Raw genomic sequence first — 57,671 nt, 5'->3', positions numbered from 1 at the left:
CAATCCGTGACGAAGACGGTCTAGCAATCGACTTCGAAATCGAAGGTGATTACCCTAAATTTGGTAACAACGACCCACGCGTTGATGATATCGCATGTGAACTTGTTTCTGTATTTATGGGCAAAATCCGTAAGCTTAAGACTTACCGTGATGCAATCCCTACTCAGTCAATTCTTACTATCACTTCAAACGTGGTTTACGGTAAGAAAACTGGTAACACACCTGACGGTCGTCGCGCTGGTGCTCCATTTGCTCCAGGTGCTAACCCAATGCACGGTCGCGATGAGAAAGGTGCCGTAGCATCACTAACTTCAGTTGCAAAACTGCCGTTTGCTGACGCACAAGATGGTATCTCTTACACATTCTCTATCGTACCTAATGCACTAGGTAAAGATGAAGGTTCACAACGCGCTAACCTTGCTGGTCTGATGGATGGTTACTTCCACCACGAAGCGGGTATCGAAGGTGGTCAACACCTAAACGTGAACGTTCTTAACCGCGAAACTCTAGAAGACGCTGTTAAGCACCCAGAGAAATACCCTCAGCTAACAATCCGTGTATCTGGTTACGCTGTTCGCTTTAACTCTCTAACTGCAGAGCAACAAGCTGACGTAATCGCACGTACATTCACAGAGTCTCTATAAGACTTTAGCGAAATAACGTTTTAGTGATACAACAAAGGCTGATGCTTAGAAGCATCAGCCTTTTTTTATTTCTTGAATGAAAGTTGTGATATTACGAAAGATTTTGCCCACATTCTTACGTATGATGCGAAAAAAGTTAGTAAATAAAGTATATGAAACTCAGTAAATTAATTGTTCTTACTCTTCTTTCTCCAGTTACGATGGCATCCACTAAGTCTACGGTCTCTTTTACACTCGACAATGATGGTATTTTCGGCGTCGACCAAGACTACACAAATGGTATTTTTCTTTCCTACGCAACAGGCCAACTGAAACAAGAAAGCCAATGGAAATGGCTGAGTCTGGCTGACTCAGAACACGCCAATATCGATAAAATAGAGTTGGTTCTTGGCCACAAAATGTGGACTCCGAGCGACATTGAAGCGGATTATCCACTGGTCAATGATCGCCCATATGCGGGTTATCTACATACTGAGATCAACTATCTTTCTTTGACTGATGATAAGGCCGTCCGCTACAACTTCACCATCGGTGCAACAGGTGAAAGTTCGCTTTCAGAAAAAGCGCAAGAAATCGTTCACGGCATAACAGGCTCGACTGACCCACAAGGTTGGGATTACCAGATCGACGATAAAGTGGCGTTTAGCCTTGGCTACCGCGTATTTAATAAATTGATGCGCAGCGAAGAACAAAAAACGCAATGGGAAATCACCAACATTAACGACATCAATGCGGGTAACTTCCGTAGTGATGTCTCTCAAGGCGTCATGTTTCGTTGGGGTACAAACCTAGCAAGCAGCATCGGAGCCGCCAATATTAGTGTTGAGAGCCCATTCTCAGCGAGTATGCTCGCACAGGATACTTCAAGCTGGTTCTTATTTACGGGGTTTGAAGGTCGTTACCGTTTCAATGACATGACCATCGAAGGCGATCGCCCTGGTATTCCTGAGCCATCAGCGCCATACGACGTCACACTGCAAAATTGGCAAGCAAGCGCCGTAGCAGGTGCAACTTGGTATAACCAAAATTACGGTGCAAGCCTAACCTTTACGATAAAAACGCCAGATTATGAAGAATCCCAAACTGATGTTTATGGGACAGGCTCCTTCTCTGTGTTCGCCTTTTTTTAAAAGCTGACTTATCCCTGTATCCACACCAATCTAAATACCAGGCAAGTTCTCTCGTTTGGTATTAACCAACCCTGTGATCAAGCATTTATTTAGATTGGTCTATCTATTTTCTTTCTTCACATAACCTTGCCTTTAGTACCGACAAAGCTGTTTTAACCCTGCTTTTTGTAATAAAATAACAGCTAGAATTTACTAGTAATGAGAGCAAAAGATGTCAACAACTGGTCGTATTCACTCATTTGAGTCATGTGGTACCGTAGACGGACCTGGTATTCGTTTTATCGTCTTCTTGCAAGGTTGTTTGATGCGCTGTAAGTATTGCCACAATCGCGATACATGGGATACGCATGATGGCAAAGAAGTTACGGTTGAAGAGATCATTTCCGAAGCGAAAAGTTACCGCCACTTCATGAATGCATCAGGTGGTGGCGTTACTTGTTCTGGCGGCGAAGCGATGCTTCAACCTGAATTTGTACGGGACTTTTTCCGCGCAGCTAAAGCAGAAGGTATTCATACGTGTCTAGATACGAACGGTTATGTTCGTAAACACACTGATGTTATTGATGAAGTACTGGATGCAACAGACTTAGTAATGCTTGATATCAAGCACATGAAAGATGAAGTGCACCAAGATCTCATCGGCGTATCGAACCGACGTACATTGGACTTTGCTCGTTACTTGCAAAAAATCGGAAAGAAAACTTGGATTCGCTATGTAGTCGTGCCTGGTTACACAGATGACCCTGAAGCAGCACACATGCTTGGTGAGTTTATTAAAGATATGGATAACATCGAAAAGGTCGAGTTACTTCCTTATCACAAATTGGGTGCCCATAAATGGGAAGCATTGGGCTTAGAATACCCACTCGAAGGGATAAACCCTCCACCGAAAGAAACTATGGACGAGATTCAATCCATTCTTGCGCAGTACAACAATAACGTAAAATACTAAGTGAACAGCAAGACTAACCTCTTTAAAATACCAGCATATTGCTGGTATTTTTTTAACTATACCTAAGTACCTTCAATGAATCTCTATGAGTTGATTTAGGTATAAAAAGAACAATAGAAATGATTGCGTCATGATCGCATAGGAAGGAAGTAACATGGATTGGTTTAACTTGGGCTCTCTGGTTGTCATACTTTGGATAGTGCTCGCCTACTGTCTACCAGATTGGAAAAAAGTAGTTTGGCCCAAGCTTGAAAAGGAAAAAGCATTTCAGCACCTCGTTTTTGCAACACTCTTTTTTTTCAGCATCCTATGGGCAACTCAAGCAGGCGTAAAAGAAGGACTACAGATTCATTTTCTCGCGCTAACAACGCTGACGATGATGTATGGTTGGCGTATGGCCTTTCTAATCAGTATCCCCGCAATGCTGGTCAACCACCTGCTACATGATGTGTCGTTGTTGCAGTTACCCACGTCTTTAGTATTGTCTGCCCTGCTTCCTATCTTCATTAGTTACCTCGTCTTTCTTTTGAGTTATCACTACTTGCCAAGAAACATTTTTGTGTTCATCTTCGTTGCAGGTTTTTTCAACGGCGCGATAACAGGAAGCCTGCATCTGCTGATTAACTCCTTTTACCATTTATCGGTTGGTCATTACGATTGGGAAACCATTCAACATAACTACTTTATTTTTGTACCGTTGCTTGCCTTCCCTGAGGGCCTATTAAATGGTATGTCACTGGCGGTTTTAACCGTATTCAAGCCAGAGTGGCTAAGAGTATTTTCAGACCGAGACTACATATACAATCATTACCATAAATAAGTGTTTTTAAACTGGTCAAAAGTGACAGTTCTTGCCATTTTTTAGTATTAAATATGTGTTGAGATCATGTTTCACTCATGTCTTAAGCGTTAACCTAAGCACATTAAAAATGTATTAGATATCTAGTGAGGTCATCATGGAAATGTCAAACGCTCAACGTTTGATTCTATCAAACCAATACAACCTTATGTCTCAACTTGATCCAAGTAATGCGGCCAAATACAAACGCTTACAAACGATCGTTGAACGTGGCTATGAGCTACAAATGCGTGAATTGAATAAAGATTTCGGCTGTCTCTCAGAAGCGGAGTGTCGTGAGATCATCGACGTTATGGAGATGTATCACGCGATGCAAGAATCTTACAACATGCTCGATACCGAAGATCGTAGCAAAGTGGATCAGCGCCGCTTGCAGTTTCTTGGGTTTGATATTGCTTCAGAGGCCCAACAAGTCCATTACGTACGCTTCCTTATTGATTCTGAAGGTCTGTACCCTCAATTTGATAAAGCAGACCATCACTTTAACAGCCAAATGCCAATGCTGGATAAATACCGTCGTATGCTACAAACTTGGCGCAACTGTCCTCGTCAGTACCATTTATGCGAAAACGAGCTTGCACAAATCTTCAGCGCATAAAATATTCGTCTACGAAAAGGAAAGCTCTCGCTTTCCTTTTTTATTTGCCCTGTCACAACCTTACCGCTGCTTTTCCGTCTTCTTACGCTTACCTTGTGCGATGTAGAGCAATGAATCACTGAGACCCTTCTGTCTTTGCCAAATATCTGATTTCTATTGCACCTATTCACGACATAAATTCATCTTCTGTGAAAGAGTGATTCAAATGTCACTTTTGCAATAAATTCATAATTGTTAAGCAAAATTGCAAATCCCCGACTAGGCTTAAGTAGAGAAAGGCTGTGATTGAAAGATTCATACCCACCGCTCACCGTTGTAATGAAAAAACTGTCCATAAAGCAAAGTCTTTGGTGTCGCCAATCTTACATTCTGTACGAACCAAATGTGATAACAGGACGTATATTCAAACAACAAGGAGCATAACAATAGGTGGGAAAGCCTGAATCAACGTTCGTCGGTAGACTGACTATTAAAGGGGAAAGCGACATGAGTATTTTCGACCACTATCAATCAAGATATGAAGCTGCAAAAGATGAAGAGATGTCGTTACAGGAGTTTCTAGCCCTGTGTAAGGATGACAAAAGCGCTTATGCTAATGCAGCAGAACGCCTACTGATGGCGATCGGTGAACCAGAGATAATCGATACGGCAAAAGACCCGAGATTGAGCCGCATCTTCTCGAATCGTGTTATCTCTCGTTATGAAACCTTTAAAGATTTTTATGGTATGGAAGATGCCATAGAGCAAATTGTGTCTTACCTAAAACACGCGGCGCAAGGTTTAGAGGAACGTAAGCAGATCCTTTACCTACTCGGCCCTGTCGGCGGTGGTAAGTCCTCACTTGCTGAAAAACTTAAGGCTCTGATGGAACAGATGCCTATCTATGTTCTTACTGCTAATGGCGAACGTAGCCCAGTGAATGACCATCCATTCTGTCTATTCAAAGCCACGGAAGACGGCGATATTTTGAAAAAAGAATATGGCATCGAGCAACGTTATCTTCGCTCGATTATGTCGCCATGGGCCGCTAAGCGCCTTCATGAATTTGGCGGCGATATCACTAAATTTAAGGTAGTGAAAGTTCGCCCTTCAATTCTCGATCAGATCGGTATTGCTAAAACAGAACCTGGGGATGAAAACAACCAAGATATTTCATCACTGGTTGGTAAAGTCGATATCCGCAAACTCGAACATTATTCGCAAGACGACCCAGATGCCTACAGCTACTCCGGTGCGCTGTGTAAAGCAAATCAAGGTTTAATGGAATTCGTTGAGATGTTCAAAGCGCCGATCAAAGTACTTCACCCACTTTTGACGGCAACGCAAGAAGGTAACTTCAACGGTACTGAAGGTCTATCTGCGATTCCATTCGACGGTATGATTCTGGCTCACTCGAACGAATCTGAGTGGCAGACTTTCCGTAACAACAAAAATAACGAAGCCTTCCTCGACCGTGTGTACATTGTAAAAGTACCTTACTGTCTCCGCGTATCCGAAGAAGTGAAAATCTACCAAAAACTGCTTGAAAACAGTGAGCTGTCTCAGGCCCCTTGCTCTCCAAGCACGCTCGAAACTCTAGCGCAATTCAGTATTCTTTCACGCCTGAAAGAACCTGAAAACTCATCCATTTTCTCAAAAATGCGCGTCTACGATGGTGAAACGCTAAAAGACACCGATCCAAAGGCAAAAAGCTATCAAGAGTATCGTGATTATGCGGGTGTCGATGAAGGCATGAATGGTCTCTCTACACGTTTCGCCTTTAAGATTTTGTCGCGCGTATTTAACTTCGACCAAACCGAGGTGGCAGCCAACCCTGTACACCTGTTCTATGTGATTGAACAACAGGTTGAACGTGAACAGTTCCCTGCTGAAACGGCAGAGAAATATCTCGAGTTCTTGAAAGGCTACCTAGTGCCTCGCTACGTTGAATTTATTGGTAAAGAGATTCAGACCGCTTATCTCGAGTCTTACTCTGAATACGGTCAGAACATCTTCGACCGCTATGTCACCTACGCAGACTTCTGGATTCAAGACCAAGAGTACCGAGATCCAGAAACTGGTCAGCTATTTGATCGATCTTCACTGAACGCTGAGCTAGAGAAGATCGAGAAAACTGCTGGTATTTCTAACCCGAAAGATTTCCGAAACGAAATCGTTAACTTTGTGCTTCGTGCGAAAGCGAATAACAATGGTCAAAACCCGGTTTGGACCAGCTACGAAAAACTGCGCACAGTAATCGAGAAGAAAATGTTCTCCAATACCGAAGAGCTACTTCCGGTTATCTCATTTAATGCGAAAACCTCTTCTGAAGATCAGAAGAAGCATGACGACTTTGTCGCTCGCATGATGGAAAAAGGCTATACCGAGAAACAGGTTCGCCTACTTTCTGAGTGGTACCTACGAGTACGTAAGTCATCCTAACCCAGTATTGAGTTAGGTCGCTTGTGAAACATGAAGAGGGCTATTTCATGGCGCAATTTATAGACCGAAGGCTCAATGGCAAGAACAAGAGCGCTGTTAATCGACAGCGCTTCTTGAAGCGCCACAAAGAGCAAATAAAAGAGTCGGTAGCAGACGCAGTGAATCGACGCTCGATTACGAATACGGAAACGGGCGAAGACGTCTCTATCCCTCACAAAGACATCAATGAGCCGATCTTTCATCAAGGCAAAGGTGGTGTTCGCGAACGAGTTCATCCCGGCAATGACCAGTTCATTACTGGTGATAAAATTGAGCGTCCTAAAGGTGGCGGTCAAGGTAGTGGCTCGGGAGAAGGCAATGCCAGTCCAGATGGAGAAGGCCAAGACGAATTTGTATTCCAAATATCAAAAGATGAGTACCTAGATATTTTGTTCGAAGATCTCGAGCTGCCTAATCTAGAAAAAAACCAAATTGCCAAAATTACTGAATGGAAAACGCACCGCGCAGGCTTTCAAACTGCTGGTATCCCTTCAAACATTGCGGTAGTACGTTCGCTACAACAATCTCTTGCACGACGTACGGCAATGACCGCAGGTAAGAAACGTCTTCTCAAAGAGCTAGAAGATGAACTTGCTCGTATCAAAAACATTGAACCCGCTCAGCAGTTTGAAGAGAACCGCTTGAAGGCTGAAATTGAAGAGCTGCGTAAGAAAATTGAGGGGGTTCCATTTATTGACACCTTCGACTTACGCTTTAAAAACTATGAAAAACGCCCTGTACCATCTAGTCAAGCTGTGATGTTTTGTTTGATGGACGTATCGGGCTCGATGGATCAAGCAACGAAAGACATCGCAAAACGTTTTTACGTTCTGTTATACCTGTTTTTAACTCGTACTTACGAGAATGTAGACGTCGTCTTTATTCGCCACCACACCCAAGCGAAAGAAGTGGACGAACACGAGTTCTTCTACTCGCAAGAGACCGGGGGCACTATTGTATCCAGCGCATTGAAACTGATGGACGAAATCGTAAAAGAGCGCTATCCAATTGGACAATGGAACATTTATGCTGCGCAAGCATCTGATGGCGATAACTGGGCAGATGACTCGCCAAGATGCCGCGATCTATTAGTGAACAAACTACTGCCAAACTGTCAGTACTACTCCTACATAGAAATTACGCGACGCTCGCACCAAACTCTATGGCATGAGTACGAAAAACTCACCGATGAATTTCCGAACTTCGCAATGAAAAACATTCGCTCTGTGGAGGATATTTTCCCAGTCTTCCGTGAACTATTCCAAAAAGAAACGGCGTAAGGAGGCTAGCGATGAGTACCGCAACGAAAAACCTCTCAGGAGAGGCGCCTAAGAAGCGTAATAGTAAAATGCTGCCAGATGGACCGGATTGGACATTTGAGCTGTTGGAACGCTACCACAAAGAGATTAAGCGTGTCGCACAACACTATCGCCTAGACACTTACCCTAACCAGATAGAAGTGATTACTTCCGAACAAATGATGGATGCCTACTCAAGTATTGGTATGCCCATCAATTACAACCACTGGTCGTTTGGTAAAAAGTTCATCCAAACGGAACAGAACTATAAGCATGGTCAAATGGGGTTAGCCTACGAGATTGTCATTAACTCCAATCCGTGTATCGCCTATTTGATGGAAGAAAACACCGTGACAATGCAAGCACTAGTGATTGCTCACGCTTGTTACGGGCACAACTCTTTCTTCAAAGGTAATTATCTGTTCCAAACCTGGACGGACGCTAGCTCCATCATCGATTATTTGCTGTTTGCCAAAAAGTATTTGGCTGAATGTGAGGAGCGATATGGAGTACAGGAAGTGGAAAAACTGCTCGACTCCTGCCACGCCTTAATGAACTTTGGTGTGGATCGTTACAAGCGACCAGAAAAAATCTCCATTACCGAAGAGAAAGCGCGACAAGAAGAACGCGAGGCATACTTACAGTCTCAAGTGAATGAATTGTGGCGCACAGTACCAAGAGCCAAAACCAAAGAGGAAGATCTTAAAGAACGGTTCCCAAGCGAGCCTCAGGAAAACTTGCTCTACTTTTTCGAAAAGCATGCCCCGCTACTAGAGCCGTGGCAACGTGAAGTCGTGCGGATTGTACGCAAAATCAGTCAGTATTTTTATCCGCAAAAACAAACGCAGGTCATGAACGAAGGCTGGGCAACATTCTGGCATTACACCATTCTCAACCATCTTTACGATGAGGGTTTGGTATCCGAAAAGTTCATTCTAGAGTTCTTACATAGCCATACCAGTGTAGTAGCTCAACCGCCTTATAACAGTCCTTACTTTAATGGTATTAATCCATACGCCTTGGGCTTTGCTATGTTCCGAGATATTAAACGTATCTGTGAAGAACCCACTGATGAGGACAAGGAGTGGTTTCCGGACTTGGCAGGAACCGATTGGTTAGATGCAGTACATTTCGCGATGCATAATTTCAAAGATGAAAGCTTCATTAGCCAATACCTTTCTCCGAAATTAATGCGTGATTTCAAGCTGTTTGCGATCAACGATGATGACCACAAAAACTTTATTGAAGTCGCCGCGATACACGATGAGATGGGTTATAAACGCATTAGAGAAACCTTAGCCGCTCAGTACAACTTATCTAATCTTGAGCCAAACATTCAGGTATTTAATGTCGATGTTCGTGGGGACCGCTCACTCACGTTGCAATACGTACCTCATAACCGAATCCCGCTTGATGACAGTTATGAAGAAGTTCTTAAACACGTATACCGATTGTGGGGATTTGATGTCATTCTGCAAGAAGTAAAAGACACAGGTCACCGAGAAGTCTTAGCGACCTGCCCTAAACGAAACCAATATGACACAAACATCTAACTAATACTTGGATATAAGCAACAAAAAGGCTCCTAATTCTGGAGCCTTTCTCGTTCTTAATTCAATGTGACCTTTAGTTATGCTTGCTTCGCCACAATAGCGCGCACCGCCTCTAGATCTTCTGGCGTATCAACGCCGGCTGCTGGCGCTTCTTTCGCTACCGCTACATGAATTTTTTCACCGTACCAAAGCACTCGTAGTTGCTCAAGGCACTCGATCTGCTCCAATGCGCTCGGAGCCCAATTTACATACGTATTAATGAAACCAGCTCGATAAGCATAAATACCAATATGACGCATTAATGGGTTGGCAATGATTTTGTCTTGTTTGGCAAAGTTATCGCGATCCCAAGGGATAGTTGCTCGGCTAAAGTACATCGCATAGTCTTGCTCATTAGCCACAACTTTAACTGCATTCGGATTAAACACTTCTTCTTCCGAGTCTATTTCTACGGCTAATGTCGCCATCGGAGCGTCACACCCCGATAAGTTATCAGCAACCTGACGAATGATAGACGGTGGAATCAAAGGCTCGTCCCCTTGCACATTAACAATAATGTGGTCTGCAGGAATAGCCATCTTTTCAACAACTTCAGCAAGGCGTTCAGTACCTGATTCGTGGTTAGGAGAGGTCATACAGACTTTACCACCAAACGACGAGACAGCATCAGCAACACGCTCGTCATCAGTTGCCACGATAACATCTTCCGCACCCGTTTGTAGCGCTTGCTCGTAAACCCACTGAACCATAGGCTTACCGCCAATATCCGCTAACGGTTTACCAGGCAAGCGGCTCGATGCGTAACGCGAAGGAATGACAACCGTAAAAGACATTAGCGTCCCTCATCCATACTCATAGTACGAGCCTCAGGCTCGAGCAGAACGGGAATACCCTCTTTGATTGGGTAAGCGAGGCGATCCAATTTGCAGATCAACTCTTGATTCTCTTTATCGTACGTCAGCTTACCTTTGCAAACAGGGCAAGCTACAATCTCAAGCAGACGGTGATCCATAAGCCGCTTTAACCTCTTTTATTCTCTTTAAAATTTGCTCTGCATCGTTTGGTTCAAACTGGGCAGATACAGGCAGATACCACCAATTATCTTGCGCATAATGGCTGCACTTGACGGCATCTTTCTCGGTCATAATCACATTGGCTCCTTGTTGAGCCAATGCTTCTAATTCTTGTTGGTTAAAGTCTTGATGGTCAGCAAAACCTTTTGTGACTTTAACATCTGCGTTCATCGAGTTTAGTGTATGAAAAAATCGTGGTGGATGCCCAATCCCTGCAAATGCCACTAGCTCTTTTAATTCAGAAACGTCCACAAGTTGCTTAGTCTTGAGGTTAATGGCTTTAGATGGCGCTAAAGTCATTGCGATTTCGCCCGTATGTGCTTGACCACCATTGGTGATGATAAAGTCGACTTCAGCAAGACGCTCGACCCCTTCACGCAGTGGGCCAAGCGGAATGAGGCTTTCATTCCCAAATCGGCGATTCCCATCCACAATCACTAACTCAATATCACGGCCTAACGCATAATGTTGTAACCCATCGTCCGTGATAATGATATCCACACCTGACTCTAGCAATGCTTTCACTGCATTTGAACGCACCGGGTCTACCGCAACTGGCGCTCCTGTGCGTCGATGAATCAACTTAGGTTCATCACCACAATGTTTCGCAGGCGTATCTTCTTTTAGCACTAACGGATAGGCAGGAGCTTTTGCTCCATAGCCACGAGAAACGACCCCTGGCTTAAGCCCAAGCTGTTGCAGTTGCTCAACAAGCCAAACCACAACTGGTGTTTTGCCATTACCACCAGCTGTGATATTGCCGACAACAATAACAGGGATAGGCGCGTTGTAGGCTTGCTTACGGCCTGTTTGATATTGCTTTCGCTTAGACTTACTTATTGCTCCAAATAATACACTCAGTGGCCACAAAAGCGGCCACAAGAGGTATTTTATTGGATGGTTTTCAAACCAGATTTTTTCAACCACCGCGTTTATTCACCAAACTGAATACGGTGCAATTGTGCATACGCACCATTTTTTGCAATAAGATCGGCGTGGTTGCCACGCTCAATGATGGCGCCATCATCAACCACAAGAATTTCATCGGCTTTCTCGATTGTGGATAAGCGGTGCGCAATCACGAGTACCGTTTTGTCTTTCTGCAGTTCATCTAATGCAGCTTGGATAGCGCGTTCGGATTCCGTATCCAAAGCAGAGGTCGCCTCATCAAGAATCAATACCGGTGCATCACGCAATAGAGCACGTGCAATAGCGACACGTTGACGTTGACCGCCAGATAGACTCGCGCCATTTTCACCAATCATGGTATCAAGTCCATCATCCATTTTGCTGATGAATTCCATTGCATGCGCGAGTTTTGCCGCTTTCTCGATATCACTGCGCTCGTATTTTCCATCCGTTGCGTAAGCAATATTGTTTGCAATCGTGTCATTAAATAAATGAACATTTTGTGATACTAGCGCAAACTGCTGACGCAAGTTCTTTAACTCGTATTCACGAATATCATGTCCGTCTAATGTGATGGAGCCACTATCAACATCATAGAAACGATTGAACAAGTTCGCGATGGTACTTTTACCGGAACCGGAACGACCAACCAGCGCAACGGTCTTCCCTCTTGGAATATCGAAGCTGACATTTTCCAATGCTGGCTTTTCTGCGCCAGTATAAGTAAAGCTTACGTTTTTAACTGAAACATCGCCATTTGCGCGTTCAACTGTCAACTTACCTTCGTTTTTCTCAGGCTCAAGGTCAATCAACGCAAAGAGCGTTTGGCTCGCGGCCATACCACGTTGGAACTGAGAGGTAACGTTAGTAAGCGCTTTAAGCGGACGCATCAAACCAAACATCGCAGAGAAGACAACGGTAAATGTACCTGGAGTCAGTTGCTCTTTAATCGAGTCAATACTTGCTAAGTAAAGAACGGCAACAATAGCAAGTGACGCAATCATTTGGATGATAGGGTTAGCCGCCGCTTGAGCCGTCACCAACTTCATGCTTTGTTGACGCATTTGGTTGCTGACCTTCTCAAATCGTTTACGTTCGATATCTTGGCCGCCGTAGCTCAACACGACTTTATGGCCTTTCAGCATCTGCTCTGCTGACGCAGTCACGTTGCCCATCATTGTCTGCATATTTTTGGATATTTTTCTAAAACGTTTAGAAACGACACCAATACCCCACGCGACAACGGGAGCAACAGCAAACAGCACTAACGACAACTGCCAGCTGTTGTAAAACATCAGGACTAACAGGCCAATGATACTTGCACCTTCGCGAACGATGCTCACTAACGCCTGGCTGGTTGCCGCAGATACTTGCTCTGAATCGTAGGTAATACGTGACAATAAATTGCCCGTTTTTTCCTTATCGAAGTAAGACACTGGCATATGCATAAAGTGATTGAATACCATGCGGCGGACTTGCATAACCACATTGCCGGATACCCAGCTCAAACAGTATGTGGAGACAAATCCACTTATGCCACGGACAAACATCATGGCAAAAATAATCAATGGAAGCGTGCGTAGAAAATCAGATTCAGCGTTCCCAAAACCTTCATCTAGTAATGGTTTTAATAGGGAAATCATATAGGTATCTGATATAGCATTAATAACTAATGCAATGACTGCAACGACAAGACCTGACTTGTAAAGGCGAATAAATTGCCATAGACGCTTAAACGTCTGCCAAGTCGTTTCATCAGTATTTATCGACATAGAAGTGCTTTATTTTCTTACATTAAGACTCTCATTCTACTCCCTTACGCAGCATCTGCCTATACCAAGGCTCAAATGTATCGCTACGTTTGGTTTCTGAGCGCCAATTATCACGGTGAATAGAGAAGCTTACCTGACCATATTCCCCAGTATCAAGCCAAGTAATGTCAAGCTTGCGATATGCTGCAACAACATGTTCTGCCGGCATTCCCCATTGATTATTTTTTGCCAAAGAAGCAACGGCCACACTCGGGTTTACCGCTTCAATAAAGCGAGGATTCGACGAACTTTTACTACCATGATGAGGGACCAACATCACATCACTTTTTAACTTTTCAGGCTCCCTGAGCAAGATCCACTCGCTAATGGTCTCAATATCACCAGTAAAAAGCATACTGAACGTAGAAATAGGGTCGGTAAGGCGTAGTACACAAGAGTGCGGATTATATGCACGTTGAACAAGAGCAGGAGGCCAAAGTACTTCTATATTTAACCCTTGCCATTTCCAATGATCGCCGCGAGTACAAGACTCATATCCGATAAAGTTTTGGCTACTGAGTTTGCGCTGTGGCGAAAAGGCATCTTCAATGAACAAGCGCCCTCCTGCATGGTCATTGTCGGAATGGCTGAGGATCATCGTATCGATGCTTTCATAACCTCGTTGATGCAAGACCGGAGTGACGACCTGCTCCGCAATACTGCCATTTTGCCATGCTTTACCTGTGTCATAGAGCAGCACTTTATCGTCTTTTTCTACAATCACCGCAAGGCCATGGCCCACATCTAGTACATCAATGCGCCAATGTTGCTGATCATATTCCGATGTGAGCTTAATACTAATTACAATGCCAAGTAACAAACACCACGCGTACTGAAACATGAATCGTTGAAACACCAAGCAAACAATTCCCGCCAGAATCAACCCTGTCATTTCTATACTAATGGGTTGCCAGGAGCCTATCGCGTACTGAATTGACGTGCTCAATGGCTGCAATGACCAGTCCACCAACTGCCACAGAGACTTTGCTATCATTTCAAGAAATAAAGATGAGAACAGGGCCAGAAACATCAAAGGCACAACGATAAATCCGAACCAAGGAATAAACGCCAAGTTGTATGCAATTGATGACAAACTGAAACCAGAAAAGTAATAGCCACTAATAGGCACGATTAACACACTCAACATCAATTGAGTAAGCAATAGCACTTTTAACTTCGCCTTCCAGCCCCCGTTTTGATGCCGAATCAAATTGATTGCGAACAACACTGCGCAAACTGACAAATACGATAACCAAAAACTCATGCTATACGATGCAAAAGGTTGAACAAGCAGTTGTAGCGCTACCGCGAGCAAAAGTACCCGCCAGGAAGCCCAGTGCACTAAGGTATATTTGAGAACGACGTAAATAACACATACCGACACCGCGCGGGTAGTAGGTAATGAGAAGTCCGCTAACCACGCATAGGCAACGGCAAACATCAGCCCACATAAGCTAGGCAATAGCTGGTATTGAGGTAACGCATAACGAATGGCACCGCCCACCACTAGCCCAAAAGTAAACGCCATACCAATATGTAAGCCCGAAATCGAGACCAAGTGCAGTAAACCACTGTCTCTGAGTGCTTGCCAATCCTCCTTAGATAACCAAGAGCGATCGGCAAAAACTAACGCATTTATTAACGAGAAATGATGAAGGGAGGACACATCCTCCGAAACATCAGCGATAATGGCTTGGCGCAAAGATGTGGTAGAGCGAATAATCCAGGTAACATCCTTGTTAACAACACCGCGTGCGATAATGCTTTTACCCATTGCGTGCTTTTCGGCGTCAAAACCAGCTTCGTTGCGTAGGCCTGTAATCGGCTTTAACGAGACGGATGTCGTAAACTCACTGTTAACATCGAGTGGAAAAGGCGTAATAAGACGGATTTTAGGTTTAAGAAAAGGTAACAGAGTTTGAGAATTTACCTTTTTTAGAGCCACAATGCCTTCATATCCGTGACTTATTTGCGTAAAAGGGCTGTCAACTTTACCAATTATGGTAATATTCTCCCCTGCTTGAAAAAGGGCTTGTCTCTGAGACTCCAATACATTGCCGTGGACGATGACAACCATAAAGCCCGCAATTGCGCCTATGCTAATTAAGCCACGACGTAATTTGATTATTGAGCCAGTGGTTATTATTCCCAGCAGCAGCCAACGCCAATCTGGTATTGTCGGCCACCAAGCTGACGAAATTACGCTCGCTACAAATAACGCCAAGGTCCAACTTTTTTCTGAGAGAGTCATGCTGTCCTATGCCTAGAAAGCTGATAAAACGCTTCATGCCAGATCATGAATTGATCAAACGCCAAAAAGCATTGAAGGTCTTCGGCAATGTGTTGTACAACCCGAACTTATGGTGTTTAAATCGTCGCTCGGCGTCTGGGGCTTTTGCTGTCGGGTTATTTATGGCATTTGTTCCGCTACCAAGCCAAATGATCATGGCTGCAGGTTTGGCAATCATGCTTGGCGTCAATTTACCTCTCTCCGTCGCTTTGGTATGGATAAGCAACCCTATCACCATGCCTGTGTTATTTTATTTTGCGTATAAGCTTGGCGCTTTAGTGATGCATGTTCCTCCGCAACCTTTCCACTTTGAACTTTCGTGGGAATTCATTATGCAACAGATGAGCACTATTGGCCCTCCATTCTTATTAGGCTGTGCTATCTGTGGTGTCGTATCCGCGATTATTGGCTACTTCGGCATTAGAGGACTTTGGCGCTACTCAGTGGTTCGGAGCTGGCAAAAACGCAAAATAAGATAAGACGTTACTGCATAAAAATCAGCATTTGCGCTATCAGTTGAGGGGCACCTAACAGTTAGAATGAAACACGATGTCGCTCAAGTTGGATAAATACAAAAAAGGACCGAATTCGGTCCTTTTTGCTTTTCTCGTATTGTAAAACGGTTGGTTATTTAGAACTCAGCACCGCTGCCGGATTTAACTTCGCGGCGCGAGAAGCGGGATACCACGTTGCAAGCAAACTCAAAACGATCGCCGTCACCGACACCAATGCTACGTCTGGCCAGTGTAACTGTGATGGTAAGAAGTCGACGAAGTAAATATCACCCGATAAAAACTGATGACCGATTAAGCTCTCTAACCCTTTAATTAACGGAGTCAGGTTTAACGCCACTAAGACACCAATAACACTGCCGACGAGACTGCCAAATACACCAGAGAACACGCCTTGCCAAACAAAGATACGTTTGATTAGGCTATCTTTTGCTCCCATTGTTCGCAAAATTGCAATTTCTGCGGCTCGATCTTTCACTGCCATCATCAGCGTAGACACAATATTAAAACATGCCACACCAATCACGAGTACCATCACCAAGTACATAATGGTGCGCACGAGTTGTATATCGCGATACAAAAAACCAAACTTTTGCTGCCAGCTTTTCAAATACACGTAAACATCCACCATACTACCTACCTCACGAACAATAGAAGGCGCATTGAGAACATCGTCAGTTTTTAGTGAAATGCCAGTAACCCCTTCCCCTAACCTTGCGTATTGCTGAGCATCCGCTAATGGCACTAACGCTAAAGAATGGTCTATTTGGCCATTCAACGTTAAGAACCCAGACACCTTCACGCGCACACGCTTAGGAGCCTGCACTTTGTTTGCGCCGCCGGTTTGCGGAATCATCAACGTAATGTAATCCCCCACGGCGACATTTAGCTCGTTTGCGACACCTCGGCCTAAGATCACTTGCTGCTGACCGGCATAAAAGTTTTGCCAAGCTTCTTGGTCAATAAAATTCGATAAGCTCGACACCGCTTGCTCGAAAGTAGGCTCTACGCCACGAACTTCTATCGCTTTTAGCTTACTGCCTTTTTCTGCTAACCCCGTAAAACGAACGTACGGCGCTGCCGCAACAACATCTTCATGGTTTAGGGCTTGATTCATCGTTTGGGTGTAGTTATGAAGCGGGCCATTAACGCCTTCCAACTCACCGTGTGGAATAACTGACAACACACGCGATTGCAGCTCGCGCTCAAAGCCATTCATTGCAGAAAGACCGATAATGATCACGGCTACACCAACCGCAATGCCAATCGTTGAAGAAAGCGAAATGAAAGACACCATCTTGTTGCGCTTTTTCGCTCGACTGAAGCGACCACCAATCATCAATGCTAAAGATGAAAACAAAATTAGCCCTCCGCAGATGCTGTATCAGTCACAAAACGATCTACGAGCAAACCATCTTGCATGTGCATTTGACGATCCATTTTCGCCGCCAGCTCTTTATCATGCGTGACAACCAAAAATGCAATGTTTGACTCTTTATTGAGCTCGCGCATCAAATCATAGATAGACAGTGCCGTATTATGATCTAAGTTCCCCGTAGGTTCATCGGCCAAAACAAGATCAGGCTTATTCACCAATGCACGCGCAATCGCAACACGCTGACGCTCACCGCCCGATAACTCAGAGGGTCTGTGTTGCATCCGATGACTCAAACCCACTTTATCTAACAGCGCTTTAGCCGCCTGTTTTGCATCCGTTACTTTAGCGCCGCCAATCATCAGTGGCATCGCCACGTTTTCAAGCGCAGTAAAATCAGCTAACAAGTGATGGAACTGGTATACAAAACCAAGGTGCTTGTTGCGTAAAGCCGCCTGTTTATTCGAACTTAAAGCCGATAGGTTTTGCCCTAGAAAATCAACTTCACCATGAGTTGCGTCATCTAACGCCCCTAGAATATGCAATAAGGTACTTTTTCCGGAACCAGAAGAGCCAACAATAGAAACCAGCTCCCCTTTATCGATATCGAAACTTACGCCTTTCAACACTTCCGTATCTAACGAACCCTCTCGGTAGACTTTACGAATATCACGACATTCTAATAGCTTATTCATAGCGAAGTGCCTCAGCAGGTTTAACAGAAGATGCTCGATAAGAAGGATAAAGCGTAGCAGCAAGGCTAAGAGCAATCGCCAACACCACCACTAAAAGAATTTGCAGTGAATCAATCAAAATAGGTAGATGGCCACCGAAACTGAATAGCGCCACACCAGCAGATTCAAGAATCGCATTCAGGTTAAGTGACAAGATCACGCCCGCAGCGCCACCGACAATCGCGCCAATTACACCACTGCTTGCCCCTTGTACCATGAAAATGGTCATCACTTGAGATTGAGTCATGCCTTGAGTTTTCAATATTGCGACTTCTGATTGTTTCTCCATCACCACCATGATTAAGGCGGAGATAATATTGAATGCAGCAACGCCCACAATTAGACCTAGCATAAGTCCCATCATGTTCTTTTCCATTTTCACCGCTTGGAAAAGCTCACCACGCTGTTCGCGCCAATCACTCCATTGCCACCCGTCAGGCATGGGTTGATCAGCAAAATCCGTCACCATAAATGGATCAGAGAAAAAGACACGCCAACCAGAAACCGTGTCTTTCGGAAAACGCATCAACTTAGATGCATCCGTCATGTTAACAATCATTAATTGACCATCAACGTCCGATCCCGTATTGAAAATACCAGCGACAGTAAAATTGCGCTGGCTAGGAATACGGCCAAGTGGGGTAAACTGCGTCGCGTTGGTCACCATTAAGCGCACTTTATCCCCCATTGATACCTTTAGAGAGCGCGCCAAACTATGACCTAAAAAGACCTTGTAATCGCCCGCTTGAAGTGACGATAATCGCCCAGCAATCAAATGGTTGCTGATCGGATCGCCTTTCTTTGGTTCAATGCCAATGAGGTAACCTGCCGTCAGTTGCGCAGAACTCTGAATTACAGCCTCTCCACGAACGATAGGCTCCGGTTTAGATTCACGCGACATCGCTTGAACAAATGAAGGGGCAGACTCGGTCAACGGCGTTTTTCCATCGTGTTGCGAAACAACGGCATGAGGTAGCACGCCTAAAATGCGCTCTTTTAACTGCGATTCGAACCCATTCATCACAGAAAGAACCGTCACCAACGCCATTACACCGATCGTAATACCCGCCGTCGACATATAAGAAACAAATCGGCTGAACCTATCCCCAGAGCGTCCCCGAAGATATCTCAAACCAATAAATAATGAGATAGGATGATACATATAAGACAAACCAACTGGTTGTTTTGATATAAAGCTTTAGCAGATTATCTTACCTTACTCTTCTCATTAAGAAGACAAGAGAATCGCTAAATTTGTCAACGACATGCAATAAGTCTGTATTTAGGGCAAAAAGTTCAAGGACAAATCAGGTAAACTTGATAACTTCATTCAGTTAGCGATAATCAGTGCCCTACTTCTCTTTGTTTGTTGAGTGAACAGGGAGCGCTCGCTGGCAAAAGGACCGACTATATGACAGAGCAAGAATACTTTACCGTCCATCATAATCTCACTATCAACGTCGAAACGTTGAGTGCGGATTTTGCTTTGCCAGATGAAGAAACCTTTGTCTCCGAAATTCCAGCACCGTTTATTGTTGCCAGCGAATTTAGCCATCTAGATATGTTGGCAGACAATGCACGTCTAGAGCTAAAAAACAAAGATTTAAAGCATGTGATTAACTTGCTTGATACGCAAAACGCGAAACTTAACCTCTTGTTGAGCTTTATGCTTTCACAACAAGATGACGCCTCCATTCGATACCAAACCACGAAGTTTGGCGCCAGCCAACTCAGTTACCGTTCAGATACAGCGCTATCTGCCCAACAACTCGTTCGTGTTAAACTGTTTCTCGACCATCCTGCTGCAGCGATTTACGGTTACGCTCAAGTAGAAGAATGTGATGCTTCAGAGCAAGATTTCATTATCACTCTTAGATATAAGATGCTACGTGAATCTGACCAAGATTTGCTGATAAAGGCGGCACTATATCAACAACAAAAACTTTTACGTCAGCGCTCGATGGAGCGAGATAAAAAATAACTCCTATGACAAAAGCAACGATTCTTTCCGTCACCAATCCTTCTGAGCGTGGCGACAAAAAACAGCTAGGTAATTTACCGGGCGCGGCTCTACCTCTCGCTATTGCTGAAATAGCCAAGCAGCATTCGAGTCACTCGCTACTCGTCGTGCCTGACCCGCAAATCGCTTTAAAGCTTCAAGCGGAGATTGAACAATTCACTGACCAAACAGTAAGCCTGTTCCCTGATTGGGAAACGCTGCCTTACGATAACTTTTCTCCGCATCAAGAAATCATCTCTGAACGTATCGCGCGCCTATACCAACTGCCAAGCCAACGTAATGGCATTACCATCGTGCCAGTCAGTACGGTGCTGCAGCGACAGTCGCCACGTGATTTTCTATTGCAACATACCTTAATGGTGAAAACCGGCGATCAACTCTCGCTTGAGAAACTACGTGTACAACTTGAAAATTCGGGCTACCGCCACGTAGACCAAGTATTTGGGCCAGGTGAATACGCGAGCCGTGGGTCTATTCTGGATCTCTTTCCTATGGGCAGCGATGACCCGTATCGCATCGACTTCTTTGATGATGAGATAGATACCATTCGCACGTTTGATCCAGAGAACCAACGCTCTATCGACGATATTCAGCAAATCCAATTGCTGCCTGCGCATGAGTTCCCAACCACTAAAGAAGCGATTGAGGATTTTCGTACACGTTGGCGCACCCAATTTGAAGCACGCCGAGAGCCAGAATCGATCTACATGCAAGTGACTAAAGGCACTTGGCCCGCTGGTATTGAGTATTGGCAACCGCTGTTTTTTGACCATACCGAGACTTTATTTGAATATTTGCCAGAAGACTCTCAAGTCATCACATATGGTGATATTGAATCTGCGGTCGATACTTTCTTAACCGATGTCGAATATCGGTACGACCAGAAAAAAATCGATCCGCTACGTCCTCTTTTGACTCCTGAACAACTTTGGCTGAAAAAAGACGAACTCTTCAGCCAACTAAAACAGCTCCCTATGGCTCAATTGAGCCTAGAGAAAGTGGTTAAGCGTGCTGGTCGTCAAAACCTACCAGTACAATCGTTAGCCGAGCTTGGCGTTCAGCAACAAAATAAAGAACCGCTTTCGCGTCTTCGTCAATTCAGTGAGCAATTCAGCGGCAAAATTGTTTTCTCGGTAGAGTCAGAAGGTCGTCGTGAAGCACTAACGGAACTGTTGCAAGGCATCAAAGTTCGCCCAGTCGTACATGGCTCACTGTACCAAGCTCTAGATTCGGGTGATCGCTTCAGTTTGATCTTAGGCGCTGCAGAGCATGGTTTCATTCACGAAGAGCTGAACTTCGCTCTGATCTGTGAAAGTGATCTACTTGGTGACCGCGTTATCCAGCGACGCCGCAAAGATAAAAAAGCAGTCAACAGTGACACCGTTATTCGCCACCTTGCGGAATTGAAACCCGGTCAACCCGTGGTTCATATTGATCACGGCATTGGCCGCTACATCGGTTTGCAAACACTTGAAGCTGGTGGCATGAAAACGGAATACGTAACCCTTGAGTATCAAAACGATGCCAAGCTCTACGTACCAGTTTCATCACTAAACCTTATTAGCCGTTATTCAGGCGGTGCTGAAGAAAGTGCACCACTGCATAAATTGGGTGGCGAGGCTTGGGCAAAAGCACGTCGTAAAGCGGCAGAAAAAGTGCGTGATGTCGCGGCTGAGTTGCTGGATGTTTACGCTAAACGAGAATTAAAACCGGGCTTCAAATTTGAGCTAGATCGTGGGCAATACGCAACGTTTAAAGCAACGTTCCCATTTGAAGAAACGGATGACCAAGCGATGGCCATCAATGCCGTCTTGTCAGACATGTGCCAAGCAAAAGCGATGGATCGCCTAGTGTGTGGTGACGTGGGCTTTGGGAAAACGGAAGTCGCTATGCGCGCAGCATTTGTCGCAACGGATAACAGTAAACAGGTCGCCGTACTCGTACCAACAACCTTACTTGCTCAGCAGCATTTCGAAAACTTCCGTGACCGTTTTGCCAACTTGCCAATCCGAGTTGAAGTACTGTCTCGTTTTAAATCGGCCAAAGAACAAAAAGTCATTTTGCAAGACGTTGCCGATGGTAAAGTCGATATTGTCGTTGGTACACATAAGCTGCTTTCGAGCGACATTAAATTCAAAGATTTAGGTTTGTTGATCGTTGATGAGGAACACCGCTTCGGGGTTCGTCAAAAAGAAAAAGTCAAAGCAATGCGTGCGGATGTGGACATTCTTACCCTCACCGCAACACCAATTCCACGTACCTTGAATATGGCCATGAGTGGCATGCGCGATCTGTCGATCATCGCGACACCTCCAGCGCGTCGTTTAGCCATCAAAACCTTTGTTCGTCAAAGAGAAGAATCTGTGGTCCGTGAGGCGGTACTGCGTGAAATCATGCGTGGTGGTCAGGTTTACTTCCTGCACAATCAGGTAGAGACTATCGAGAAAACCGCGGAAGACTTGCAAAAGCTGATTCCTGAAGCACGAATTACCGTGGCACATGGTCAAATGCGTGAGCGCGAACTGGAGCGCATCATGAATGATTTCTACCACCAGCGCTTCAATGTGTTGGTGTGTACAACGATCATCGAGACTGGTATCGACGTACCAACGGCGAATACCATTATTATGGATCGTGCAGACAACCTTGGTTTAGCGCAACTGCACCAATTGCGTGGCCGTGTTGGACGCTCTCATCATCAAGCCTATGCTTACTTATTAACGCCACATCCAAAAGCCATGACCAAAGATGCTATCAAGCGTCTTGATGCGATTGCTTCACTGGAAGACTTAGGCGCAGGCTTTACTCTAGCAACTCACGACTTGGAAATCCGTGGGGCTGGTGAACTGCTTGGTGACGAGCAAAGTGGGCAAATTCAATCGGTTGGTTTTACACTGTACATGGAAATGCTGGAACAAGCAGTCCAAGCATTGAAAGAAGGTAAAGAACCTTCTTTGGACGAGCTGCTTCGTGAACAAACTGAAGTTGAAATGCGAATCCCAGCGCTCTTGCCAGACGATTACATCCCAGATGTGAATACACGACTGTCGATGTACAAACGTATTGCGAGCGTTACGAGTGGTGAAGAACTCTCAGAGCTCAAAGTGGAACTTATCGATCGATTTGGACTGCTTCCAGACGCGACGAAGAACTTACTTGCTGTCTCAGAATTGAAAATTTCGGCTGGTAGCCTAAAAGCGAAAAAGATAGAAGCCCATGATAAAGGCGGATTTATCGAGTTTTACCCTGATGCTGACATAAATCCAGCGTATTTGGTTAAACTGCTGCAATCACAGCCGCAAAAATTTGCAATGGAAGGTCCAACTAAGTTCAAGTTTAGCGTACCATTGGCGGACCGACGTAAACGCATTCAGTTTGTTCAAGACTTACTGAATGATTTTAAACAGAATTTATTACCAACGAGCTAATAGTCGAATGAGAATACTGATCCCGTTATTGCTTCTATGTGTCTCAATGCCTTCTTGGGCACAGCGTCAATTTGATATTGAAGTGATCATTTTCAAGCGAGCAGTCGACGCTGAAAGCACCACTGAATCTTGGCCGAATCAACTGCCAAAAATCGATATGGAAAATGTCGGCAGCTTAGAGAGTGAATCATACCGTCGCTCTAAAGGCGTAACACTACTGCCACGCTCATCTTTCCGCCTGAATGCGCAAGAAGCAGCATTAAACAACCACGCTGGGTTTAAAGTGCTTAAACACGTAGCATGGCGTCAAGGTGACCGAGGCAAATCTAGCGCCCCAATTTTCCGTATTGTTGGTGGACGAGATTTCTCTGATTCTTATCACGCAGATGGTAGTCCAATCAATGGCAGTACTCAGACATTTTCCACTGACGGTTACAGTGAAGAGACAGTCAACGGTCCTTTGTATGAACTAGACGGTCGATTCCAAATTTACGTGCAGCATTATCTATTCGCTGAAACGACACTAGACCTGCGCGAGCCAAGTGTTAGAGAAGTGCGTTTTGAACCAACTTCAACCGAGCAATTGGCGGATGATTTAGGTGAGGTCGATGGTAATGTTCAAGTGGGTAACTTGGCGGAAATCTCCCCTACAATAACAGAAGAAAAGTTCCTCAAGAGCTACCGAATGGATCAAAAACGCCGTATGCGTAGTAGTGAGACTCATTACCTAGACAACCCATTGATGGGCATGATCATTCAAGTTCGTCGCGTTCGATAAGCACGAGTGATTCAACAAAGCGCAGCATTTGCTGCGCTTTGTTTTTATCTGTTATGTCCTCAGTTATTCCTAACCAACGCAGAGCAAGGAAAATAACTGCGTTACAGTATGAAATAGACAGTTTTCAAATTACTTACACTCAACATGGAAGTCGTATCAGTTCATGAGTCCAGATTTTGAAATCATTGCGCCCCGCTTAGCGCTCAAGCTCATCCCTTCTGAAGAAGCTCACTTACTACAACGTTTGCTTGCAGAATCCCCTTCCCTACACCAGTGGCTAGATTGGTGTAATCAAAACGTTACGTTGAAAGATGCACAGGACTTCCTGTTGGCAACCCGACTTAACTGGGTAAAAACAGAAGCTTTCGGTTTCGGTATCTATGAACGACAAAGTAACACTTTAGTAGGAATGGCCGCCGTAAACGAGTTATATCACACGTTTAATATGGCAAGTATTGGCTACTGGGTTGCTGACCGCTATCAACGACAGGGCTATGCTCAAGAAGCCGTTAGAGCCTTGGCTGAATTCTGCTTTGCAAAGCTGAGTTTAACTCGACTGGAAATTGTCTGTGACCCCGACAACGAAGCAAGCCAAACCTTAATTGAGTCAGTCGGTGCACAAAAAGAAACCATCGCCAGAAACCGGTTTATTTTTCATGGTAAGCCTAAGGATGGTGTTGTGTACTCACTTTTACCGGCAGATCTAACATAAATAAAAAGCCACCGACTTGCGGTGGCTTTTTATATTTCGAAGATACAGCATCCGCGCAATCCGCGTAGATGTGAATTTAGCGTCTTAGTGAAGCTTAAGGTTTGGACGCAGTACTCGGTTGATACGGCCCACAAGCATCATCAGTCCGGTTTTAAATACGCCGTGCAACGCCATCAGGTGCATTCGATATAACGAGATATAAACGACACGTGCAATACGGCCTTCTACCATCATCGACCCTTTGGTTAGGTTGCCCATCAAACTACCAACGGTAGAGAAACGGCTTAGAGACACCAATGAGCCGTGATCTTTATACACATAATCTTTCAGCTCGCGTCCGTTGATCTTCGCAACGATGTTGCTGAATGCTTGGCTTGCCATTTGGTGCGCAGCTTGCGCACGTGGTGGAACAAACGAACCATCAGCCTGAGTACATTGTGCTAAGTCACCAATAACGAAAATGTCATCATCACGCGTCGTTTGTAGTGTATTTTTCACTACCAGCTGGTTGATACGGTTCGTTTCTAAACCAGCGATATCTTTAATAAAATCTGGTGCTTTAATACCCGCAGCCCAAACCATGATTTGTGCCGGGATCTTCTCACCATCTTTCGTGGTGAGGCCATCTTTTTCAGCTTTAGTCACCATGGTTGCCGTGCGTACATTTACGCCCAACTTCACCAGCTCCTGATGAGCAGCAGAAGAAATACGTGGAGGTAACGCTGGTAAAATACGCTCACCTGCTTCAATCAGATTGACGTTCAACTTGCTAGAGTCAAGATCGCCAAAGCCGTAAGTGCGCAGCTCTTTAACAGCATTATGTAACTCAGCTGATAGTTCAACGCCAGTTGCACCAGCACCAACAATCGCGATATCCACCGTACCGTTACCGTTTTTCGCGTGCAGTTTTAGGAACTCATTGTTCATTTCTGTGCGGAAACGGTGCGCTTGTTCTGGACTGTCTAGGAAAATACAATTCTCACGAACGCCAGGAGTGTTGAAGTCGTTTGATGTTGAACCAATCGCCATGACCAGAATGTCGTATTCTAGCTCGCGGCTTGGCATCAGAAGCTCACCATGCTCATCTTTAAGCTCACTTAAGATGATCACTTTACGTTCGCGGTCGATGTCTTGAAGGCTACCCATTTGGAAGTCGAAGCTGTGGTTTTTTGCATGAGCTCGATAACTCAGAGCATCCACCCCTTCGTCCAAAGAGCCAGTTGCAACTTCATGCAATAATGGCTTCCACAAGTGGCTCGCTTTACGATCTACTAGCGTAATTTGCGCACGGTTCTTGCGACCTAGAGTTCGGCCAAGCTTAGTTGCCAACTCAAGACCACCAGCACCGCCGCCTACAACGATAATGCGTGTCACAATGATTTTCCTCTACAAAAATGAATATATGGGGTTCAGCTCGACACATGGTTCACAGACATGCTGTGCCATACATCCAACCGATGAATTCTTGGTTCTTAGAGGTGTCTCAATTTATTTGGATTAAAAACTGCTGCCTAATTTTATTCTTTATCTATCAATAACTTGTTAGGAATCAGCATATTTGTCTGGTACGCATACGACGCCAGAGATTTTTGGGCAAGTTTATTACTCGCTCTCAATTTTTTTTGATATTTATCAAATTATTTTAGTCTGGTTCATTATATAGAGACGTACTTTGAAGGCAACCAAAATCCGTGTGACGAGTACGGATTGACTACTTTTCGACTACTCTACAACAAGGTATTCGTGCCACATAGGATGGAAGTAAGAAAACGGTAAGGAGAACACAATATTCTAAGCGCTAAACCAAGAAAATGAGGCCTTTAAAGAGAAAGTGACTCGGCATACTCACAAGAGGGGGTCGCAGCAAAGCAGCCGATAAAAAATGCCGCTTTACTGTTCACACTCAAACACTCTTAAGTATTTTTAAATGCCTTCATCGCTTGTAAATGGTGAGAGATCTTTTTGAACTTGTGGGACTGCGTTTCGTCCCAAATGATTTGATAGTATTTTTCTAACTCAGCTGCAGTTTTCGCATTGTCATGCACTTCATCATCTTTGGATAAAATCACCAAGCAGTGCGCCTGATTTTTCGCTCGAAACTGATCAACACATTTTGTTGCGATATCTTCGTACTCTTCTGGGCGATCGATTCGACCAGCCATCGTTTTTTCTGGGTGCAAGTTCGGATTAAACATCACTTGTTTGATACCGCATAGAAAACCAATTCGTTCAGACCAATAACCACCTAAACCAACCCCACAGATTAACGGGTTTGGATCATCAGATTGATCGATAACTTTAGACACCTCTTTTAACAAGTGTTGCATGTCGTGCTTTGGGTGAAGGGTGCTGTAATTGATAAAACGAACGTCGTCGTCGATGAATTGCAGTTGAAGAACTTTTTCGTGGTTACCCGGGCTTGTACTGTCAAAGCCGTGTAAGTAAATAATCATGTGTACCTCTCCCTGTGTGTATCTGGTACTTTTATTAAAACTACCACTATTTCCTTACTGTTAAAGGGGAAAATATCACGAGTTCTCAAAACAGTGATCTTCCATACACAATGAGCCTTTCAACTCATACGCACTGTTTAAGTATTGCTCATCTCCCCACAATTTATAGGCCAGTAAATACCAAAGCATCGCCATCACTAGGGTTCTTGGCTGCCACGCCTTTACACCACTTAACCAAAGAGACACATCTTCGATACCTCGAATTTGGCAATACTGTTTCACCGCCTCTTCCACAGGCGCACCCGCGACTTGAATAGTCAAGGTCAAATCAAGCCTAGGGTCAGCAATACCAGCATATTCCCAATCAATGACTTTCACCCCACTCTCTCCCCGAACGAGGTTGTAACACCCCAGGTCAAAGTGACAAAGAGCGAGTGGAACCGCCGCTACACTCGGTTCCGTGCGCCACTTCATGTATAGAGCCTCAAATTCCGTATCCGCATACTGACCGTCAAGCTCAAGCCAATAATGATCGATGCGAGAAATATAAGAAAATGGAACCAAAGGGAGCGCGCTGATCGGGTGCTGATGAATGGTCGCCGCAATGGATAATAAATCTCTTACTGGTAGCCCTACATCCGAAAGTGCTTGCCCTTCGATCCATTCCACCAGTAAACCTTGCTCGTGGATAAACACTGGCTTAGGACCAATTTCTAATGAAGAGATAGCATTCAGAACTTGATATTCATTGTGGCGAGAAATTGAAAAAGCCTTGCAAACATTACTGGTCGGTCGCCAGATGTGTACAAGGCCTTGAGAGGATTCCAACCGCCAACAACGGTTGGTTAGCCCCCCGGTAACGGTTTGAACTTTTACCGGAGGCTCAGTAAAGAAGCCATCGAGAGCATTAAGACTCGGATCTAACTGTTTTGCTTGTTGCCAAGAAAACCATGCCATTGATGACTTCTCCATCAGTATCGATTAAAGACCGAATAAGCTCTTCGATTGCGCTTTACGAATTTCCGTTTCATCCGCCCACTCAATCAAACCTGTTTCTAGGTCCATTAGGCGCATGGTCATCTTGTAGTATACATCTTTATCGCTACCTGCATTTTTGACGATGCTAGATAGGTTACCGTAAAGCATGTATTGCGCACCCACCATTTTACCAAATTGGATCGCTGTGCTTTGGTTAACCAGCTCATCCGTGTTTTGGAAGTTAAGCTGTTCACGCACAGACTCAACACGGTCCATATCAACAAAGCGGAACTTACCAGAGTTCAGCATCTTAGTAGAAATAGTGTCGGTAATGGATTCAGTGTCAATGTGTTCACTGGTCTTGTTCTTAATTCGCTCAACAAAAACGATAGGACGTTGATCACGAGTAATTGCTGCTACAGAACCCGACATCATCATGCTATCCACCATTTCAGCCGCGATTTTTTGTAAATCTGTTGAGCCAAAATCGATAGTTGTGGTTTCTGTTGCTTGCGCATCGCCGTAAGAGACTTTGTTAGAACAGCCACCCAAAATGACGGCAAGACCTAAAAGAGCAATAATACTTTTTTTCATGAGAGTTCCTTAGTTTTTCAATACCAGCGCATCGTTAGCGCGGCAGCTTCGGCAAAGCCGTTAAGATTAATTGTCTTGTGCTTCTCTAATTTGAACACGGAATTTGGTGCCATTTGGATTCACAGTAACTTCAGATAACGTGACTTGCTCAAACCCTCGCACAATCATTTTGCGCCATGGGCCAGGCTTGGTATTCACTTCTAAACCATTATTGTCATACCAATAGAAGCGGTAAAGAATGTGCTGGTCACCTTTATAGTTACTACTTAGTTGCACCACTCCACGTGGACGATCATCAACGTAAGTGGTGGTGATGTTGTCAACTAATAAGCGACTACCCAAAACGTTATCATTAAAAAATACTTTTTGCGTTTGACCATCAATTCGAATACCAGCCGTGTTTTCGGCGCATCCAACTAAACCAATAGCCATTGCTAAACAAATAAGCCATGCTTTCATTACAGTCTCCCTAGCTGTTTATGCCACACGGTTGAGTGTGTTCCCTGACGAGATACCCATACCAATGTAGTCTGCTGTGCAGGCACTTCAAACTGATAGGTTTGATCACCCAAGTTTAAACTTTGTGTTCCTGGTTTCACGACTTTTGATGCCGTTTTCACTTGCGCTGGTAATGTTTGCCAACTTCTCGTATCCGGCTGCTCGGTCAATGTGTTCCATACATTGAAAAGTATGTTACCCACATCATCGCCTTTTTTCGCCGCCTCTTTTCGGATTCGATCTTTTGCCCAAACGCGAAGCGCTTGACGGATCACCATTGTAGTCAGACGTTCATTAAGATCGTTTTGTGCCATCGCATTAACATCAGTCAGCGTGCTAGAAGGCAATACCTGACCATTTAAAACCACATCGCTAAAACGTTGAGCACCCCGATTCGGATAATAAGGAAGCGCCAACGAATAAATAGCCCCATTATCGCGACTGTCGTAAATCGGTAGATCAATACGCCAACCTTTCAAAGCCTCCACAACGCCTTGTTCATCAATAACGATGACTCGACCTTGAGACTGAGTTAACCCAGAAGGTGCTTTACCATACCGTTTCTCTAGCATGCGTAAGTCTTCACGCATGCCTAGTTTCTTAGCGGCGTACAACGTGCTTTCAACAACTTGTTTGTTGTCTGGCATCACAGCGAGTGCTCGTCGGTAATCAACATAAGCACTGTTTAAATCTCGTGACGCTTCATATAACAAGCCAGAAAGATAGAACAAATAGCCGTTTTGTACTGCGCTTAGTTTTTTACCAGCATCAGGGTAGCTCGCCAACACGCTGCCTAAATTGGCAGACATGCCTTGCTTTTTCAGGTCTTTTTCTGCTGCTTTTAGTTCTTTTTCACGCGCCTTTCTGGCCGCTTCCTGAACTTGATTGGCTCGACGCACTTCAACAAGCGCCCCTTCCAAATCGTTTTTCTGTAAATAGTTTAGCCCGAGATAAAGGTGCAGAAAGCCAAGTTCATAATCGGCGGGATGATAATCTTGGAGATTGTCGTTCACTGCGAGAGAGCCGACGCTCGTTGCCGTTTCTGACACAGAAATAGTCGCGCGATCTTGCTGAACACGAACGGCACGATCACCATTTTCCAGCGCTTTCAAACTTGTCGGGTAATCTTCAGCAAGAAAAGAAATACGGCCCTTTTCAAAGTTGCCAAGTATCTCGCCACCCACTTCGCTCGATTGAAGTTGTTTCGCTTTCGCATATTCCCCGGCAACAACGGCTTGATAAACTTCTTGATTCTGGTTGCTGTAGTGACTAAACAGATTGCCCGCAGACAAATTCGCGCAGCCAGAGGCCATTAAAGCCCAGCTCATCAGCCCTAACAGCTTTACACCTAGTTTCACATTTATCTCCACAAATGTGTCATTCGACAGGAAAAAGAAGTGGGTGAACTGCGCCACCCACTTTTTAAAGCTTAGCTCAATACCATTGGACCTAGAGGACGACCGCCTAATAGGTGCATGTGAATATGGTAAACCTCTTGGCCACCGTGCGGGTTACAATTAACGATCAGGCGATAGCCGTCTTCCGCAATGCCTTCCTCTTTCGCCAGTTTTTTAGCAACAGTGAACAAACGCCCCATCATTGCTTCATCTTCAGCTTCAACATCATTCGTTGTTGGGATCAATTTATTCGGAATAATGAGAATATGGCTCGGTGTGCGCGGGTTAATATCGCGAAACGCAGTCACCAACTCATCTTGATAAAGAATATCGGCAGGGATTTCCTTACGAATAATTTTACTAAAGATCGTTTCTTCCGCCATGAGGACTCCATTTTATAAAGGTAATTAGACCCCAATTAGTATGCGCCAACCAAAAGCGGAGCTCAATAAAAACAGTGTTCACTTAACATTATTAATCAAACGCTAATTAACGAAGCTTTTTTTGTCGTGTGCGTCATAAAATGCGCGTCACAAACTCAATACAATCCAATGAATTTTGTTACTTTTTTAAGACAATTATTATTTTTATACCCAAGTAAGCTCAAAATTCTTGGGTAGCTTGTCTATTTTGGGAGAGGAAGCTCACTTATGCGAGGTTCAGTTATTAAAAGGATGTATGCGGGCTTTGCTCTGATCATCATCCTATTTGCCGTCACAATTGCCATTATGATGGGAGGAATGAGTGATATTCACGGGAAGTTTGGCACCGTGTCTAAATCATCTCTACCACTGGTATCGTTATCTAACCAAACCAGTGTTGAACTGCTTTCTGCCGACAAATCGTTTAAAGATTTTCTGACGACAGAGAATAAACAACGCATGGATGAAATGCGTCAGGAATTTGCTAGATCTCAACAACGTTTCGAATCCACTTTGGCTCAATTGGAAACTGCAAGCCAAATCTATCCTTCCCTTGCCGAACCGTTTTCACAGTTAAAAACGTTAGAGCAGAGCTATTTTACTGAAGCTCTTGAAGCCATGGACAACTACGAAGCAATGTTCGCTGCGCAAGAAAAAGTGCAAAAATCGTCACGTCGCTTCCAAAAGCTGAATACCGAGTTGTCGGTCGGCCTTAAAGAATATGTGGCAGATCAAACCAGCATTTCTGTCAAAGTCATGGCGAAGAGTTACTTCATTAAGCTAAAAGATGCCGAAGTTATAACCTCTGATGCCCTCGCCAGCTCTGATCCTGAGTTTGTTACGCAAGCCGTGACCAAAAACCGCAAAGCAGTGACTCATTTGAACTATGCTTTCCGTGGTTTAGTTACTCAATTACCTGAACTAAAAACAGCATTTGGTGAGTCGGTAGAACAATTCACACGCGACGTGGGAATGCGTGGAGGGGTCTTAGACCAGCACAATAATTACCTCAATGCTCGTGCAGCGCTATACAACAACATCGCCAACCTAGCGAATAAAGTTGATTCAACCATGGCGATTCTTGAGCAATTTACGACAACCGCAACGGATAAACTTAATGAATCGTTAGCAGACGCTGGTGACATTTATTCTGCGGGTGTGACAAAAGCCATCATCATTGGCGTTGTTGTCGTGTTACTTGCCACAGCGATTGGCTACCACATCGCGCATAGCGTTCGCGAACCATTGACTCGTATTCTAAAAGTGCTTGAAAGCCTGACTGAAGGTGACATGACACAACGTATCGATATTCGCTATAACAACGAGTTCAGCCGAGTGAGTGGACACATTAACTCACTAGCCGACAGTCTTCACGAGATCTTAGTGAAACTCAACGAAGCGTCAGAGAACCTATCTTCGACCGCAGCAACAAACGAAAGCACGTCTTCGCAAGCGCAAAGCAAATTAAGCTCACAACGCGAGCAAACAGCAAACGTTGCGACCGCAATGACGGAAATGTCTCACTCAGTGCAAGAAGTCGCTCAAAGTGCACAAGGTTCACTAGAAATGGTGCAGCGTGTCGAATCTGCCTCTGAAGAAGGCAGAAATGTCATGAGCAGCAATATCTCGACCATAAATCAACTGGAAACGCGTTTGAACGAATCCGTTTCCGCTGTCTCTGAACTGCAAAAAATGAGTGGTCAAATTGGTTCTATCCTCGATGTGATTCGCAACATTGCTGAACAAACTAACCTATTGGCATTGAATGCAGCAATTGAAGCGGCTCGCGCTGGCGAACAAGGTCGCGGCTTTGCGGTAGTGGCCGATGAGGTGCGTGTGCTTGCATCCAGAACCACTCAGTCCACCACTGAAATTGAATCGATGATCAGTAATCTGCAATCCAGCTCTCAGTCAGCAAATCAAGTAATACAAAGCTGTATGAGCGATATGGAGATGTCTGTTGAGCAAGCATCAAAAGCGAACAGCTCAATGGAAGAGATTCAAGCGCTAATCATCGAAATCAGCCAAATGAGTACGCATATTTCGCAAGCGGCAGCAGAGCAAAGTGAAACCTCAGCAGACATTGCACGCAGTATTGAAGATATCAATAGTATCGCCGATGAAAGCTTCCAAGCTATGTCGAGCATCGCACAGACCAGTGAATCCCTGACTCACTTGGCTCATCAACAGAATGAATTGGTTCACCGCTTTAAGTTATAAATAATTTATAAATTTGAGCATTAATCAGTGCAATCAACTGTATAAGGGCGACTTTTTGTTAAGTCGCCCTTGTTTTTTATCAGCCATGTCTACATATGATTAATATGGCCAGCTCATCCCCTTGCACATCTCTTTTCGAGCGGCCTCATAAAAAGGAAAATCTATGGCTGTTCATGTTGGTATTATCGACCAAGACCCAGTGAGATTGGTCACTCCTCTATTAGATAATCGTACGCTAAGCACACATATCGTCTTCATCGGAGACAAGAGCCAGTTAGATATATTTGACCGACTGAGTGCCGTTTTAGAGCAACGAGACATTACTTCCGAATTTTTTGAAATCCCATCCGCCGTCAATACTTCGCTGATCAAACAAGCGATTCAAAAACTGGCAAAAGATCTCCATGAACGCGGCGAAGATGTAAAATTGAACGCCAGTTGCGGTCTTCGTCATCGCTTATTGTCTGTGTACGAGGTTTTCCGTACCTATCGCTGGCCAATTTTTGTGGTTGAGCCAAGTAGCGATAAGCTTTGCTGGTTATACCCAGATGGCAAAGAAGATACTCAAGTCGAAGACCACATTACGATTGCTGACTACCTCACTATCTTCGGCGCACGCGGCGAGTTCCACCACGTTGATTTACCTCCTCTTCTTGATAAAAAACTGTATGAACTTGGTGAACGCTGGGCCTCAAATGCGCTTGAGCTTGGTCCAGGCTTAGCGACTCTTAACTACCTTGCAACCACATGCCGCAAAGAGCAAAAACTTGATGTGGAGCTTTCTGAAAAGCAACAAGGCTACCGTGAGCTCAACATGCTGCTTTCGGACTTAGTGGAAGCGCAAATCGCCACTTATGAGAATGGCGTTCTAACGTTTGCTGATGAAGATGCACGCCGCTTTTCAAACGGTGAATGGTTAGAGACTCTGGTACACAGCACAGTCAAGCAAATTCAAGATACGATGCCGACGATTCAAGATCGCTCTTTGAATGTTCAGGTTTATCGCAAACTTGGTGAAAGTGAAGTACGCAATGAGTTGGATGTTGCAACAGTGGTAAACAACAAGCTCCACATCATTGAGTGTAAAACCAAAGGCATGCGAGATGACGGCGATGACACCTTGTACAAGCTAGAGTCCCTCAGAGATCTGCTAGGTGGTTTACAAGCACGTGCAATGCTGGTGAGCTTCCGACCGCTTCGTCACAATGACATTACTCGTGCAGAAGATTTGGGGCTAGCTCTGATTGGCCCTGATGAGCTTAAAGACTTAAGAACGCACCTAACGGCTTGGTTTAAAGACGCAGGTGGCTCGGACGAGATCTAGTATCAGCGATAAAAGCTAGAATTCAAAATGATCAAAAGCAGCGTTACAGGCTGCTTTTTTCATACCTAATTTTTAAGTGTGGGTTTAGATAGGTAGAAAAAAACCAGAGGCGTGCCTCTGGTTTTTCCGTTTGTTTAAAATGCCAATTATCGCGGCTTACAGCATTTTACGCGCTGCTTCTACTACCACCTTAATTGAACGAGCTTCCGTCTCTTTCAGAGTTGAATGATCTGGAATCTCTTTTTGTGTACGGTTGATGATTACACCCGCCACACAACCTGCTTTTAGACCAGAGCTCGCACACATTGTTAGCAATGTTGCAGACTCCATCTCAAAGTTAAGTACGCCCATGTCTTGCCATTCTTGCATAGAACCTTGGAAACGCTTAACAACGCGACCAGAGAACGTGTCGTAGCGCTCTTGACCTGGGTAGAACGTATCACTTGAAGCCGTCACGCCCATGTGAACCGCAGCGCCAGACTCTTCTACTGCCGCTTTCATTGCAGTTGCTACTTCAAAGTCAGCAACTGCTGGGAATTCCATTGGCGCAAAGTGCAGGCTCGCACCGTCAAGGCGAACTGACCCCGTTGTTACGATCATGTCACCTACGTTTACATGCGGTTGAATTGCGCCAGTTGTACCAACACGTAGGAAAGTACGAACACCAAGCTGCGCGAGTTCCTCAACTGCGATAGAGGTAGAAGGGCCACCAATACCTGTAGAACAAACCACAACAGGTTTACCGTCTAATTCGGCACGGTATAGCGTGTATTCACGGTGACTTGCTAGAAATACTGGGTTTTCCATTTGTTCTGCGATTTTTTGAACGCGCGCTGGATCACCAGGAATGATGGCTAGAGTCGCACCATTAAGATCAGCTTCAGTAACACCTAAATGAAATACAGCTTGAGACATAAGTCGCTCCTTATTGTGGCTTATTTTATGAACAATAAGCTCATTAATCAGTTATTGGGTACAAATGCACTGTAGCGAACCTTTCACCAACATAGAGTGATCACAATCACAATGAGAAAATGTAATGAAACTATAATTTCACCCAAAACAAGCAATGATCACACTTTTGGGGAGTTTGGCTCATTTTGTTGCATAGCGATGCGTGATTTCAAAAACAAACTAAAACATATTATTAGATTTAGTCGATACGGTTAAAAAAGCCCGAGACACAAATGCCTCGGGCTTTCTATTAGCTAGTTAGGTAGGTCACTTGGCCTGCTTGGACTCAAAACGGAGCAATCTCAACGCATTTAACGTAACCAGTGCAGTTGCACCGCTGTCGGCTAATACTGCCACCCATAGACCCGTAATGCCCAGTAAACTTGTCACCAAGAAAACGCCTTTCAAACCAAGCGCTAACGCAACATTCTGACGAATATTACTTAACGTCGCACGCGATAGTTCTATCATGGCAGGTAACTCAATCAGACGATTGTGCGTTAATGCCGCGTCGGCCGTTTCCAGCGCAACATCCGTACCGCCTCCCATCGCAATACCGATACTCGAAGCTTTCATCGCTGGCGCATCATTAATACCATCTCCCACCATTGCAACGGTGTGTTGCTGTGATAGTTTCTCGACGTAATGCACTTTATCTGCTGGTAATAAGCTTGCTTTATAATCCAAGCCTATTCTGGTCGCCATTGCTTCAGCACTTCTCGGGTTGTCACCGGTTAGCATCACCGACGTTATCCCAAGATCCTTCAACGTAGCGATAGCTTCTTGGGCATCTGGGCGCAATGTATCTTGCCATGCAATCACGCCAATGACCTCGTAATCATAACGCACAATGACAACCGTTTTACCTTGTTGTTCCAACGTCACCACTCGCTCTTCGGTTTCTTGAGAAAGTGGGAAATCGGCCTTAGAAGGCGTGACTACTTGGACTATTTTCCCATCGACGTAACCAGTGACACCAGAGCCCACTTGCGCGGTTTTATCTAGCGCTTCAGGAATAGGAAGCCCCTGCTGTTGCACTTTATTAACTAAAGAAACCGCGAGAGGATGGCTTGAGCCAACTTCGATTGAGGCTGTCAGGCTAAGTAACTTGTCTTCATCTACATCAAAAGCAAAGACGTCGGTCACCTGCGGCTTACCTTGCGTCAATGTACCGGTTTTATCAAATGCGACGGACTCAACCTTACCAAGCAACTCAAGCGCCGCACCACCTTTGATTAATGCCCCCCGCTTCGCCGCAGCCGCCAAGCCAGAAGTAATCGCTGCAGGCGTTGAAATAACCAACGCACACGGACAGGCGATCAGTAACAGGGCAAGTCCTCGATAAATCCACGTTTCCCATGGTTGAGCAAACAACAGTGGTGGCGTGACGATAACCATCAAGGACACCAACATCATCAGCGGCGTATACCAACGGCTGAATTTATCCAGAAAACGTTCTAATGGTGCCTTACGAGATTCTGCGTCTTCAATCAAATGGAGAATTCGGTCAATCGCATTCTCGCCTTGACGAGAAGTCACCTGTAAACGAACGACTTTATCGACAACCACAGCCCCGGCCATCACTTTGCCACCCGTTTGGTGCTCAACGGGAACGGATTCTCCCGTTAACGCGCTTTCGTCAAAACTTGCAAGCGCATCTTGCAACACACCATCCGCTGGCAAACGACCACCGGGTGCAACTTCTATAATATCCCCCGGCTTAAGCTGAGCTGCAGGCACCTCTTTACGCTCACCATCAACAATTAAAATTGAATTTTCTGGGACTAAGTCCATTAGCGCTTGGACACCACTTCGAGCTCGGGATGATGCATATGCTTCTAACTTTTCACCAATAAGGAAAAGCAATAACACCATTGCCGCTTCAGCGGTTTCACCTAAATATAAAGCGCCGAGCGCTGCCACACTCATTAACGTTTCAATCGCAAAAGGCGTACCGCTACGCGCCAACTTGAACGCTTTAAGCGCAATTGGGTATAAACCCAGTAAACAGGTCAACGTGAATAACCAAGTACTTATTTGAGGGTCGATCTTAGAAATTATTGCCGCGACAACCATCGCACTAGCAATAGAGAGAATTTGAATGTTGTCTTTTACTACCCCACGCCAGCCCTTCGTTGCGGTATTTGGTTTTGGAGCATCGAGTGAAGAAAGCGGAAAACCTGTTTGTTGGGCTGTATGCTCTATCGTAGAGGTCAGCTCGCGATCGTCAAAATCGACAACCAGTTTTTCTGTTGCAAATAAGACTTTTGCTTGGCTAACACCTTCCAAAGACGTAATAGCCTTCTCAAGCTTTTGTGCACATGAAGGGCAATCCATACCTGACACAAGCCACGAGTTTCGAATTGAGGAATCATTCTCCCTTGAGGGCTCTTCTTCCTCACCAGGGTCGGCGCTACAGCTCCCTCCGCTGCAACATGAACTTTCGGACACTTCTACGCCAGCTTGAGAAATATTGAGTGAAGATTTCACTGGTGCGCAGCACGACTCGCTCGCGCCAAGCGGCACCGCAGTTTTGATTTTGCTAGATTGGCAACCTTGATGTTTCGTACACATAATTTATTTTCCTTATTGGTGTAGGCTCTTTGCCTATGACTAAGGATAAACCTTAGAGCTAGCTCCAAGGTCAAGGTGATTTTTTAAAAACTCATCGATTGAAAATAAAAAAGACGCCGAAGCGTCTTTCCAAATGACTTATTTAAAATCAAGCACCTATGATATTTGATCAAAAAGGTTAAACTGGATGCTTAAAACACTCATTTAAAGTCATCCCGATGGCGCGCAGCACATCTCGCCTAGTGATAACGCCAACCAATTTACCTTTGCCGTCAACCACTGGATACATTTTTGGCTTACCAATCTTCATCATGTCAGCCAACTCAATCACTGACATGTCTGGAGAAACAGATAAAACATCGTCATGCATACACTCTTGAACGGTATGCGTATCTTGGCAGTGATAACTCGCTTTCACCAATTTATCTAACAAGTCTTGCTCTGATAAGAATCCAACTACCTTTTCATTCTCATCAATGACGGGCCCACCTAATGTGACGCTTTGCATGACTTTATTCAAAGCAGCCGAAAGTGACATATCTTTAGTGAAGGTCACCGCTTGTAACGTCATGTAATCTTTTACTTTTAATGAATGCATTCTTATCTCCTTAAGGGCATTTTATTGCGGCCTTTAGATAAGTGTCGCCTAATTTCCTGAATTTACTAAATGGAAATGAGTAATTTTATTTATAGATGCAGCCTATTGATCTGAATCAAAATTAAGTCATCCTCGGCATTCACTGTTGTTTAATTGAGTACAACTTGCAAATGGGCTCATTTTTGACAGGTGGTAAATACAACAAAGCCAGTCAAATTGACTGGCTTCATTATTGGCGCATAGTTATATTAACAATGATGTCGACGCATGTTGTCTAAAATAATACCGGTTGCCATTGCGACATTCAGCGACTCAGCACCACCAAATGCCGGAATCGTGATCTTATTTGTCACAAGCTTCGCAGCGTCTTCACGTACGCCGTGGGACTCGCTGCCCATCAACAAAATACCTTCAGCAGCGAATTCCGTTTTATGAACGCTCTCCCCTTCCAGAAACGCGCCATAAACTGGCAAATTGGCTTCTTCTAAATAACTTGGCAAATCCACCAGACTCACTTGTACGCGGCCAAAACTGCCCATGGTCGCGCTGATCGTCTTAGGGTTGTACGGATCAGCACAATCTGTACTCGCAATAATGTGCTTGATGCCATACCAGTCTGCGACACGAATAATCGTTCCTAGATTACCTGGGTCAGATACGCCATCTAGCGCAATCATCAAGCCTTTTGCTTGAGGCACTTTTACACTCGGGATTTCAACCACGGCAATGGCCGCGTTATTGCTCACGAGTGTGCTCGCTTTGGTCAGGTCGTCAAGCGATGCTTCAATGCAATCAAAACCACTTAGCGCACTAGCGTTTTGTTCGAGAAATGCCTCGGTTGCGAAGACATGCTTCACCTTTAATGAACTACTTGCCAGCTCTAAAACGTTCTTTTCACCCTGAACTAGGAATAAGCCATGCGCTTTACGCTGTTTCTTTTGACCTAAAGCACGAAGCAGTTTTAATTGGTTTTTTGAAATCATTAAAGTATCCCAGGTGAAAATGGTTATTCGGCGAATGTACTCGAAACAATCTTCACGACAGTTCGGTATCAAGCGCGTGAGATTATAAATTATACCTAAATAACCTCAAGAAACTTGATTCATCAGAAGACTTTGAAGAGCAAACGCAGTAAAAGAGGGTTCAAAAACGAAAAAAGCCCTGCGATATACGCAGGGCTTTTAAAGGGTGGGACCCCAGCCACATCCCGGCACACAAGTCACCCGCTGCGGCTGCTTCCTTCCGGACCTGACCGAGTTCACGAGCTATTGTTGCGAGAGGACCAGAGCCCCATAATTCTTTTCGAGAGGACTTGCCTCAATCGATGGGGCGATTATTCAGTATCAGTCCTCATAATGCAAGAGCAAAAGCCTTGAATTTCGTCATTTCATTACCGTTTGGACAAAACTCGATCAATTCATTCCTCTATGATTGAGCCACGTAACGATGCGAAGAAGGATAGCGGCGTGTTGACTGCTTACTTGAATACATATCTTCATCAGCTAAATGCATGGCTTGCTCTAAGCTCATGTGCTGTTCTCTTTTTGCAGAGACACCGATAGAGATGCCCACAGACTCTAACTCACTACACAGTTTACCTTTTACATCAATTCTGCTGAGCTCTTTCATTGCCCTATTTAATTCTGCTTGAGTCGGGTAGCCCAACAAGATGAACTCATCTCCCCCTATGCGGTAACTTTTCCCTGACCATACATAATGAATTTTTAGCGCCAATAATTGCAACACCTCATCACCAGCACGGTGACCGTACGTATCATTGATTCGTTTGAAGTGGTTAATATCCAAGTAAAGTATGGATAGATCTTTGTTTACGCCTTTTCGATGTTTTACTTGCAACGCGCGGCGATTTCTTAACCCCGTTAAATTGTCGGTATTCGATTGACGGTAAAGATAAAGCGAAACGCAAATCGCAAACAACAATACAAAGACAAACACAGCCTGCGTTTGCGTCGCCAGCCGAACCTCATATTCAAGCGCGGTACGCCAATCTGGGCGCAGGTCGTACTGGGCAATGATCTTATCAACTTCCAACATCGCTATCGCTCGACTGAAAAAAGGAGCAAGCATGGCACCTTTCTCGTTCGCCACCAATCCAACAGAAAGTTGTGACTGGTAAAACTCACCAATCGCCGTGTCCTGCTCTATCGGAACCAACTCGCTCAGACGTAAAAAGTGGTTGAGCATCGCGGTATCCATCGGAATGTAATCGACCTCTTCATTCAATAAACCCTGAATGAGTTCTTGTTGGGTACGATAACGTTTCAGCTCTTTTAGCGGTAAAAGTTGTGTCATCATTTGGTCGAAAAAGTCGTCCTCAACCACACCAATCCGCTCAGAGATCAACTGTGACACATGAGAGTAAGTGTTCGGCTTGTAACCTAAACGCTTGACCATAACGGATGCTGGTGAGTAATGGGGCTTGGGAAAGTAACTAAATTCATGTCGCTCGCGACTGACCGTTAACGGCGCTAAAATTTCAAAACTCCCCTGCATAAACTCATGGTACATGGAACCCCAGCTTTCATTTGGCTCACTAATGATCACGCAGTTTAATGCCAAGATCTCACAGCTTCTCAGGACGACATCTGCCGTCATCCCTTCGATACTGCCGTCTTCGTTGTAAACAACATATGGAAAGATAGATTCGAGCTTGATCCGTATAGGCTCACTAAAATCGAGAGGTAATAAGCGAATAGATTCTCGCAATGCCGCTCGCCTTAATTCAAATTGATATTGGGAGATCTCTTCACGAAGTTGCTTTTGCACTCCTTCCCCATGGATAAACGTAGCGAACGTATCCAACTCTTCGAGATGATGATCTTTTTTACTGATGATCGATACTGGCTTTATCGAAATCTGATCATTCAACATCTTAGCGTCAAAGCCCTCCAGCAGCATCGGCTTAAGCTGATTGATGGCATCGACTACGCCTTCAACAACGCCTGATCTCAGTAACGTTACCGCTTGCTCATGACCTTGATAAGAGACCTGTTTTAGCTCCGGGTAGTATTGTTTAAGTAATTCGGCATAAACCGTATCTTTAGGGACGCCAACTCGTGAAATGTCACTCAACGTCGAGTCTTTTAATCCAAAAAGGTAGGTATATTCGATATTAGTTGGACGGGAGTAACTAAAGCGTTGAGCACGCTCTTCTGTGTAAGTGATATTCGCAGCAAAGTCCGCTTCCCCATTCGCGACGGAATTTAGAATGGCATCAAAGCTGGAATAGTTCACATATTGAACGGTAAAGCCGAACTCTTTCGATGCAGCATTAAAAAGAACACGGGTGACGACATCATCCGCTTCTGTCGCAACTTTATAATGAGCAATTAAAAGTGATTCAGCTTTTACATTCAAACTCAGTAGGCAACAAGTAAAAAGCAACAGTGTTCGAGCAAAGGTAGTCATGACAAACTTATCTTAAATCAACCACTTATAATGTGGTTATTATTATTGGAAGTTTAGTAAATATGAAATGAAGAACATATACTAATCTTCATTTTGTTCCACAACCAATTCGATAGTCTGCCGCACGTGTCACTTTTTACCTGACGAAATACTCATAATTCTGCCTGTTCATCGCTGCTACGTAAGATATAGTCCGTCATCCAAGCCGTTCCTAACAAACAGATCCAAACAACAAAAACAGGGTTTGGTACATCTGTAGTCGGACTCACCACTAAGGCAGCAAAGCCAACAGTCGGTAATGTCCAGCACAATAGTTTACTCCAACGAATGGAGTGTTTAAGCTTCGCGAGGGTTTCCATTGAAGCCAGCATTCCTGTCACGCTCAATGCCACAAGAACGGCATATGGCAAGCCAGCAATCCATAATGGGAACAACAACAGCATCGGCCACCAGCTGTGCTTATTGGATGGGGTCCAATGTACAGCAGACCACCACATCGCCATGACCGCGACAGTTTGAACCACTGTAACCCAAGCGGATCCATCCAGCTTCCCACCTTGTTGCGTGACCATAATACCGACTTGTAGAGTAAGTACGATTAGGCCTGCGGTGAGCAGGACGCCCAACGAACTTCTACGAGAGAACACTACCATTAAAAGTGGAAAAAGGATCAAAATACCAATCGATAGCGCGATTGGCTGCATTGAGAGCGTAGCGCCAAAAGCCATCATTGCGCCCAGCAACACCAAGCCTGCAAACCCGCCTTGTGGCAAGATCCACAACGCCGGGATCATGAGTGCAAGAACGGGAATATCTCCCTCGCTCAAACTCATCGCTCGAACGCACACCACTGCGAGTAAAGTCGTAATGAAAAATTGAAGTGTCGATAAAATCATAGCGCCTCCTGGCTTCCCCACCTACTTGGTAACTCAACGGCAAAAACTGGGATTAAAAGTCGTTGAGAGGGTCTAGATTCAAGCTTAGCTTGTGTTTGTTTTATGCTTTTTAACGCTCATTAACATACGGCACGACTGAAGAGAAAATGTGATCAACAAAAGTCAATCGCGGGCAATATAAACGTTAAGAACCGTTAGCAATATACAAGTCCGATGGTTTACCATTCCTTAGTAATCCACAATAGACACTTTTGAGTATGGACCAATTTTTAGCGCAAATCTTTGCTGTAATTCACCAAATTCCAAAAGGAAAAGTCTCCACCTACGGGGAAATCGCAAAAATGGCAGGTTACCCGGGCTACGCAAGACATGTTGGTAAGGCGCTTGGTAATTTGCCAGAGGACAGCAAACTCCCGTGGTTTAGAGTGATAAATAGTCAAGGAAAAATATCCTTAAAAGGCAGTAATTTAGAACGACAAACAAAGAAATTAGAAGCCGAAGGAATTGAAGTATCTGAGATTGGAAAAATTTCGCTAAGAAAATACAAATGGCAGCCTTAGGCTGCCATTTTTTGTTCGCTGAGTTTGATATTAACGCGTACCAACTAGACGAATATCCAACTGGTGAGTTTGTGCTTCATCTGTGATTACACCGTTATGCGTATCGCTGATAAAACGCAATTTACCATCCACTTCAATACGCGCACGGACGCTGTAACGATGGTTTGGTTTGATTTCATTGTTATCGTAGTTCAGTTCAAAAGAAAGAGGAACTTGTTTACCTTCCGTTTCGAATGTCTGCTTTGCTAGTACTTTTGCTGGCGCGTCAGCCAAAGACACATCTTCTAACGCGACGGTAACCACTGCGTTTGGCGGCAGAGCAATACGCTCACGGTAAGCCACTGTACCTGTAATCGTCTTCATTGACGCCTCTGCAGATTCCATTTCTGTATTTTGAGAAGTTTGGCAACCCACTAACGCAGCCCCAAAGAGTAAAGAAGTAACAAGCAGTAGTGTTTTTTTCATATCTTCCTCGAAAAGAGTATTAAACCGGAGCAATTATAGGTGTGGAATATAAAACTGTCTGCTTCCTGTCAGTTTATTTGACAATAGTTTGACTGAGTTAGAATTTATCAAACAATTGATTTTGTTTCATAATCGGAACAATACTATTTCTAAGTTACTCAATAGTTCTTAACTATGGCACTTCACAAGAGTGAGACTGTTGAGGTAAGTTGGAGTGAAAGACAACGGTGAGGAGACACAATGAGTAAACCATTACGAGAATTGCTCAGCCTACTACAACTCGAAAAATTAGAAGAAGGCTTGTTTCGTGGCCAAAGTGAAAACCTAGGTTTGCCTCAAGTGTATGGTGGCCAAGTGATTGGGCAAGCGCTTTCTGCTGCGCGCTACACCGTTGAAGAAACACGCGCGGTGCACTCCTTCCATAGCTATTTTTTGTACCCTGGTGATCCAGAAAAGCCCATCATTTATGATGTAGAAAACCTAAGGGATGGCCGTAGCTTCAGCACCAGACGCGTTAAGGCGATTCAAAATGGACGCCCTATTTTCTACCTAACGGCGTCTTACCATGGCGATCAACCTGGTTTTGATCATCAAAAGGAAATGCCAGACATTCCTGGTCCAGAAAACTTCGCCTCTGAGAGTGAGCTTGCTAGCCATATAGCCGAATTTCTGCCAGAGCGACTACGCAAAACATTTTGTGGTGAAAAGCCAATTGAAACCCGTCCTGTTACGGTCATCAACCCCCTAAAACCCAAAAAAGCAGAGCCTAAACAGTATCTTTGGATTCGTGCCAATGGTGAAATGCCAGAGAACCTGCTTATACATCAGTACCTGTTGGCCTACGCATCAGATTGGGGATTCCTCGTGACAGCAATGCACCCGCATGAAGTGTCATTAATGACGCCAAACTTCCAAGTTGCCACCATTGACCATTCAATCTGGTTCCACCGTCCGTTCAAAATGGATGAATGGCTGTTGTACGCGATAGAAAGCCCAACAGCGAGTAACACTCGTGGGTTAGTGCGTGGCGAAATCTATAACCAGCAAGGTCATTTAGTGGCAACCGCAGTGCAAGAAGGTGTAATGCGCTATACCAAGTAACCACTAAACCCTAAACGACAAAAGGAGTGCTCAGCACTCCTTTTTTGTGGGTATCAAACGATAATTAATTTGGTTGATACTTCATAGTAATGACCGACCATTCGTAAAGTGATTTCGGGTAACCGTATTCGCTTTTCCCGTAAACGACATTTGGGTCAGCATAGAATCCACCTTTATCCGTTGCTAAAAATTCACGCACCCCACGACGGTAAGTAATGATTGGTGCAGCCAACTCATACTCTATGTCTTCCAAATTAGAATCATCAATCACTAAGAACCGAGTCATACGGATAGTGCTACCGCTGGTACAATACCCTGGATCATCATAACCAATTGCATTAAAAGGCTTAAGGTCATCAGCAAATAGCTCTGATGTACATCCATCGAATCGAGCAACATGCACCCATGCTGCCTTTTCTTGTCTTCGGTCATCGCTACCAACTGGCTTAAACATAAATAGCACAACCTTACCTTTACCGTATTTTTGCAGCTCGTCATCCGTCGGTTCACGTACCGAACGCGAACTCAAGATACCAAATTCACTCTCTTCTAAATTGGCAAACTGTGGGGCACTAAGCGTGCTCACAATAACGGTTTGTTCGCTATTAAGTTGTGTGTATTTATCTGCAACACCCGACTCTGCCAAATCGACACTAACCGTGACTTTTGTTCTTGGTAACGCTTTGTAATCTCGCGATTCACTCTCAGAGATGTCTAGCGCAATAGAATGGTATTGAGAGTAATTGGTTAGCGTCAACTCTGCATTCGCATTGTCTAACGTGGCAAGATCTTTGCTCACAGTATCGCCAAATGAGTAAGTGCGAGTACCGACCGTTCTACCGAAATCTAAGTCAATTGCCTTGAAAGGCGTAAACTCAACGGTTTGAAGTTTCGTGGTAAGACCGGGATGATCCGCTTTATTAATGGTGCCGTTAACCAATACGGTTTTAGTTGTATAGTTACGTGCAGTTAGCGTCACTTCTAATTGGTACTCGCCTGCGTGCAAAATCTTCAAACGCCCCGTTTCAGAAGAGACTAACTCAACCACAGGATCTTTTTGGTTAATAAGACGATAGCTGGCTTTCGCCTCTCCTCCACTCATCACTGGTGAGATAATAGTACCCGCTGAAAAGTCTACCGTTGGATAAGCAATCGATACAGGGTTTGTGCCCTGTTTGATCGTGACAGAGAAACTGCTTTCACCCGGAGTAAATTTATCGTCCCCTGCATCCGATACAACAACTCTTGTGCTGCCAGCATTGAGGATGCGCATCTCGCCCGTTTTGCTGTCTAGGGAAACCACATCCGTTGCTGCATTTTCTGCAAATCGATACGAAACTTCGCCAACCGTACCAGAGATGGTCGGTTTTTGAACATAAGGCTGGCTGGTTTTCCAAGTCTCTTCCACATCGGATTGCACATCAATCCGACTCGGCGCACTAAGAATATTAACGTACACTTTCTGATCTGGACCCGCAGTATAATTCGCGCTCTCCTGTCTGCGAACTGTTAACGTCGCTTTACCCGCTTTGTAAACATAGGCACGTCCATCCGCAGTAACCTCTATAACATCTGTAGCAGTGTTATCAACGAGTTCTACATGATCGTTACTTGTACTTAAACCAAAGTCACGACGAAGATCAAAGCTATAGTCTTTGCTATACACCATTTCATAATCTTGTGTCACCATGGCTTGTCCCGCAGCTTTCGCTACTTTGATGACTACATTAAACTGAATTGGTTGATATAAATCCCCACCATCATCTTCAAACTTAAGACGATATTCACCAGCCGTCTCTACTTCTAACTTGCCATCGGTCATTCTTAAACCGTCCGGTAAACTACCGACTAGGCTTACGTTGCCTTTTTGTCCTGAAAATGCCAAAGGAATTGAGAGGCTAGGCTGATAAATAAGCGACATTTCAATGTCGTTCATCACTGGATGAGGCGCGCGATTAACTTCAACATTGAAGCGAGCTTTACTTGCAGGATAATTACGCATTTCATGCTCGTAGATTTCAACTTCAGCCGTACCTACACCTTTGATCAGCAGTGCTTCACTGCTCATAGACTTAGCGATAACATCTGTGCCGCTAATAATTCGCAGTGAATAGTCGCCGCGAGCATTCGTCACCTTAGGGAAAATTCGGCCACCTTCCTCATAAGTTTTCACAACATCCGCTACGCTGATTGTTTCGCGTTGACCTTGTTTTACATCCACAACAAATTGCGCCGTTTGCTGCTTATCTAAAAAGGCATCGCTGTAAGTTGCTGTCGCCTCAACGGTTAACTGCCCAACATTATGAACAAGGAGCACACCTGACTCAGGGTTGAGTAACTCGGCAACTTTGTTGTCTGGTTCGCTGCGAATGATTTTGTATGTGATGCTTTGCGTTTGAGCTTTATCTAAACGTGCAGGTTCTAACGTCAGCCCTTCTCTATATTCGTCTTCCAGCAAGGCGAATTGAAGTTGCCCGGATGCTACTCCATGAAGCTTCACCGTCGCGCGAACTTGCTTCGGCAGATAAAGCTCGTTACCTGAGTCAGTAATCAGTACCGACGCCTGACCAATTGAGCCTAATGAATATACCGAACCGTTCTGATCAACCCGAATCAAGTTATGACCACTTTCTACTTCATAACTCAATTCACCTTTTTGGCCACGAACGGTCAGCGCTTTCCCTTCAGATTCGATTGCATTGAAGTTTAGATCACTAACCGAAAGGTCTGTGTTAATACCTCGTTCCACAGTGATAGAAAATCGTGCTTCAGAGGATTCATAAGCAGAACTGCTATCCGTAGCCAGAATTGTTGCCGTTCCTGGACGCAAAATTTGTAGCATTCCAGAGTCATTAATTTTCACAACATTTAGCGGATTAGAGTCAATGACTTGATAAGACACCGAGCCATGTACATTGCTCAATTTTGCCTCTGTAACGGTTCCCACGCCCTCAAACTTCAATACCGTGTCTTCAGCTTTTAACTGTGGACGGCTCTGCTTAGTTATCGTGGTTGGTGTGTTTGTATTGTTCGTTTTAGAGTCACCTCCACCACCACAACCAGCGAGTAAAGCTGCGAGAAAAAGCAAATAATATTTTCTGTTCATTTTTAGAAACACTTTGTCACAAATAAGTGCTAGCGATAATAATACGATGTTTTATTAATCACTATATCCATTTTTGAGTACTTTATTACTTAAGTATTTGCTACTGTATTACGCATAAAAAGAAATGTTCAGAAGTGGTGACTAAAATACACAAAACAACACTAAGCAAACGTTTAAATTAAACCAATTAATTAATTTAGTAAAAATGAATATTCAATAAAAATAAAACACGAAAAATAAAGAGAAAAAATTGCGTTATTTTTTCATGCGTTTTGCTGTATGGGCGCTTAATAAAGGATAAAAAAACAAAACATTTAATGCGGAAATAGAAGAGAGAATAAATATCGTTTATATTTATTCCAATCCAGTAAAAAGTAACCTAGTTAGAATAACCCTGCTACCTGTTAACACTTAAAATGCTAACAGGTAGAGTAACCATTAAATAAAATTCGTATAAAGCTATTTAGTTGAGAAGTGGTAACTCAGTCGTATATTTAATGGATTCCATAGCAAATGTTGAAGTCACATTAGACAGTCCCTTTACACTATTAACTAAGCGCTTATAAAACTCGTCAAAACACTTCATATCTTTGACTAGCACTTTCATCATGTAGTCATACTCGCCGGCCATACGATAAAACTCCATAACCTCAGGGAAATCACTCACTGTTGTGACAAAGTGGTGATACCAATCTTCGGAGTGATCGATGGTTTTTAGCTGAACAAAAGCGATAAAAGACAGGTCGAGTTTTTCTGCACTCAGTAACGCCACGCGCTTTTCGATGTAGCCTTCTTCTTCCAACCTTTTCAAACGCTTCCAACATGGCGTTGTTGTCAGATTTACCTGCTCTGCTAACTCATTTAATGACAAGGTGCTGTCGGTTTGTAACAACGCAAGCAGCTGCTTATCGACTCGATCCAAAATCATCCTATAAAACCCACAAAGTGTAGAAAACTTTTCTATCAAAACATCTATTACCAGCAACTATAGCAAAGTTTTTCTCTCATATTATAGGTAAATTATTCCCATCTAATGCTTATCTATCGATTTCCAAGGAGAGACGCCATGTGTACTGACCACAACTGGATCAACAATGCAGTGCGTAAAATTGAAGCAGACTTTCAACGTTCTGCTGATACTCATTTATTTAAACTCGAACTGCCTTCTCTTGATGGTATCGATATCTACCTAAAAGATGAGAGCACGCATCCAACAGGCTCTCTGAAACACCGATTGGCACGCTCGTTGTTTCTTTATGCGATTTGTAACGGATGGATTGGTCCTGAAACCACAGTGATTGAAGCGTCCTCAGGCAGCACTGCCGTTTCAGAAGCGTATTTTGCTCGCTTGCTTGGCTTACCGTTCATTGCTGTTATGCCGAAAACCACCGCACGTAAAAAGATTGAACAAATTGAGTTTTACGGTGGTAAAGCGCATCTTGTAGAGCGCTCAGATCAGATTTATGACGAGTCTCGACGCTTGGCTCAAGAGTTAAATGGTCACTACATGGATCAGTTTACTTATGCTGAACGTGCGACTGACTGGCGCGGCAACAACAACATTGCGAACTCTATCTTTAGCCAAATGGAACTAGAAGATCACCCAATTCCTAATTGGGTAGTAATGAGCCCAGGAACTGGTGGTACCTCCGCAACCATTGGCCGTTTTATTCGTTACCAAAAATACGACACCAAACTGTGTGTCGTAGACCCTGAAAACTCGGTGTTTTACGACGCTTTTCAGTCAGGTAATCACTCATTAAAAGGTGAGACCGGCAGCAAAATTGAAGGCATCGGTCGACCACGTGTCGAGCCAAGCTTTATTGCCGGTGTTATTGACGAGATGCGCAAAATTCCTGATGCGGCAAGTGTCGCGACCGCGCATTGGGTTTCTCAACTCATTGGGCGTAAAGTCGGTGCATCAACGGGGACGAACCTCTACGGTGTGCTTCAACTGGCCTGCGAAATGAAACAACGCGGTGAAACAGGCTCTATCGTGACACTTTTATGTGACTCTGGTGAGCGTTACTTAGATACGTATTACGACTTAGCATGGGTAAAAGAGAACATCGGTGATATTCAACCTTACCTCGCGCAACTTGAAGTCATTCAAGCGAAAGGCTGTGTCGAACCGGCATGTTGCGGTCCAATTACCGCTTAAGATGCAAATTCGAATGTAAAAAACAGCCCGCTTATTTGCGGGCTGTTTTTTTGGAAATGAGTATTACTTTTTCTGACGCGCTTCAAACGCCGCCAATTGTTCTGGCGTTGCCGCTGGCTGATGATTTTGTTTCCATTCATCGTAAGTCATGCCGTAAACACGTTCGCGAGCGTCATCAATATCTAAATCCACACCGAGATTTTCCGCTTCAGCTTTGTACCATTTGCTAAAGCAGTTGCGACAGAAGCCCGCAAGAATCATGAGGTCGATGTTCTGCACGTCTTTATTCGCGTCTAAATGCGCCAATAAACGACGAAATGTCGCCGCGTCTAACTTATCTTGTTCTTCTTGAGTCAGATTTTTATATTTGAATTCAGCCACTTTCCTTTCCTTCTCTCTTATTTGATTGACGTTAGTCACCATACCGAATAGTAAGTTCTCCAGCCTAGGAAGTCTGCTTTAGCGCAACAATTCTCAGTCTAAATGACTACCTTTGCGTAAAAGCTGATATGATAAACGCCATCTATCTTATTGATTAAATTAATATTAACACAACTCATTACAACGGTCTTTTACAAAGGTTATCGTCAAGTTATGAAAAACGCCATTCTATTATTGTCTGCCTTGACCATCAGTGTGCCGACTTTTGCTGCTCAAGAACAAACTCATCAATCTTATTTTTATCTGGGTACTGGTAACGTCGGTTTTGATACACCCTATTTTGGCTCAGACAGAGACAATGAGTGGTCCACACCACATATCACTGTTGGTTGGGGCTATCATGTTAATCAATACCTTGCGTTTGAAGGTGTGCTTCGCTACTCCCAAAACGAACTTAAAAACGACACACTGAAAACAGATTTGGATTTGCACTATTACCAAGCGGGTATGTCAGCAGTATTGACCAGTGATAACCTTGGCGATACACCACTTTCTTTGTTCGGCCGCGTGACCGCGTTAGGGACTCAGGCAGAAATGTACGTTCCAAACCAACAAAAAGTCACCGATGATTCAGGAGCACTATTCAATATCGGTGCTGGTGTCCATTGGGATATGAGCAAAGACATCTGGTTGCGCGCAGAGTACATCTATAATGTCGCAGATATGGGCTTTGAAGATTTTTACGACAGCTACGAAGGTGTGCAAATTAGCTTAGGGAAACGCTTCTAACATTAGGTAGCACCAAGTTACCAGAATTGAAATACAAACAAGCCGAGGTTTTTACCTCGGCTTGTTTTACAATCTACGGTGTGTCATCAGTTACTGAGCGGAGAACTTTTCTGTTGTCTCTTGATTCACATGGCTACTTGGTTGCCCGGCATCGAGAGAGTGTAAAATGCCATCTTGACGATCCTTTAGTGCATTCGTTAACGTCGGAAGTGCAGTGGTCGCTAACAACGCCATAACACCCGCAACTAAAACCATTTCTACCATGTAACTACCACGTACTTTTTTCAAGAGAACACCTCAAATAATAATAGGTATATGCTGCTTTCCCGGCATGACACCTAACAAGACCCGACATTCAGTCAATACGATGAGCGAGTCCTGTGCCCCTCGAAGAAGTGGCGAAATAATAAACAAAAATAATCATTAGATCTATAAGTAATCACTCTCAATATAAAAAAACACCGAACAACTTTTGTTCGGTGTTTTCAATCAAAGCTTTACGTACAGCGGCTAAGGATGAGCAATACGGCCTTTTGTATCGTGGCTGAGTGCTTTGTTCAATTCTGCTTCTACATGACCTGGCGCCTGTGTTTTCGCCGAAATCAATCGGTACATAGCCGGGATGACAAACAAGGTCACCAATGTCGCAAATCCCATCCCGAAAAAGATCACGGTACCCACGGCAATACGGCTCTCATAACCTGCCCCTGTCGAAACGATCAGCGGGATGGCACCAGCAAGCGTGGTAAATGCTGTCATCAAGATCGGGCGTAGACGTCGCGCAGCTGCATCAATAACCGCTTTTTCGAATTCAACACCGCGGTCTCGCAACTGGTTGGCAAACTCAACAATCAAAATGCCGTTTTTCGTCACCATGCCGATCAACATGATCATGCCAATCTGGCTGTAAATGTTCATGCCTTGCCCCATCACAACCAAGCCAAGGAAGCCACCAAATACGCCCATCGGCACCGTAAACATCACCACTAACGGGTTCACGAAGCTTTCAAACTGAGCCGCTAACACGAGATACGCCACAAGCAATGCCAACGCAAACACGACAGCAACACTCGCTTGGTTCTCTTTAAAGTCTTTTGACTCGCCAGAATAACTCACCGAGATGTCACCTGGTAAGTTGTCTATCGCTTGTTGATCAAGGTAATTCAGCGCGTCTCCTAATGTGTAGCCTTCTGACAGATTAGCCGTAATAGTGATGGATTTCTGTTTGTTGTAGTGAGATAGACGAATAGAAGCTGCCACTTCTTCAATTTTAGTGACCGCGTCTAACGTCACTAACTGCCCACTATTGGTTCGCAGATAAATCTGGCTTAAATCCGCAGCATTATTAAAGCTGTTTTCATCACCACGAAGATACACATCATACTCTTCGCCACGCTCAACATAAGTCGTCTCACTTTTACCACCAAGCATGATTTCTAGCGTATCAGAGATGTCTTTGACACTGACCCCTAGTTCTGCGGCACGCTGTCTGTCGACCGTAACCAATAGCTCTGGCGTTTTCTCTGAGTAATCGATCTCAGCGCCTTCCATCATTGGCGATTCTTCTGCTTTGTTTTTCAACATTTCAGCCCAGACGAGAAGTTCATCGTAATCAGAGCCACCTAATACAAACTGAACAGGCTCACTCGAACCACCTTGGAAACCAGGCATGAATGGGAACACTCTAACATCAGGTATGCCAGCCAGTGCGCCACGCACTTTGTTAAGCGCTTCCTGAGCTGTTACATCTCGCTCGTTCCAGTCTTCTAGAATCATGATAACAAAGCCGGTTTGGTCGCCTGCCTGTCCACCAAATGCAGGCGTTTGGATACTAAACGACTTCAGATACCCTTGCCCGAGTAATGGCATCAATCGGTCTTCAACAATGTCCATATTGGCTGACATACGATTGTATGACGTGGCATCAGCCCCGCGTACAAACGCAAACATCACGCCGCGATCTTCTTGAGGGGTCAACTGGGCTGGCACTTGGTTCATCAAGAAGTAACTGCCGCCCAAACACGCCAGAATCACCAGCGGTGCAGCCCAACGCATTTTCAATGCGCCTTTCAATAATGAGCGGTAACCACTCTCAAGTTTACTAAATAGGCGATCGACCACTTGATTAAATCGATTTGGTTTTACATTCGCCTTCAAAATCTGACTACCCAATACAGGAGTTAATGTTAGGGCGATCAAAGACGAGAAAATTACTGACATCGCCAACAAGACAGAAAACTCCGTAAATAGCAGACCTACCATGCCATCCATAAAAGAAATCGGCAGGAATACCATCACCAGCACTAGCGTTGTCGCGATAACGGCAAAGCCTACTTCCCGCGTGCCTTTATAGGCCGCAAGCAAAGGCGATTCACCACGTTCGATATGGTGGAAGATGTTTTCAACAACCACAATCGCGTCATCCACTACCAATCCGATAGACAGGATCAACGCCATCAAGGTGATTAAATTGATAGAAAAGCCAAAGTAATAAGCGGCAATGAATGAGGAAATCAGCGATACCGGAACCGTAACAGCTGGGATCAAGGTTGCACGAGCTTGACCAATGAAGATGTACAACACCAAAATAACCAAACCGCCCGTAATAAACAGCGTGCTATATACCTCTTCTATCGAACGCTCGATAAACACCGTCGCATCGTAGTCGATAGCAAGCCGCGTTCCTTCCGGCAAGAACTTCTGGATGTTATCAACTTCAGCTCGAACTAATTTTGCTACTTCTAACGGGTTCGCATCAGACTGAGGAACTACCCCCAAACTAACATTGACAACGCCATCGCTTTTAAAGGTCGAGTTTTCGTTTTCTGCACCGATAAAAACATCAGCGACATCTTTCAAATAGATAGGCGTGTTGTCGCTTGCCCTTTTAATCACGAGGTACTGAAAATCTTCCGGCGTGTTATAGCTGCGCGCTGTCCGTACCGACATGACTGTCGAGTCATTACGAACTTCACCACCCGGACTTTCTAAGTTTTCACTTCGCAGTGCCGATGTAATGTCCGAAGCCGTGACTGAGCGCCCCGCCATCAGCTCTGGCTTAAGCTTCACGTACATCACCTTGTACAAACCACCAGAGAGATCAATGGAGCTCACCCCAGAGATCAAGCTAAAGCGATCCATCAGTACACGTTCTGCATAATCCGTCAATTGAGTGCGGTCCATCTCTGCAGAGCTGAGGTTAATATAGAGGGAGGCCTGACCTGAACCGTTATTCTTGTAGACAATTGGATCGTCCGCTTCATCAGGTAGCGAACGTTGAGCGCGAGCCACCGCATCGCGAACATCACTAACACCCGTATTGAGATCGTAGCCTAGCTCAAAAGTGATCGTAATACGCGAACTGCTGTTTCGCGTCGTCGAACTGATCTCATCGATTCCGCTGATGCCTGAAAGCTGATCTTCTAATACAGACGTAATTTGACTCTCGATGATCGTCGCGGAAGCGCCCTCGTAACGCGTACTAATGGAAACGACCGGACTTTCAATGTCCGGCATTTCTCGCACCGCTAGTTTCGTAAAGGATACAAAGCCAAATACACACAGCAGCATACTCAATACCAACGCTGCGACTGGGCGTTTTACAGAAACGTCAGAAAGTAACATTAGTTTGCTTCCTTAGCCGCTTCGTCTTGCGTGCTTTGAACACCTTGATTACCAGTTGCGTTAGCTGTTTTGGACTTTCCTGGTGCGATAATTTCCTTAACTTCAACACCATCTCGCATATTAACGATGCCCTGTACAACAATTTTGTCGCCAACTTCAACGCCTGATTCAATAACGACTTCGTTATCGACACGAGCACCGAGAATGACTTCTTGTCGAGTCGCTTTATTGTTGTCATCGATGACGTATACGTAACGCTTGGTGCCAGAGTATTCTAGTGCTTGAACTGGGATAATTGGCGCTTCAATCGCTGGGAAGGCCAATGATGCATTCATTAACATGCCCGGTTTTAAGCGGTTTTCAGGGTTTTCAAACTCAATACGCACACGCAGATTCAGCGTTTCTGCGCTGATTCGCGTATCAATACCTGTGACTTGACCAGTAAACGTCTGTTCACCCCATGCACTGGTTTTGGCAATGACTTCCATACCAATAGAAAGCATTGATAAATAGCGCTCCGGTACTTGTAAATCCAGCTCCATGACGGAAAGGTCATCCAAGGTCAACAGCTCTGTACCCGCGCTAACCATTTTACCGCGACTAAAATCGATGAAACCAACAGTGCCAGAGAATGGAGCCGTAATATGAAGATCGGCCAAATTTGCTTGAGCGGCGTCCAGCCTTGCTTGTGCAATTTCAACGCTTGCTTTTTGTGCGTCGATCTCAGTTTGGGTGATAGCATTTCGCTTAACCAAACGTTGAAACTCTTTTAGCTTACGTTGTTCATCTTTAAGGTACGCCTTTGCTTCAATCAAAGCGGCTTGAGCCTTATCATCATCCAACTTGATTAACAGCTGACCTTGTTGGACATTTTGATTCGCTTTAACAGCGATTTGATTCACTTTGCCGGCGACTTCCGATGCAACAACCACAGACTCCGCCGCTTCTAATTTACCGATAAGCGATAAGGATTGATTGATCTCGTGCGTTTCTACTTGTTCAGTTACGACGGTAACTGCTGAGCCTCGCATAGCTGCGAAAGCTGATGGAGAACTCATTAATATAGAAAGCGTTAAAACAGATAACGATAACGTGGCTTTCATGCTCATGATATTGACTTCTAAACGAATAAACTTATGTCATTAAACTGCTTACATTTTATCAGTAGATACGTGGTTTAACGTCAAGTAGTGTAAATTCAAGTAAAAAGAGCGTTTCTCTTCTGTTCAAAGGACACACAAAACGCTGACTTTCTACCATCTTTGCCCAAAAAGACAGCATTCAACGTAAAAACACAAGAAAAACGCTTTACAGCCTGAGCGAGTTTGCTATGATTCGCTCCGCACTTGGGAGATGAGTTGGGAAAACATCTTGCTAAGTATAAAAATCCTCTGGAGGGGTTCCCGAGTGGCCAAAGGGAGCAGACTGTAAATCTGCCGGCACTGCCTTCGATGGTTCGAATCCGTCCCCCTCCACCATATTCTTTCTTGTGTTTTTCCTTTAAACATAAGAACAACTTGGAAGTTAGGTTGGGAAACTATCTTTTAAGTATAAAACACCCTGGAGGGGTTCCCGAGTGGCCAAAGGGAGCAGACTGTAAATCTGCCGGCACTGCCTTCGATGGTTCGAATCCGTCCCCCTCCACCATATTCTTTCTTGTGTTTTTCCTTTAAACATAAGAACAACTTGGAAGTTAGGTTGGGAAACTATCTTTTAAGTATAAAACACCCTGGAGGGGTTCCCGAGTGGCCAAAGGGAGCAGACTGTAAATCTGCCGGCACTGCCTTCGATGGTTCGAATCCGTCCCCCTCCACCATATTCTTTCTTGTGTTTTTCCTTTAAACATAAGAACAACTTGGAAGCTAGGTTGGGAAACTAACATTCAAGTATAAAACACCCTGGAGGGGTTCCCGAGTGGCCAAAGGGAGCAGACTGTAAATCTGCCGGCACTGCCTTCGATGGTTCGAATCCGTCCCCCTCCACCATATTCTTTCTTGTGTTTTTCCTTTAA

General features: G+C 44.5%; 47 protein-coding genes, 4 tRNA genes and 1 other RNA gene (1 of these 52 running past the window's edge). 23 read left to right on the top strand and 29 right to left on the bottom strand.

Features of this window, described 5'->3' with window-relative positions:
* The 8 genes from pflB to D8S93_RS20680 all read left to right on the top strand — a co-directional run.
* On the top strand, positions 1-644 hold the 3' portion of the coding sequence (gene pflB, locus D8S93_RS20720; RefSeq protein ID WP_005390666.1) for a formate C-acetyltransferase. Its footprint begins 1,633 nt before the window's first position; only the last 644 of its 2,277 coding nucleotides appear in the window; its start codon lies off the left edge, out of view; it ends in the stop codon at positions 642-644.
* A gap of 152 nt (positions 645-796) precedes the next feature.
* A complete protein-coding gene (locus D8S93_RS20715) occupies positions 797-1,774 on the top strand; it encodes a lipid A deacylase LpxR family protein (protein WP_152815201.1) in 978 nt (325 codons plus the stop codon).
* A gap of 211 nt (positions 1,775-1,985) precedes the next feature.
* A complete protein-coding gene (gene pflA / locus D8S93_RS20710; protein ID WP_152815198.1) occupies positions 1,986-2,726 on the top strand; it encodes a pyruvate formate lyase 1-activating protein in 741 nt (246 codons plus the stop codon).
* A gap of 154 nt (positions 2,727-2,880) precedes the next feature.
* Positions 2,881-3,546, top strand: a complete 666-nt coding sequence (locus tag D8S93_RS20705; RefSeq protein ID WP_006742143.1) for an energy-coupling factor ABC transporter permease — start codon at positions 2,881-2,883, stop codon at positions 3,544-3,546.
* A gap of 136 nt (positions 3,547-3,682) precedes the next feature.
* Positions 3,683-4,183, top strand: coding sequence for a YfbU family protein (locus D8S93_RS20700; RefSeq protein ID WP_047008538.1), 501 nt, complete (start codon positions 3,683-3,685; stop codon positions 4,181-4,183).
* Between the two features lie 486 nt (positions 4,184-4,669).
* Positions 4,670-6,604, top strand: coding sequence for a PrkA family serine protein kinase (locus tag D8S93_RS20690; protein ID WP_005390658.1), 1,935 nt, complete (start codon positions 4,670-4,672; stop codon positions 6,602-6,604).
* Positions 6,605-6,651: 47 nt separating this feature from the next.
* Positions 6,652-7,923 carry a YeaH/YhbH family protein gene (locus tag D8S93_RS20685; protein ID WP_005390656.1) on the top strand — a complete coding sequence of 424 codons (1,272 nt, stop codon included), beginning with the start codon at positions 6,652-6,654 and terminating at the stop codon, positions 7,921-7,923.
* Positions 7,924-7,934: 11 nt separating this feature from the next.
* Positions 7,935-9,494, top strand: coding sequence for a SpoVR family protein (locus tag D8S93_RS20680; protein WP_006742146.1), 1,560 nt, complete (start codon positions 7,935-7,937; stop codon positions 9,492-9,494).
* Positions 9,495-9,571: 77 nt separating this feature from the next.
* Here D8S93_RS20680 and kdsB read toward each other — a convergent pair whose 3' ends face one another.
* The 5 genes from kdsB to D8S93_RS20655 are packed head-to-tail and all read right to left on the bottom strand — an operon-like array spanning position 9,572 to position 15,538.
* Positions 9,572-10,327, bottom strand: a complete 756-nt coding sequence (gene kdsB / locus D8S93_RS20675) for a 3-deoxy-manno-octulosonate cytidylyltransferase (RefSeq protein WP_152815196.1) — start codon at positions 10,325-10,327, stop codon at positions 9,572-9,574.
* Positions 10,327-10,506, bottom strand: coding sequence for a Trm112 family protein (locus D8S93_RS20670; RefSeq protein ID WP_005390649.1), 180 nt, complete (start codon positions 10,504-10,506; stop codon positions 10,327-10,329). The genes kdsB and D8S93_RS20670 overlap by 1 nt, the downstream gene beginning before the upstream one ends.
* The gene (lpxK, locus tag D8S93_RS20665) at positions 10,487-11,494 is read right to left on the bottom strand and encodes a tetraacyldisaccharide 4'-kinase (RefSeq protein ID WP_258677431.1); all 1,008 of its coding nucleotides are present in this window, start codon (positions 11,492-11,494) and stop codon (positions 10,487-10,489) included. The genes D8S93_RS20670 and lpxK overlap by 20 nt, the downstream gene beginning before the upstream one ends.
* A 5-nt stretch (positions 11,495-11,499) precedes the next feature.
* Complete coding sequence (gene msbA, locus D8S93_RS20660; protein ID WP_005390646.1) at positions 11,500-13,248, bottom strand: lipid A ABC transporter ATP-binding protein/permease MsbA; 1,749 nt, start codon at positions 13,246-13,248, stop codon at positions 11,500-11,502.
* A 31-nt stretch (positions 13,249-13,279) separates the two neighbouring features.
* Positions 13,280-15,538 carry a DNA internalization-related competence protein ComEC/Rec2 gene (locus D8S93_RS20655; RefSeq protein ID WP_152815193.1) on the bottom strand — a complete coding sequence of 753 codons (2,259 nt, stop codon included), beginning with the start codon at positions 15,536-15,538 and terminating at the stop codon, positions 13,280-13,282.
* Positions 15,539-15,546: 8 nt separating this feature from the next.
* On the opposite strand from D8S93_RS20655, the gene D8S93_RS20650 reads away from it, so the two are divergent.
* Positions 15,547-16,056: a DUF2062 domain-containing protein gene (locus D8S93_RS20650; RefSeq protein ID WP_005390643.1), complete on the top strand. Its 510-nt coding sequence runs from the start codon at positions 15,547-15,549 to the stop codon at positions 16,054-16,056.
* Between the two features lie 148 nt (positions 16,057-16,204).
* Here D8S93_RS20650 and lolE read toward each other — a convergent pair whose 3' ends face one another.
* Genes lolE through lolC form a run of 3 tightly spaced genes read right to left on the bottom strand, consistent with a single transcriptional unit; the run spans position 16,205 to position 19,360 of the window.
* Entirely contained in the window at positions 16,205-17,449 is a 1,245-nt protein-coding gene (gene lolE, locus D8S93_RS20645) for a lipoprotein-releasing ABC transporter permease subunit LolE (protein ID WP_134646963.1), read from the bottom strand.
* Positions 17,450-17,451: 2 nt separating this feature from the next.
* A complete protein-coding gene (lolD, locus tag D8S93_RS20640) occupies positions 17,452-18,159 on the bottom strand; it encodes a lipoprotein-releasing ABC transporter ATP-binding protein LolD (protein ID WP_046874713.1) in 708 nt (235 codons plus the stop codon).
* Entirely contained in the window at positions 18,152-19,360 is a 1,209-nt protein-coding gene (lolC, locus tag D8S93_RS20635; protein WP_193621657.1) for a lipoprotein-releasing ABC transporter permease subunit LolC, read from the bottom strand. Before lolC ends, lolD begins: the two co-directional genes overlap by 8 nt.
* A gap of 249 nt (positions 19,361-19,609) precedes the next feature.
* Between lolC and D8S93_RS20630 the strand changes: the two genes are divergently transcribed.
* From D8S93_RS20630 to D8S93_RS20615, 4 genes are all read left to right on the top strand, one after another.
* The gene (locus D8S93_RS20630) at positions 19,610-20,179 is read left to right on the top strand and encodes a hypothetical protein (RefSeq protein WP_006742154.1); all 570 of its coding nucleotides are present in this window, start codon (positions 19,610-19,612) and stop codon (positions 20,177-20,179) included.
* A gap of 5 nt (positions 20,180-20,184) precedes the next feature.
* Positions 20,185-23,646 (top strand): transcription-repair coupling factor, encoded by a 3,462-nt coding sequence (gene mfd / locus D8S93_RS20625; RefSeq protein ID WP_152815187.1) that lies wholly within the window; start codon positions 20,185-20,187, stop codon positions 23,644-23,646.
* A 7-nt stretch (positions 23,647-23,653) separates the two neighbouring features.
* Positions 23,654-24,424, top strand: a complete 771-nt coding sequence (locus D8S93_RS20620) for a peptidoglycan binding protein CsiV (protein WP_074191059.1) — start codon at positions 23,654-23,656, stop codon at positions 24,422-24,424.
* Between the two features lie 163 nt (positions 24,425-24,587).
* On the top strand, positions 24,588-25,136 hold the full coding sequence (locus tag D8S93_RS20615; protein WP_048626173.1) for a GNAT family N-acetyltransferase: 549 nt from the start codon (positions 24,588-24,590) through the stop codon (positions 25,134-25,136).
* 84 nt (positions 25,137-25,220) lie between these two features.
* On the opposite strand, the gene D8S93_RS20610 is transcribed toward D8S93_RS20615, so the two are convergent.
* From D8S93_RS20610 to hinT, 7 genes are all read right to left on the bottom strand, one after another.
* On the bottom strand, positions 25,221-26,510 hold the full coding sequence (locus D8S93_RS20610) for an NAD(P)/FAD-dependent oxidoreductase (RefSeq protein ID WP_005390626.1): 1,290 nt from the start codon (positions 26,508-26,510) through the stop codon (positions 25,221-25,223).
* A gap of 539 nt (positions 26,511-27,049) precedes the next feature.
* Positions 27,050-27,589, bottom strand: a complete 540-nt coding sequence (gene ycfP / locus D8S93_RS20605) for an alpha/beta hydrolase YcfP (protein WP_012842003.1) — start codon at positions 27,587-27,589, stop codon at positions 27,050-27,052.
* Between the two features lie 75 nt (positions 27,590-27,664).
* A complete protein-coding gene (gene thiK / locus D8S93_RS20600) occupies positions 27,665-28,546 on the bottom strand; it encodes a thiamine kinase (protein ID WP_152815184.1) in 882 nt (293 codons plus the stop codon).
* A 24-nt stretch (positions 28,547-28,570) separates the two neighbouring features.
* Entirely contained in the window at positions 28,571-29,161 is a 591-nt protein-coding gene (gene lpoB / locus D8S93_RS20595) for a penicillin-binding protein activator LpoB (RefSeq protein ID WP_005378467.1), read from the bottom strand.
* A gap of 66 nt (positions 29,162-29,227) precedes the next feature.
* Positions 29,228-29,620 carry a YcfL family protein gene (locus D8S93_RS20590; protein WP_005390620.1) on the bottom strand — a complete coding sequence of 131 codons (393 nt, stop codon included), beginning with the start codon at positions 29,618-29,620 and terminating at the stop codon, positions 29,228-29,230.
* Positions 29,620-31,017, bottom strand: a complete 1,398-nt coding sequence (locus tag D8S93_RS20585; RefSeq protein WP_048626171.1) for a COG3014 family protein — start codon at positions 31,015-31,017, stop codon at positions 29,620-29,622. Before D8S93_RS20585 ends, D8S93_RS20590 begins: the two co-directional genes overlap by 1 nt.
* A gap of 71 nt (positions 31,018-31,088) precedes the next feature.
* On the bottom strand, positions 31,089-31,439 hold the full coding sequence (gene hinT, locus D8S93_RS20580) for a purine nucleoside phosphoramidase (protein WP_005390611.1): 351 nt from the start codon (positions 31,437-31,439) through the stop codon (positions 31,089-31,091).
* Positions 31,440-31,706: 267 nt separating this feature from the next.
* On the opposite strand from hinT, the gene D8S93_RS20575 reads away from it, so the two are divergent.
* The gene (locus tag D8S93_RS20575) at positions 31,707-33,698 is read left to right on the top strand and encodes a methyl-accepting chemotaxis protein (protein WP_005390610.1); all 1,992 of its coding nucleotides are present in this window, start codon (positions 31,707-31,709) and stop codon (positions 33,696-33,698) included.
* 163 nt (positions 33,699-33,861) lie between these two features.
* Positions 33,862-35,022, top strand: a complete 1,161-nt coding sequence (locus D8S93_RS20570; RefSeq protein WP_005390608.1) for a DUF1887 family protein — start codon at positions 33,862-33,864, stop codon at positions 35,020-35,022.
* 156 nt (positions 35,023-35,178) lie between these two features.
* Here the strand turns inward: D8S93_RS20570 and udp are convergent, their stop codons facing one another.
* From udp to D8S93_RS20535, 7 genes are all read right to left on the bottom strand, one after another.
* Entirely contained in the window at positions 35,179-35,937 is a 759-nt protein-coding gene (gene udp, locus D8S93_RS20565; RefSeq protein WP_012842006.1) for a uridine phosphorylase, read from the bottom strand.
* 306 nt (positions 35,938-36,243) lie between these two features.
* The gene (locus tag D8S93_RS20560) at positions 36,244-38,550 is read right to left on the bottom strand and encodes a zinc/cadmium/mercury/lead-transporting ATPase (protein ID WP_152815181.1); all 2,307 of its coding nucleotides are present in this window, start codon (positions 38,548-38,550) and stop codon (positions 36,244-36,246) included.
* 178 nt (positions 38,551-38,728) lie between these two features.
* Complete coding sequence (locus D8S93_RS20555; protein ID WP_005390603.1) at positions 38,729-39,148, bottom strand: CBS domain-containing protein; 420 nt, start codon at positions 39,146-39,148, stop codon at positions 38,729-38,731.
* Positions 39,149-39,396: 248 nt separating this feature from the next.
* Positions 39,397-40,131 (bottom strand): RNA methyltransferase, encoded by a 735-nt coding sequence (locus D8S93_RS20550; protein ID WP_048626169.1) that lies wholly within the window; start codon positions 40,129-40,131, stop codon positions 39,397-39,399.
* 208 nt (positions 40,132-40,339) lie between these two features.
* Positions 40,340-40,436, bottom strand: an RNA gene (gene ffs / locus D8S93_RS20545) — signal recognition particle sRNA small type.
* 137 nt (positions 40,437-40,573) lie between these two features.
* Positions 40,574-42,577 carry a GGDEF domain-containing protein gene (locus D8S93_RS20540; RefSeq protein WP_152815178.1) on the bottom strand — a complete coding sequence of 668 codons (2,004 nt, stop codon included), beginning with the start codon at positions 42,575-42,577 and terminating at the stop codon, positions 40,574-40,576.
* 152 nt (positions 42,578-42,729) lie between these two features.
* Complete coding sequence (locus tag D8S93_RS20535) at positions 42,730-43,473, bottom strand: hypothetical protein (RefSeq protein WP_046874702.1); 744 nt, start codon at positions 43,471-43,473, stop codon at positions 42,730-42,732.
* 257 nt (positions 43,474-43,730) lie between these two features.
* Between D8S93_RS20535 and D8S93_RS20530 the strand changes: the two genes are divergently transcribed.
* A complete protein-coding gene (locus D8S93_RS20530) occupies positions 43,731-44,033 on the top strand; it encodes a DNA base-flipping protein (protein WP_005390592.1) in 303 nt (100 codons plus the stop codon).
* A gap of 30 nt (positions 44,034-44,063) precedes the next feature.
* Here the strand turns inward: D8S93_RS20530 and D8S93_RS20525 are convergent, their stop codons facing one another.
* On the bottom strand, positions 44,064-44,498 hold the full coding sequence (locus tag D8S93_RS20525; RefSeq protein WP_012842007.1) for a YbaY family lipoprotein: 435 nt from the start codon (positions 44,496-44,498) through the stop codon (positions 44,064-44,066).
* A 240-nt stretch (positions 44,499-44,738) separates the two neighbouring features.
* Here D8S93_RS20525 and tesB point away from each other — a divergent pair, with 240 nt between their 5' ends.
* Positions 44,739-45,599 (top strand): acyl-CoA thioesterase II, encoded by an 861-nt coding sequence (gene tesB / locus D8S93_RS20520; RefSeq protein WP_005390581.1) that lies wholly within the window; start codon positions 44,739-44,741, stop codon positions 45,597-45,599.
* A 64-nt stretch (positions 45,600-45,663) separates the two neighbouring features.
* On the opposite strand, the gene D8S93_RS20515 is transcribed toward tesB, so the two are convergent.
* Both D8S93_RS20515 and D8S93_RS20510 read right to left on the bottom strand, forming a co-directional pair.
* Positions 45,664-48,705: a cadherin repeat domain-containing protein gene (locus D8S93_RS20515; protein ID WP_152815175.1), complete on the bottom strand. Its 3,042-nt coding sequence runs from the start codon at positions 48,703-48,705 to the stop codon at positions 45,664-45,666.
* Between the two features lie 463 nt (positions 48,706-49,168).
* Complete coding sequence (locus tag D8S93_RS20510) at positions 49,169-49,633, bottom strand: Lrp/AsnC family transcriptional regulator (protein ID WP_053807138.1); 465 nt, start codon at positions 49,631-49,633, stop codon at positions 49,169-49,171.
* A gap of 138 nt (positions 49,634-49,771) precedes the next feature.
* Between D8S93_RS20510 and D8S93_RS20505 the strand changes: the two genes are divergently transcribed.
* Entirely contained in the window at positions 49,772-50,866 is a 1,095-nt protein-coding gene (locus D8S93_RS20505; protein ID WP_005390576.1) for a PLP-dependent cysteine synthase family protein, read from the top strand.
* A 63-nt stretch (positions 50,867-50,929) separates the two neighbouring features.
* Here D8S93_RS20505 and D8S93_RS20500 read toward each other — a convergent pair whose 3' ends face one another.
* The gene (locus tag D8S93_RS20500; RefSeq protein WP_005390574.1) at positions 50,930-51,247 is read right to left on the bottom strand and encodes a DUF1244 domain-containing protein; all 318 of its coding nucleotides are present in this window, start codon (positions 51,245-51,247) and stop codon (positions 50,930-50,932) included.
* A gap of 213 nt (positions 51,248-51,460) precedes the next feature.
* On the opposite strand from D8S93_RS20500, the gene D8S93_RS20495 reads away from it, so the two are divergent.
* Positions 51,461-52,036: a porin family protein gene (locus tag D8S93_RS20495; protein WP_152815172.1), complete on the top strand. Its 576-nt coding sequence runs from the start codon at positions 51,461-51,463 to the stop codon at positions 52,034-52,036.
* A 90-nt stretch (positions 52,037-52,126) separates the two neighbouring features.
* Here the strand turns inward: D8S93_RS20495 and D8S93_RS20490 are convergent, their stop codons facing one another.
* From D8S93_RS20490 to D8S93_RS20480, 3 genes are all read right to left on the bottom strand, one after another.
* Positions 52,127-52,324 carry a type II secretion system protein gene (locus D8S93_RS20490; protein ID WP_005390570.1) on the bottom strand — a complete coding sequence of 66 codons (198 nt, stop codon included), beginning with the start codon at positions 52,322-52,324 and terminating at the stop codon, positions 52,127-52,129.
* 222 nt (positions 52,325-52,546) lie between these two features.
* Positions 52,547-55,660, bottom strand: coding sequence for a multidrug efflux RND transporter permease subunit VmeF (gene vmeF, locus D8S93_RS20485; protein ID WP_046874696.1), 3,114 nt, complete (start codon positions 55,658-55,660; stop codon positions 52,547-52,549).
* A complete protein-coding gene (locus D8S93_RS20480; protein ID WP_152815169.1) occupies positions 55,660-56,769 on the bottom strand; it encodes an efflux RND transporter periplasmic adaptor subunit in 1,110 nt (369 codons plus the stop codon). Before D8S93_RS20480 ends, vmeF begins: the two co-directional genes overlap by 1 nt.
* Positions 56,770-57,053: 284 nt before the next feature.
* Here D8S93_RS20480 and D8S93_RS20475 point away from each other — a divergent pair.
* The 4 genes from D8S93_RS20475 (at position 57,054) to D8S93_RS20460 (ending at position 57,645) form a co-directional block, all read left to right on the top strand.
* Positions 57,054-57,138, top strand: a tRNA-Tyr gene (locus tag D8S93_RS20475).
* An 84-nt stretch (positions 57,139-57,222) separates the two neighbouring features.
* A tRNA-Tyr gene (locus D8S93_RS20470) sits at positions 57,223-57,307 on the top strand.
* 84 nt (positions 57,308-57,391) lie between these two features.
* Positions 57,392-57,476, top strand: a tRNA-Tyr gene (locus D8S93_RS20465).
* An 84-nt stretch (positions 57,477-57,560) separates the two neighbouring features.
* Positions 57,561-57,645, top strand: a tRNA-Tyr gene (locus D8S93_RS20460).
* Positions 57,646-57,671 lie beyond the last annotated feature (26 nt).

The organism is Vibrio sp. VGrn 2 (assembly GCF_009361695.1).
Lineage (GTDB): Bacteria > Pseudomonadota > Gammaproteobacteria > Enterobacterales > Vibrionaceae > Vibrio > Vibrio diabolicus.
The sequence above is the reverse complement of the archived record's forward strand: the minus strand, read 5'-3'. Positions and strand labels throughout refer to the sequence as shown.

Bases quoted from the DNA above. Each gene is read 5' to 3' on its own strand.
- lolD (WP_046874713.1), bottom strand. From the start codon at position 18,159: ATGAATAAGCTATTAGAATGTCGTGATATTCGTAAAGTCTACCGAGAG.
- tesB (WP_005390581.1), top strand. From the start codon at position 44,739: ATGAGTAAACCATTACGAGAATTGCTCAGCCTACTACAACTCGAAAAA.
- vmeF (WP_046874696.1), bottom strand. From the start codon at position 55,660: ATGTTACTTTCTGACGTTTCTGTAAAACGCCCAGTCGCAGCGTTGGTA.
- D8S93_RS20620 (WP_074191059.1), top strand. From the start codon at position 23,654: ATGAGAATACTGATCCCGTTATTGCTTCTATGTGTCTCAATGCCTTCT.
- D8S93_RS20535 (WP_046874702.1), bottom strand. From the start codon at position 43,473: ATGATTTTATCGACACTTCAATTTTTCATTACGACTTTACTCGCAGTG.
- D8S93_RS20590 (WP_005390620.1), bottom strand. From the start codon at position 29,620: ATGAAAGCATGGCTTATTTGTTTAGCAATGGCTATTGGTTTAGTTGGA.
- D8S93_RS20505 (WP_005390576.1), top strand. From the start codon at position 49,772: ATGTGTACTGACCACAACTGGATCAACAATGCAGTGCGTAAAATTGAA.
- D8S93_RS20650 (WP_005390643.1), top strand. From the start codon at position 15,547: ATGCCTAGAAAGCTGATAAAACGCTTCATGCCAGATCATGAATTGATC.
- D8S93_RS20655 (WP_152815193.1), bottom strand. From the start codon at position 15,538: ATGACTCTCTCAGAAAAAAGTTGGACCTTGGCGTTATTTGTAGCGAGC.
- D8S93_RS20705 (WP_006742143.1), top strand. From the start codon at position 2,881: ATGGATTGGTTTAACTTGGGCTCTCTGGTTGTCATACTTTGGATAGTG.
- D8S93_RS20495 (WP_152815172.1), top strand. From the start codon at position 51,461: ATGAAAAACGCCATTCTATTATTGTCTGCCTTGACCATCAGTGTGCCG.
- D8S93_RS20670 (WP_005390649.1), bottom strand. From the start codon at position 10,506: ATGGATCACCGTCTGCTTGAGATTGTAGCTTGCCCTGTTTGCAAAGGT.
- D8S93_RS20540 (WP_152815178.1), bottom strand. From the start codon at position 42,577: ATGACTACCTTTGCTCGAACACTGTTGCTTTTTACTTGTTGCCTACTG.
- D8S93_RS20615 (WP_048626173.1), top strand. From the start codon at position 24,588: ATGAGTCCAGATTTTGAAATCATTGCGCCCCGCTTAGCGCTCAAGCTC.
- D8S93_RS20510 (WP_053807138.1), bottom strand. From the start codon at position 49,633: ATGATTTTGGATCGAGTCGATAAGCAGCTGCTTGCGTTGTTACAAACC.
- D8S93_RS20525 (WP_012842007.1), bottom strand. From the start codon at position 44,498: ATGAAAAAAACACTACTGCTTGTTACTTCTTTACTCTTTGGGGCTGCG.
- D8S93_RS20715 (WP_152815201.1), top strand. From the start codon at position 797: ATGAAACTCAGTAAATTAATTGTTCTTACTCTTCTTTCTCCAGTTACG.
- lpoB (WP_005378467.1), bottom strand. From the start codon at position 29,161: ATGAAAAAAAGTATTATTGCTCTTTTAGGTCTTGCCGTCATTTTGGGT.
- lolC (WP_193621657.1), bottom strand. From the start codon at position 19,360: ATGTATCATCCTATCTCATTATTTATTGGTTTGAGATATCTTCGGGGA.
- D8S93_RS20570 (WP_005390608.1), top strand. From the start codon at position 33,862: ATGGCTGTTCATGTTGGTATTATCGACCAAGACCCAGTGAGATTGGTC.
- D8S93_RS20630 (WP_006742154.1), top strand. From the start codon at position 19,610: ATGACAGAGCAAGAATACTTTACCGTCCATCATAATCTCACTATCAAC.
- hinT (WP_005390611.1), bottom strand. From the start codon at position 31,439: ATGGCGGAAGAAACGATCTTTAGTAAAATTATTCGTAAGGAAATCCCT.
- D8S93_RS20515 (WP_152815175.1), bottom strand. From the start codon at position 48,705: ATGAACAGAAAATATTATTTGCTTTTTCTCGCAGCTTTACTCGCTGGT.
- pflA (WP_152815198.1), top strand. From the start codon at position 1,986: ATGTCAACAACTGGTCGTATTCACTCATTTGAGTCATGTGGTACCGTA.
- D8S93_RS20700 (WP_047008538.1), top strand. From the start codon at position 3,683: ATGGAAATGTCAAACGCTCAACGTTTGATTCTATCAAACCAATACAAC.
- D8S93_RS20575 (WP_005390610.1), top strand. From the start codon at position 31,707: ATGCGAGGTTCAGTTATTAAAAGGATGTATGCGGGCTTTGCTCTGATC.
- mfd (WP_152815187.1), top strand. From the start codon at position 20,185: ATGACAAAAGCAACGATTCTTTCCGTCACCAATCCTTCTGAGCGTGGC.
- D8S93_RS20560 (WP_152815181.1), bottom strand. From the start codon at position 38,550: ATGTGTACGAAACATCAAGGTTGCCAATCTAGCAAAATCAAAACTGCG.
- msbA (WP_005390646.1), bottom strand. From the start codon at position 13,248: ATGTCGATAAATACTGATGAAACGACTTGGCAGACGTTTAAGCGTCTA.
- D8S93_RS20550 (WP_048626169.1), bottom strand. From the start codon at position 40,131: ATGATTTCAAAAAACCAATTAAAACTGCTTCGTGCTTTAGGTCAAAAG.
- D8S93_RS20555 (WP_005390603.1), bottom strand. From the start codon at position 39,148: ATGCATTCATTAAAAGTAAAAGATTACATGACGTTACAAGCGGTGACC.
- D8S93_RS20480 (WP_152815169.1), bottom strand. From the start codon at position 56,769: ATGAGCATGAAAGCCACGTTATCGTTATCTGTTTTAACGCTTTCTATA.
- D8S93_RS20530 (WP_005390592.1), top strand. From the start codon at position 43,731: ATGGACCAATTTTTAGCGCAAATCTTTGCTGTAATTCACCAAATTCCA.
- D8S93_RS20680 (WP_006742146.1), top strand. From the start codon at position 7,935: ATGAGTACCGCAACGAAAAACCTCTCAGGAGAGGCGCCTAAGAAGCGT.
- D8S93_RS20685 (WP_005390656.1), top strand. From the start codon at position 6,652: ATGGCGCAATTTATAGACCGAAGGCTCAATGGCAAGAACAAGAGCGCT.
- kdsB (WP_152815196.1), bottom strand. From the start codon at position 10,327: ATGTCTTTTACGGTTGTCATTCCTTCGCGTTACGCATCGAGCCGCTTG.
- thiK (WP_152815184.1), bottom strand. From the start codon at position 28,546: ATGGCATGGTTTTCTTGGCAACAAGCAAAACAGTTAGATCCGAGTCTT.
- udp (WP_012842006.1), bottom strand. From the start codon at position 35,937: ATGTCTCAAGCTGTATTTCATTTAGGTGTTACTGAAGCTGATCTTAAT.
- ycfP (WP_012842003.1), bottom strand. From the start codon at position 27,589: ATGATTATTTACTTACACGGCTTTGACAGTACAAGCCCGGGTAACCAC.
- D8S93_RS20690 (WP_005390658.1), top strand. From the start codon at position 4,670: ATGAGTATTTTCGACCACTATCAATCAAGATATGAAGCTGCAAAAGAT.